At 72.3% G+C, this 45,898-nt stretch carries 34 protein-coding genes; 15 read left to right on the plus strand and 19 right to left on the minus strand.

Going from position 1 to position 45,898, the window contains the following annotated elements:
* Positions 1-40: 40 nt before the first annotated feature.
* The gene (locus AB0C36_RS24985) at positions 41-5,293 is read right to left on the minus strand and encodes a DUF4082 domain-containing protein (protein ID WP_358357652.1); all 5,253 of its coding nucleotides are present in this window, start codon (positions 5,291-5,293) and stop codon (positions 41-43) included.
* Positions 5,294-5,388: 95 nt separating this feature from the next.
* Positions 5,389-8,586, minus strand: coding sequence for a N,N-dimethylformamidase beta subunit family domain-containing protein (locus AB0C36_RS24990; RefSeq protein WP_358357654.1), 3,198 nt, complete (start codon positions 8,584-8,586; stop codon positions 5,389-5,391).
* 449 nt (positions 8,587-9,035) lie between these two features.
* Between AB0C36_RS24990 and AB0C36_RS24995 the strand changes: the two genes are divergently transcribed.
* Positions 9,036-9,986 carry an NAD-dependent epimerase/dehydratase family protein gene (locus AB0C36_RS24995; RefSeq protein ID WP_358357656.1) on the plus strand — a complete coding sequence of 317 codons (951 nt, stop codon included), beginning with the start codon at positions 9,036-9,038 and terminating at the stop codon, positions 9,984-9,986.
* A 105-nt stretch (positions 9,987-10,091) separates the two neighbouring features.
* Here the strand turns inward: AB0C36_RS24995 and AB0C36_RS25000 are convergent, their stop codons facing one another.
* Positions 10,092-10,703 carry a NeuD/PglB/VioB family sugar acetyltransferase gene (locus tag AB0C36_RS25000; protein WP_358357658.1) on the minus strand — a complete coding sequence of 204 codons (612 nt, stop codon included), beginning with the start codon at positions 10,701-10,703 and terminating at the stop codon, positions 10,092-10,094.
* A gap of 152 nt (positions 10,704-10,855) precedes the next feature.
* On the opposite strand from AB0C36_RS25000, the gene AB0C36_RS25005 reads away from it, so the two are divergent.
* Positions 10,856-11,896, plus strand: coding sequence for an O-antigen ligase family protein (locus tag AB0C36_RS25005; RefSeq protein ID WP_358357659.1), 1,041 nt, complete (start codon positions 10,856-10,858; stop codon positions 11,894-11,896).
* 121 nt (positions 11,897-12,017) lie between these two features.
* Here AB0C36_RS25005 and AB0C36_RS25010 read toward each other — a convergent pair whose 3' ends face one another.
* From AB0C36_RS25010 to AB0C36_RS25025, 4 genes are read right to left on the minus strand one after another with little or no spacing between them, the layout of a single operon-like run.
* Complete coding sequence (locus tag AB0C36_RS25010) at positions 12,018-12,707, minus strand: sugar transferase (RefSeq protein WP_358357661.1); 690 nt, start codon at positions 12,705-12,707, stop codon at positions 12,018-12,020.
* Positions 12,704-13,957, minus strand: coding sequence for a glycosyltransferase (locus AB0C36_RS25015; protein ID WP_358357663.1), 1,254 nt, complete (start codon positions 13,955-13,957; stop codon positions 12,704-12,706). The genes AB0C36_RS25010 and AB0C36_RS25015 overlap by 4 nt, the downstream gene beginning before the upstream one ends.
* Positions 13,950-14,762, minus strand: a complete 813-nt coding sequence (locus AB0C36_RS25020; protein WP_358357666.1) for a polysaccharide deacetylase family protein — start codon at positions 14,760-14,762, stop codon at positions 13,950-13,952. The genes AB0C36_RS25015 and AB0C36_RS25020 overlap by 8 nt, the downstream gene beginning before the upstream one ends.
* Positions 14,763-14,770: 8 nt before the next feature.
* Positions 14,771-15,892, minus strand: a complete 1,122-nt coding sequence (locus AB0C36_RS25025) for a GNAT family N-acetyltransferase (RefSeq protein ID WP_358357669.1) — start codon at positions 15,890-15,892, stop codon at positions 14,771-14,773.
* 535 nt (positions 15,893-16,427) lie between these two features.
* On the opposite strand from AB0C36_RS25025, the gene AB0C36_RS25030 reads away from it, so the two are divergent.
* Genes AB0C36_RS25030 through AB0C36_RS25040 form a run of 3 tightly spaced genes read left to right on the plus strand, consistent with a single transcriptional unit; the run spans position 16,428 to position 19,490 of the window.
* Entirely contained in the window at positions 16,428-17,294 is an 867-nt protein-coding gene (locus tag AB0C36_RS25030) for a polysaccharide deacetylase family protein (RefSeq protein WP_358357671.1), read from the plus strand.
* Positions 17,291-18,382, plus strand: coding sequence for a GNAT family N-acetyltransferase (locus tag AB0C36_RS25035; RefSeq protein WP_358357673.1), 1,092 nt, complete (start codon positions 17,291-17,293; stop codon positions 18,380-18,382). The genes AB0C36_RS25030 and AB0C36_RS25035 overlap by 4 nt, the downstream gene beginning before the upstream one ends.
* 4 nt (positions 18,383-18,386) lie before the next feature.
* On the plus strand, positions 18,387-19,490 hold the full coding sequence (locus AB0C36_RS25040) for a glycosyltransferase family 2 protein (protein WP_358357675.1): 1,104 nt from the start codon (positions 18,387-18,389) through the stop codon (positions 19,488-19,490).
* Position 19,491: 1 nt separating this feature from the next.
* On the opposite strand, the gene AB0C36_RS25045 is transcribed toward AB0C36_RS25040, so the two are convergent.
* Positions 19,492-20,079, minus strand: coding sequence for a hypothetical protein (locus AB0C36_RS25045; protein ID WP_358357676.1), 588 nt, complete (start codon positions 20,077-20,079; stop codon positions 19,492-19,494).
* A 165-nt stretch (positions 20,080-20,244) separates the two neighbouring features.
* Here AB0C36_RS25045 and AB0C36_RS25050 point away from each other — a divergent pair, with 165 nt between their 5' ends.
* Positions 20,245-20,850: a hypothetical protein gene (locus AB0C36_RS25050; RefSeq protein WP_358357678.1), complete on the plus strand. Its 606-nt coding sequence runs from the start codon at positions 20,245-20,247 to the stop codon at positions 20,848-20,850.
* 46 nt (positions 20,851-20,896) lie between these two features.
* On the opposite strand, the gene AB0C36_RS25055 is transcribed toward AB0C36_RS25050, so the two are convergent.
* The 3 genes from AB0C36_RS25055 to AB0C36_RS25065 all read right to left on the minus strand — a co-directional run bounded on the left by AB0C36_RS25055 (position 20,897) and on the right by AB0C36_RS25065 (position 23,365).
* On the minus strand, positions 20,897-21,496 hold the full coding sequence (locus AB0C36_RS25055) for a class I SAM-dependent methyltransferase (RefSeq protein WP_358357679.1): 600 nt from the start codon (positions 21,494-21,496) through the stop codon (positions 20,897-20,899).
* A gap of 52 nt (positions 21,497-21,548) precedes the next feature.
* Positions 21,549-22,703 (minus strand): glycosyltransferase, encoded by a 1,155-nt coding sequence (locus AB0C36_RS25060; RefSeq protein WP_358357682.1) that lies wholly within the window; start codon positions 22,701-22,703, stop codon positions 21,549-21,551.
* Positions 22,704-22,885: 182 nt separating this feature from the next.
* Entirely contained in the window at positions 22,886-23,365 is a 480-nt protein-coding gene (locus AB0C36_RS25065) for a macro domain-containing protein (protein WP_358357684.1), read from the minus strand.
* Between the two features lie 151 nt (positions 23,366-23,516).
* Between AB0C36_RS25065 and AB0C36_RS25070 the strand changes: the two genes are divergently transcribed.
* Positions 23,517-24,686: a glycosyltransferase family 4 protein gene (locus tag AB0C36_RS25070; RefSeq protein ID WP_358357687.1), complete on the plus strand. Its 1,170-nt coding sequence runs from the start codon at positions 23,517-23,519 to the stop codon at positions 24,684-24,686.
* An 11-nt stretch (positions 24,687-24,697) separates the two neighbouring features.
* The gene (locus AB0C36_RS25075; RefSeq protein ID WP_358357689.1) at positions 24,698-25,378 is read left to right on the plus strand and encodes a uracil-DNA glycosylase; all 681 of its coding nucleotides are present in this window, start codon (positions 24,698-24,700) and stop codon (positions 25,376-25,378) included.
* 21 nt (positions 25,379-25,399) lie between these two features.
* On the opposite strand, the gene AB0C36_RS25080 is transcribed toward AB0C36_RS25075, so the two are convergent.
* The 7 genes from AB0C36_RS25080 to AB0C36_RS25110 form a co-directional block, all read right to left on the minus strand.
* On the minus strand, positions 25,400-27,721 hold the full coding sequence (locus AB0C36_RS25080; protein WP_358357692.1) for an FGLLP motif-containing membrane protein: 2,322 nt from the start codon (positions 27,719-27,721) through the stop codon (positions 25,400-25,402).
* Between the two features lie 119 nt (positions 27,722-27,840).
* Positions 27,841-28,728: a glycosyltransferase gene (locus AB0C36_RS25085; protein WP_358357693.1), complete on the minus strand. Its 888-nt coding sequence runs from the start codon at positions 28,726-28,728 to the stop codon at positions 27,841-27,843.
* A complete protein-coding gene (locus AB0C36_RS25090; protein WP_358357696.1) occupies positions 28,725-29,852 on the minus strand; it encodes a glycosyltransferase family 4 protein in 1,128 nt (375 codons plus the stop codon). Before AB0C36_RS25090 ends, AB0C36_RS25085 begins: the two co-directional genes overlap by 4 nt.
* Positions 29,845-31,050: a glycosyltransferase gene (locus AB0C36_RS25095; RefSeq protein WP_358357697.1), complete on the minus strand. Its 1,206-nt coding sequence runs from the start codon at positions 31,048-31,050 to the stop codon at positions 29,845-29,847. The genes AB0C36_RS25090 and AB0C36_RS25095 overlap by 8 nt, the downstream gene beginning before the upstream one ends.
* Before the next feature lie 13 nt (positions 31,051-31,063).
* Positions 31,064-32,239, minus strand: a complete 1,176-nt coding sequence (locus AB0C36_RS25100) for an ABC transporter ATP-binding protein (RefSeq protein ID WP_358357698.1) — start codon at positions 32,237-32,239, stop codon at positions 31,064-31,066.
* A complete protein-coding gene (locus AB0C36_RS25105) occupies positions 32,229-33,332 on the minus strand; it encodes an ABC transporter permease (protein WP_358357700.1) in 1,104 nt (367 codons plus the stop codon). The genes AB0C36_RS25100 and AB0C36_RS25105 overlap by 11 nt, the downstream gene beginning before the upstream one ends.
* 259 nt (positions 33,333-33,591) lie before the next feature.
* Positions 33,592-34,833, minus strand: coding sequence for a glycosyltransferase family 4 protein (locus AB0C36_RS25110; RefSeq protein ID WP_358357701.1), 1,242 nt, complete (start codon positions 34,831-34,833; stop codon positions 33,592-33,594).
* A 289-nt stretch (positions 34,834-35,122) separates the two neighbouring features.
* Between AB0C36_RS25110 and AB0C36_RS25115 the strand changes: the two genes are divergently transcribed.
* The 6 genes from AB0C36_RS25115 (at position 35,123) to AB0C36_RS25140 (ending at position 43,668) form a co-directional block, all read left to right on the plus strand.
* Complete coding sequence (locus AB0C36_RS25115) at positions 35,123-36,256, plus strand: glycosyltransferase (protein ID WP_358357704.1); 1,134 nt, start codon at positions 35,123-35,125, stop codon at positions 36,254-36,256.
* Between the two features lie 177 nt (positions 36,257-36,433).
* Positions 36,434-38,470: an AAA family ATPase gene (locus AB0C36_RS25120; protein WP_358357706.1), complete on the plus strand. Its 2,037-nt coding sequence runs from the start codon at positions 36,434-36,436 to the stop codon at positions 38,468-38,470.
* A complete protein-coding gene (locus AB0C36_RS25125; RefSeq protein WP_358357708.1) occupies positions 38,467-39,666 on the plus strand; it encodes a glycosyltransferase in 1,200 nt (399 codons plus the stop codon). Before AB0C36_RS25120 ends, AB0C36_RS25125 begins: the two co-directional genes overlap by 4 nt.
* A complete protein-coding gene (locus AB0C36_RS25130; RefSeq protein ID WP_358357710.1) occupies positions 39,663-40,868 on the plus strand; it encodes a GNAT family N-acetyltransferase in 1,206 nt (401 codons plus the stop codon). The genes AB0C36_RS25125 and AB0C36_RS25130 overlap by 4 nt, the downstream gene beginning before the upstream one ends.
* Positions 40,865-42,460, plus strand: a complete 1,596-nt coding sequence (locus AB0C36_RS25135; RefSeq protein ID WP_358357712.1) for a hypothetical protein — start codon at positions 40,865-40,867, stop codon at positions 42,458-42,460. Before AB0C36_RS25130 ends, AB0C36_RS25135 begins: the two co-directional genes overlap by 4 nt.
* Positions 42,451-43,668, plus strand: coding sequence for a DegT/DnrJ/EryC1/StrS family aminotransferase (locus AB0C36_RS25140; RefSeq protein ID WP_358357715.1), 1,218 nt, complete (start codon positions 42,451-42,453; stop codon positions 43,666-43,668). Before AB0C36_RS25135 ends, AB0C36_RS25140 begins: the two co-directional genes overlap by 10 nt.
* Before the next feature lie 341 nt (positions 43,669-44,009).
* Here AB0C36_RS25140 and AB0C36_RS25145 read toward each other — a convergent pair whose 3' ends face one another.
* Complete coding sequence (locus AB0C36_RS25145; RefSeq protein WP_358357716.1) at positions 44,010-45,113, minus strand: ADP-ribosylglycohydrolase family protein; 1,104 nt, start codon at positions 45,111-45,113, stop codon at positions 44,010-44,012.
* A 313-nt stretch (positions 45,114-45,426) separates the two neighbouring features.
* Between AB0C36_RS25145 and AB0C36_RS25150 the strand changes: the two genes are divergently transcribed.
* Positions 45,427-45,898 (plus strand): DUF6643 family protein (locus AB0C36_RS25150; RefSeq protein WP_358357719.1); only part of this gene is annotated, 472 nt, incomplete at its 3' end.

The following is a 45,898-nucleotide window of genomic DNA, read 5'->3' on the forward strand; positions in this document are numbered from 1 at the left end:
GGTCAGTTCGCCACACAGCGCCCTGACCCCGCCGACGTCCCTACGGCTTGTTCGCCGCGGTCGGCACCTCGCCGATGTGCTCCGCCTCGGCCGGCTGGACCGACGGCTGCCCGTCGTGCGTGAAGGCGATTCCGTACAGCGTCGGCGCCACCGCGCCGTTGCCGACGAGCTCCACCTTGTACTGCAGGAACCGCGACCCGCCGCCGACCGTGCTGCCGGAGGCGCCCAGGTCACGCCACTGCGTCCAGGTGGCGTCCGGCACCGCCTTGCTGCCGGTGCGCACCGAGACCTTGAGCGACGTGCCCTGCGGCAGGTCCGCCTGCCAGGTGGCCTGGAGCCAGTTGACCATCTGCGACGCGTCCAGGACCTGGGACGTGTAGCCGCCGGCGGTCTGCTTGTCGCCGTCCTTCACCTGCTTGACCCGCAGCGGGATCCGGTCGGTGAGGGTGTCCCGGGCCGCCGGCGTCATCGCGGGGAGCTGGGCCTTGATGTCGGCGACCTTCGTGCCGTCCACCGAGAAGCGGAAGCCCTTCCCGTCCCGCTCGACCGTGTAGCTGTGCGGCGCACCGCCCCAGTCGCCGTCGATCTTCTTGTCGGTCCGGTCGCGCCCGCCGACGCCGACCGTCAGCGCGTGCAGACCGTCGGCCCGCCATTCGAAGACCGCCGCGGGGCCGTTGACCGGGTCGCCCCAGCCGGCTACCTGCGATGCCGGGCCGTCGAAGACCGCCTGGAAGTCCAGGCGCCGTCCGGAGGACGGGGCGAGGCCGACGCCGGCCGCCGTGCCGTCCAGCGTCAGGGCCCCGTCGTCCACGGTGGTGTTGCCGCCCGGGGCGATGGGCACCTGGCCCCACGGGCCGTTGCCGGTGCCGTCCGCGAAGTCCTGTTCGGCCTGGCTGCCGAGGGTCAGGACCCCTGCGGTCTCGTCGACGACGGCTCCCCCGGTACGGGTGCCCGTCGCGAAGGTCGGTCCGGTGTGCTCGGCCACGCCGTACTTCGGCATGTCGAACCTCGCCGTCCCGGCCTTCTTGCCCGACCAGCTCGTCTCATTGCCCGCGTCGTCCTTCGACACGAGCTGGAAGGCGTACGACTGCCCGGGCACCAGCCCGGTGACGACCGCCTTGTGCGTGGTCACCGGCTCCTGGTCGTCGGCCGCCACGCGCATCTGCGCGGCGCCCTGGCCCACCACGACCTTGGTCGTCGAGGGCTCGTCCGTCTTCCACGTCACCACGGCGGTGCCGTCGGGCCACGGGACCACGCTCTGGTCCGTGATCTTCGGGGCCTTCTTGTCCGCCTTCGGCGTCCTGAACTCCAGCGGCTTCTGCGCCGGGTCCGGGGCGACCGTGGTGCGTCCGGCCGCGTCGACCGAGGTGACGCGGTAGTAGTACGTCGTGTCGGGCTTCAGCGCGCCGACCTCGACGCGGTGCTCGCCGGCGCTCTCCGCGACGTCCTTGACCGGCGCGAGGGCGTCGGCCTTCTCGCCGAGCGCGACCTTCGTCGTCGACGGCGTGTCCGTGGTCCACGAGACGTCGGCGGTGCCGTCCTTCTGCGGGTCGACCGCGAGGGTCTGCACCTGCGGTGCGGCCAGGGCCGCGGTGTAGGTGGCGGTGTAGGCGCCGGAGACGCCGTTGAAGACCGCGTACTCGATGCCCTTGACGGTCTTCTCGGAGAACGGCACCGGTACGCCGCCGCGGGTGAGTCCGCTGAGCGTCTGCCCCGACGGGCCCGCGGTCGGGATCATCGTCATCAGGTTGGCCGCCGCCGCGTTCGCGTTGACCGTGAAGGTGACGTTGTTGCCGGTGCGGGTCAGCCCGGTGATGGACGACTGGTTGCGGCCGTCCGTCCACTCCAGCAGCTGCTTCGCCGAGACAACCGGTACGCCCTTGGCCTTGGCCGCGGCGATGACGGCGTCCTGGATGGTGATCTGGTCCACCGCGTCACAGGTGCCGGTCGTGTTGGCGAGCCTGTTGTCGAGGTGGTTGTTGAGGGTGATGGCCGCGTAGAAGCCCTGGCTGCCCTGGGCGCGGTCGACCATCGTGTTGAACTGCGTCGGGTACGTCTGGCAGAACTCGTCGTGCAGCTGCGTCGCCGCCTGGTACACGTCGATCATCGTGCCGTTGGGGTCCGCGAACCGCATCGGCATGCCCGAACCGGTGTAGTAGCCCGGCGCGTTCTTCATGAGCGGCGAGCCGTACGAGTTCGACCACACGTCCGGCAGGTAGTAGTAGTTGGTGTCCATGCGCACGCCGTTGGCCAGTTCGACCGTGGCGTTGGTGCTGTAGTCGGGCCACGTCATGCAGTGGGTCCGGCTGGTGGTCGGCGTGTAGCCGTACTTGCCCTCGAAGTCGCCGAGGCTCGCGGTGAACGCGTTGGTCAGCGTCGACTGGATGACCGGCTGCGGGGTGTTCGGGTTGACCCCGACGCAGTGGCCGTTCTCGGAGACGTGGCGGCCGACCTCGTAGCCCTGCGTGCGCCAACCGTTGACGGTGGCGGAGGACGCCTCGCCGTCCGCGTCCCAGATGTAGAAGGTGCCGCGCATGCAGCGCCAGTTCTTCACCCAGTCGGCCTGCGTGAGCGCGCCCGTGCATGCGGGGTCGCTGTTGGCGTTGTACTTGCTCACGCGGTCGGTGATGCCGAGCTGCGGGGTGTTGTGGTGGTCACCGGTCGACACCAGTACCGCCGGGTGCAGGTCGGGTGTCGCGGATCCGGCCTTCCCGGGGAAGTACCAGAAGCGCGGTACGGGTGCCTTGTCGCGGTTGGCCTTCTCGATGACGTTGGCGAGCAGCCGCTGCTGCTCGTCGGCCTGCGGCACCTCGACCCGGTTCAGGTCGATCCAGTCCCGGTAGAACATGTCGGTGGAGCGGAGGTTGTCGGTGAGGGTGTCGTTCTCCTTGTTGGCCTGCGCCGGGTTGCCCTGACGGGTCAACACGACGGACTTGGCCAGGTCGAAGGCGAACGCCGTGACGGTGCCGCTCCCGACGGTCCGCTGGGTGACGGCCGGCTTGCCGACGCCGGTGGGCTCGGCTGCCCCGGTACGCCGGAACAGCTCCGCGATCACGGTGGTCCCGGCCGCGGGCGTCCACTGGTCGGCGTTGCCGTGGTACTGGATGGCCCGGTCCGCGTAGATGCCCGCTCCGGGTCCGGTGGTGTCCTGCACCTTGAGGTACTGGTCGCTCAGCACACCCGCGCTCGAGGTCAGCCCGGTGAGCGCGGACAGCGTCGCGCGCGGGCGCATCGTGATCAGGTTGCCGCCGTTGTTGACCCAGGTGGTCAGGGCGGTGATCAGGGTCGGGCTCGGGTCGAGGTCGCCGAGGACGACCGTCGTGTACTTGTTGAGCTCGGTCGGGTTCACCGCGCCGATGTCCAGCGTCGTGAAGGAGTTGAGGCCTTCGGCGCGCAGGATCTCGCTGTAGTAGCAGGCGTACGGGTTGGCGTTCGACGTCACGACCAGGATCGGCCCGGCGTTCGGCGACGAGCACGGCGCGGGCGGCGGTGCGGCCCCCGTGGTGAAGTTCCAGGTGGCGCCGGTGCCGTTGTTCCCGGCCAGGTCCTGGAAGTTGCCGAGGGTCAGGGTGTACTGCGTCGAGTACGCGAGGGGCGCGCTCGGCTTCAGCAGCACCTGCGTGGGCTGCGCCGGGTCGTCCAGCTCCAGCGTGGCGGGCACGGTGGTCGCGCCCTGCTTGAGGGTGAAGCTGATCGTCGCGGGCTTGACCGCCTCGCTGAAGTCCACCTCGGGCTGGATGGCGATCGGCACGCCGGTGTCGTTGGGCAGCGGGTTGCGGTTCGCCAGGACGGGCGCGACGGTGTCCGTGCCGTCGGTGTCGAACAGGACGTCGACCCAGTAGTTGCTGTTCTGGTAGCTGTCGGTCGGGAACGTCGTGCCGCTGGCGTACTTGTAGACGCCGTTGGGCGCGCCGCCGACGCTCGCCGGCGCCACGATCTTGGCGTTGCCCGCCGACTGACCGGAGAAGAAGCCATTGGCGTACGCGTAGTTGCCGCTCATCGTGTGGTACGACGCGATGTACGTCGTATTGGCGGTCACCGCAACGGGGTTCGCCAGGTTGACGGTCTTCCAGCCGGACCCGCTGAGATTGGTGACGTTGTCGACGCCCGCGATGCGCGCGCCCGCAGTGTTCCACAGGCTGACCGTGAAGGGCCCGGTGTTGGCCGAGCTCTTGTAGAACTTGATCGCCTTGATGAAGCCGTTCGCCGTGGTGTGGAAGCGTACGCCCAGCTCGTTCGGCGAGTCGTCGTTGTTCGGCGTGGCCACCGGCTCGCTGCCGGTGAAGATGCTGAACGTCGACGTCGAGGGCGGGGTGGCCGCGGTGGTGAACGACCACGTCTTCGGCGCCATCGTGTTGCCGGCGGCGTCCTTGGCCCCGCTGACGGTGGCCGTGTAGACGGTGGACACGGCGAGGTTGGCGGTCGGGGTGAAGGTCGCCGTCATGGTGCCGGCGTCATATGTCCCGGTGCCGGCCACCGTCGAGTTGTCGGGCTTCTTGAGCTCCCACGCGACGGTCGCGGGCTGCACGGCCTCGCTGAAGGTCGCGCTGAGGCTGGAGTTGACCGGCACGGCCGTCGCGCTGTTGGCGGGCGACGTCGTGGTCACGGTCGGCGCGGTCGCGTCGACGCCGGGCTCGAACACCGGGTCGACCCAGTAATTGCTGGCGTTCCACGAGTTGTTCGGCATGACCGTGCCGCCCGCACCGGCCTGGTACACGCCGTTGCCCTGACCGCCCCCGCTCGCGGGCGCGGTCAACTGCTCACTGTCGAACACCTGGTTGAAGAAGCCGGTGGTCGCCGTGTAGCGGCCGTTGGGCGCGAGGTAGGACGCGATGTATGTCGTCCCCGCCGTCACGTCGACCGGGGCGGCGAACATCTGGGTCTGCCACCCGGACGCGGTCTCGTTCGCGAACGTCACCTGCGTGGCGGTGCCCGTGGTGGTGTTCCACAGGTAGCCCTTGTGCACGCCGGTGTTGGCCGGGTCCTTCCAGAACTTGACGCCGAGCACACGGCCGTTGACCTTGGGCGTGAACCGCACGCCGAGTTCGACGGAGATGGCCTCGCTGTCCGGCCCGATGCCCGGGTTCGTGGTCCCGAAGAGGGAGCACGGGTTGCAGGGCGCGGCCTGTGCGGACAGCGGTGAGAAGAGCGTGAACAGCAGCGCCGCGACCGCCGCGAGGGCCGTCGTGACGCTCGACAGGGCCGCGGCCTTCTTCCGACGCGAGCGGAAGGGGCCGAAGGCCCGACGGGGTCTGAGGGTTCGGGAACGCGGCGGCGCGTGGCGGCGTGCCATCGTCGGTACTCCTATGTGGAAGTTCGATACGGGCGGCGGGGCGCCGACGCGGCGCCCCGCCCGAAGACGTGCTGCTCTGGTGGGCCGACCGGCGGTCAGCTCGTCGTGAACGTCACGTCCACCCAGTAGTTGCTGGCGCTCCAGGAGTCGGTCGGGAAGCCCCCGCCGGTGCCCTGCCGGTAGACGCCGTTGCCGCCGGCCGGACCGGAGGCGAGGGCCTTGACGGGGCCGGTCCCGGCCTGCTGCACAAGGCCGTCCTGGTCGGCGGCGTACCGGCCGACCGGGGCGTAGTACGACGCGACATAGGTCGTGCCGGCCGTCACCGGGACCGGCGTGTCGAAGGTGACCTGCTGCCAGCCGGTCGCGGTCTCACCCGTGAAGGTCTTGGTCGCCAGCAACGTGCCGGACGCCGACCACAGGTGTGCGACGTGTGTGCCGGTGTTGCCGGTGCCCTTGTAGAACCGCACGCCGGTGATCGAGCCGTTGACGGTCGTGGTGAACTTGACGCCCACTTCGATCGGTATCGACTCGGGGTCGGACGGCGTGCCCGGCACCGTGCCCGAGGGCCAGATGGTGCACGGCGCGCAGGTCGGCGGCGGGGTGGTCCCGGCCGTGGTGAACGACCAGGTGACCGGGTTCATCGCGACGCCGCCGGTGTCCTTGGCGCCGCTGAGGGTTGCCGTGTAGACGGTGCCCGGCAGCAGGTCGGCCCCCGGGTCGAAGGTGGCGGTGCGCGTCCCCGCGTTGTACGACGCGGCCCCGGAAACCGTGGAGTTGTCCGGCTTCTTGAGCTGCCACGTGACGGTCGCGGGCTGCACGTCCTTGTCGAACGTCGCGGTCAGGTTGGACCCGACCGCCACGTTCGCGGCGCCGTCCGCCGGGGTCTTGCCGGTCGGTGCGGGGCCGACCGGCGGCGGGGTCGACGAGGTCGTGAAGACCACGTCCACCCAGTAATTGGCGGCGTTCCACGTGGCGTTCGGGAACCCGCCGGCCTCGCGGTAGACCCCGTTGCCGCCGGACGTACCGCTGGCCGGGGCGGTCAGCGGGGCGCGGGAGAACTGCGCGGCGAAGTAGTTCTCGTCCGCCGCGTAGCGCCCGTTCGGCGCGAAGTAGGACGCGATGTAGGTCGTGTTCGCGGTCACCGGGACCGGCGCCGAGAACATGACCTGCTGCCAGCCGCTCGCGGTCTCGTTCGTGAAGGTGGCCTCGGCCAGCTGGGTGCCCGACGAGTTCCACAGGTGGCCGACGTGCGTCCCGGTGTTCTCGGCGAACTTGTAGTAGCGGACGCCGGCGATGTAGCCGTCCCGGTCCGGCTTGAACTTGACGCCCAGTTCGACCGGGTCGGAGTAGTTGTCCGCACCCGAGCCGGGCACCGTGCCCTCGGGCCAGATGGTGCACGGACAATTGACGACCGGCGGTGGACCGCCGCTGCCGACCACGACGTTGACCCCGGCGCCGGGCGTCTCGCTGCGCACGCTGTCGTCGGTGGCCCGGCTCTTGATGGTGATCGGGCCGGTGGCCGTCGGCGTGAAGCTGTACGTCCACGACTCGCGCCCGGTGGTCGCCGGGTGCCAGGTGGCACCGTTGTCGGTGGAGATTTCGACGCCGCCGACCCGCCCGCCGCCGCTGTCGACCGCGGTGCCGGTGATGGTGGTGGCCTGGTTGACCGCGATGTTCTGGCCGGCGACCGGCGCGGTGATCTGCGAGGTCGGCGGCGTGGTGTCGGCTGACGTGGTGGGCGCGGTCATGCCGGCCATCAGGGTCCCGGGCAGCACGCCCATGTCGGCGAACAGGTTGAGCGTGGCCTGCTGCACCGCGGTGTCGACGCTTCCGGTGCCGCTGGTGCGGGTGTTGTCCAGGCCCCACGACCACTGGATGGTCCCCGCGCCGAAGACCAGCGCGCCGCTGGGCGCGCGGTACAGCGTCAGGTGGTGGGTCGCGGTGCCGTCGGCGTACGACGAGCCGTAGTCCTGCAGCATGTCGCCGGATTCGGTGGTCGTGGACAGCCGGATCATGTTGGCCGGGCGCGCGCTGTTCTCGGTGTCGACGTCCCACTCGTAGCCGAGCAGGCCGCTGCCGAGTGTGGTCTCGGTTCCGGCGGCGAGTGTCGCGGCGCGGGTGTTGCGCCAGAAGCGCATCTTGCCGTCGGCGCTGTTGACCGTCATGTCGGTGGTGCAGCAGTTGGCCTTGAACTGCTGTCCGGTCAGCGAGTTCTCCGGCTTGCCGCCGTCCGCGGGCGGCGAGAAGCGCGGGTCGCGCCACGTGCCGGTCCACATGTTCGGGCCCGCCGGGTCGGTCTTGTCGTCGTCGAGGGTCTCCTTGTAGGTGACGACGGTGCGGTATTCCGCCCCCTCGCCGTTCATGCCGCCGTTCTCCCAGCGGGTCTTCCAGAACAGCTCGTTGCCGGAGAAGAACGCCAGGTTGACGCCCGCGTCCCGGGCCGCCTCGACGTTGGTGCGCTGCTCGGCCGACCAGTACTCGTCGTGGCCGACGGACAGGAACACCTTGTGGTTCTTGATCAGTTGGCCGCGGCGGGCGGTGTCGGCGTTGGTGGTGTAGCTGACGTCGTAGCCGTTGCGCTCGAGGAAGCGGATCATCGGGTACTCGGCGTTGAACAGCCAGTCCTCAGGGTTGTCCCCGCGCGTGGTGAACGGCCGGTTGTAGCTGACCTTGTACGCGCGGCCGACCGGCTGGCCCTCGTAGAGGCTGTTGCCGCCGTACTCGTTGTACGCCTGCCAGGTGGTGTCCGACGCCTGCATGAACAGCTTCGACGTCGACGCGTCGTCGCGTACGACGAAGGCGATGTGGCTCGACCCCGTCGTGCCGTCGGTACGGACCAGCTTGGCCAGGTAGTAGCCGGAGACCGACCCCGCCGGAACCGTCCACGAGGCGGACTCGGCCCAGTTGGAGCAGTCGATCAGGCCGGTGTTGGCGTCGTCGGAGTTGCAGCCGGGCTGGTTCTGCGGCAGCGGCGCCGACGGATTGACCGTGGTGATCTTGCGGGCGCCGTTGCCGCCGTAGTAGCCGAGCCGGTAGATGTCGAGGCGGTACCCGGTGGCCGGGGTCTTGACCTTGAAGCGGACCGTCTGTCCGACGTTGACGCTGATCTCGGTCGCGAAGCCCTGGATCGAGCTGCTGCCCGAGCCGGTGACGTCCCAGGTGCTGCGGGCGGTGCCCGCCTTGCTGTTCTCGCACACGATCGCGTTGACGACCGGTGCGTCGCACGGCCCGGCGCTGGCGCGGCCGGCGGTGGGCAGCACGATGGCCATCGCGCCGAGCAGCGCGAACAGCACGAGATAGACCGGCGAAACGGTGCGCCCCCGCCACCGCGGCCGAAGTCTGCCCCCAAGTTGCCGGAAACCAGGACGGCGAAATGCCGCGGAATGCATGATGGCGACCCCTACCCCTAGGACCCGGTCGGGCCCTCTCCCCAGAGCAGCCGGCCGGGCCGCCTGCCGACGTCCCCCACGGGTCCGATTCCGACGGGGGTGAGCGTCGCCGGCAGTTGCCTGCGCACAGTGTTGCGCAAGAACATCGCTGATGTGGGCACTTCGAAACGGTTGCCCCGCCGAGCGCGGACGCTGGGTAGCATGCCTCCACCGGACCGGGCCGTTTGAGGGGGCTCTGGGGGCCTGTCCGCGATTCGCCTCACCGCCGCATGTGCAGCCGGGGCGCGGTGGATTTGCAGCCGGAATGCTGAAGTGCCGATTTGCCGATGTGCAGCCGAAGCAGTGGGGGGCTCATGAAGGTCGTCGTGACCGGTGGTGCCGGTTTCATCGGGTCGAATCTGGCGCGGGCGCTGCTCGCGCGGCCCGAGGTCGACGAAGTGGCGGTGGTCGACGACCTGTCCACCGGTTCGCTGGACAATCTCGCGGGCGTGGCCGTGGACTTCCACCGCGGGACGTTCCTGGACGAGGAGTTGATGGACAAGGCGTGTGCCGGGGCGGGCGCCGTGGTGCACCTGGGCGCGCTGCCGTCGGTGCCGCGGTCGATCGAGGCGCCGCTCGCGAGCCACCACGCCAACGCGACCGGCACGCTGATGGTCCTGGAGGCCGCGCGGCGGGCCGGTGGTGCGCATGTGATCGCGGCCTCGTCGTCGTCGGTGTACGGGGGCAACCCGGTGCTGCCCAAGCGCGAGGACCTGCGCACGATGCCGCTGAGCCCGTACGCGGTCAGCAAGTTGGCGACCGAGTCGTACGTGCTCGCGTACGGGCACTGCTACGGGCTGCCGGTGCTGCCGTTCCGCTTCTTCAACGTGTTCGGCCCGTTGCAGCCGGCCGACCACGCGTACGCGGCGGTGATCCCGCGCTTCGTCGACGCCGCGCTGGCCGGACGCCCGCTGACCGTGCACGGCGACGGCGAGCAGACGCGCGACTTCACCAACATCGGCAGCGTCTGCGCGGTGCTGACCGACGCGGTGGTGCGCCGGGTGACCCACGACGGGCCGGTCAACCTGGCGTTCGGCACCCGCACATCGCTCAACGCGCTCATCACGCTGCTCGGCGAGGTGCTGGGCGAGCCGCTGGACGTGGAGCACGTCGAACCGCGGGCCGGGGACGTCCGGGACTCGCAGGCGGACAGCTCGGAGCTGCGCCGGCTGTTCCCCGACGCGCAGCCCGTCGACCTGCACCAGGGGCTCGCGGAGACCGTGGCGTGGTTCCGGTCCCGGGTCGCGGTGCCGACCCGGGGATGACCGGTGTCCGAAGCACGGGGACGCGGACCGGGCCGGACGGCCGCACGGCGGCCTCCTATCGGGATCGTCGGCAACGCCGGGAACATCGCGGCGGCGCGGCGGGGCTCAGCGGTCGCACGGCGGCAGCGGCCGGGCAGGCGATCCGACGACGACCTGGCCGGCCGGTACGTCGCGGGTGACGACCGCGCCCGCCCCCACGAAGGCGCCTTCGCCGACCGTGAGTCCTTGCAGCACCACGGCATTGCTGCCGACGGTGGCGTCGGCGCACAGGTGCACGTTTCCGGAGATGTTGGCCCCGGGGTAGACCGTCACGCGTGCGTCGAGGACGGCGTCGTGTCCGACGGTGGCGTTGTAGTGGACCTGCGCGTGCGGTCCGACCGTAATGCTGCTCGACACGTGTGCGTTGGCCAGGACGAGGCAGCCGTCCGCGATGCGGGTTTCGGGGGCGATGACCGCGCGCGGGTGGACGAGCGTCGCCGCGGTAAGCCCGAGTTGGTCCAGGAGTTCCGCCAGGCGCGCGCGGGCGGCCGGTGCGGCGATTCCGATCAGGTACGCGGCACCCGGTCCGGCCTCGGTGGGCCGCAGGACCGGCAGGCCGCGCACCTTGCCGCCGGCGAGCGTGTCGTCGAGGAACGCGTCGACGGCCGCTCCGGCGGCGATCGCGGCGTCGAGGGCTTCGCGGCCGACGCCGCCGGCCCCGGCGATGAAGAAGGACATGGCCCCATCCTGCCGTGCGGCGGGGGTTCGCAGACACGACCTCGGACCACACCGCCCGGTGCGGTGACCGGAAAGGCAGCGCGATGATCCCGAAGCGCATCGGGAGCTCCCGTGCGGCGCGTGCGTGGCGGCGGCTGAAGAGGTCGCGGGCCGTGCGGCGTTCGCTGGGCGTGACCGGGCGGATCGACCGGGGGAACCTCTCCCGGTTGGATCTCCTCGGCGTGATCCTCGTCGCGGCGGCGGCCGTGTGGGGGCTGCTGGCCGCCGCCGGGCGTCCGGCGAGTCCGGAGGGGTACCTGCTGGGGCTGCTGACGATCTCGGTGGCGTACGTCGCCGGGCGCGTGGCCGGTGCGCAGTCGGCGTTCGGCGTCTGCGCGGCGCTCGCGGGTGCGGTGGCGGTGCTGCTGCTCCTGTCGCCGGACGCGCTGGCCGGCGAGACCCTCGCGGCACCGCTCGGCTACGGCAACGCCAACGGTGCGCTGGTGGCGCAGGCCGTCGGGGCGGCGTGCCTCGCGGCGCTCGCCGCCACCGGCGACCGGCGGCGCGGTGAAATGCACCTGCTGGCCGGGCTGTTGGTGCTGGGCGCCTTCGCGACACGGTCGCTGGCGGCGGTGTTCGGCGCGCTGGTGATCCTGCTGATCGGGTTGACCGCGCTGTCGGCCCGGCGGCGCGGTTCGTTCGTGGTCGTCGGTGCGCTGTGTGTCGCGGTCGTCGCGGCAGGCACCGTGTACCTGGGCGGCGACCGGGTGTCAGGGGCGTCCGGGGTGCGCGGCACGGCCGAGTCGGGGCTCACCGAGCGGCGGATCGATGTGTGGCACGACGCCTTGGAGTTGACCCGGGAGAACCCGTGGCGCGGCTCCGGCCCGGGGACGTTCCTCGCGCAGAGCCCGACGGCGAGGGCGGACGGCGACACCAAGTCGGCGCATTCGCAGTGGCTTCGGCAGGCCGCCGAGCAGGGTGTGCCCGGATTGCTGTGCCTGGTCGCGCTGTTGGCATGGGCGTACGTGCGGCTGTGGCGCTCCCGGCAGGATCCGGCCGTCGTGGCGATCGGGGCGGCCTCGCTGACGGCGTTCGCGCTGCACGCGTCGATCGACTACGTCGCGGAGTTCCCGGTGGTGCTGGCCGCGGTGGGGGTGGTCCTGGGGGTCGCGACAGCGGCGCCGGACCAGCAGTTGCGGTCCTGGCACCGTTGACGCCGGGCGCGGTCGGTGGTGCCGTCTCCGCAGGCTTCCCCGTCGGGACCTTCCGGGTCAGCAGGCTCCCGGATCAGCAGGCTCCCGGGGCAACAGGCGCCCGGGTCAGAAGGCTTCCCCGTCAGGAAGCTTCCTCGGCGGCAACGGCGTCCACCGTCGCGGCGGGGTTGTAGGGCACCGTCCACGGCCCCCGGCTGCCGGGACCGGCGGGCGCCGCGGCGACGGGCGGCTTGTGGGCCGCGGGGAACCCGGGGTTGACGCCGTTGGCGCCGGTGATGCCCTGCGGCCTGAGCAGGACCACGACGGTGCGCAGCAGGATCCGGGTGTCGAGCCGGAGGCCGTGGTTGCGGACGTAGTAGAGGTCGTACTCGATGCGCGCCGGCCAGCTGAGGGCGTTGCGGCCCTGGACCTGGGCCCAGCCGGTCAGGCCCGGTCGTACGTCGAGGCGCCCCCGTTGGCGCGGCGTGTAGTGCGCGACCTGCTCGGGTAGCGTCGGTCGGGGCCCGATCACCCCCATGTCGCCGAGCAGGACGTTGATCAGCTGCGGGAGTTCGTCCATGCTCGTGGTGCGCAGGAGGTGGCCGACGCGGCTGATGCGGTCCTGGTCGGGCTCGTCGGGGTACCGCGCGTGGCGCATCGTGCGGAACTTGAGGATTCGGAACTCGCGTCCGTGCAGGCCGCTGCGGGTCTGCCGGAACAGCACCGGGCCGCCCATGGTGGTGCGGATGAGAACGGCGATCACGATGATCACCGGGCCGAGCAGCAGCAGCGTCAGCGCGGCGGTCGCGATGTCGAACAGTCTCCGCATCATGCCTGGCCCTCTTTCCCGTGCCCGTGGCGTGCTGCGTCGGCGGGGCGGACACCCCAGCCGAGTTTTTTGCGGCGCGCGACGGCCCGGTAGGTGTCGACGGACACCTGGGCGACGCGGCGTTGGTCGAACTCGGCGAGTGCGCGCTCGCGGCCGGCGGCGGCGAGTCGGGCGCGCAGTTCGGGTTCGGTGAGCATGCGGGCGATGGCGGCGGCCAGCGCGACGTCGTCGCCGGGCGGCACGAGGAGCAGGTGCTCGCCGTGTGTGCCGATCTCGCGGCAGCCGCGGATGTCGCTGAGGACCATGGGTACGCCGCTGGCCGCGGCCTCCATGGCGGAGCGCGAGAAGCCCTCGCGGTAGGAGGGCAGGACGAACACGTCGAGTGCGGCGTACACGTCGGGCATGTCGGAACGGCCGCCGAGGTGGTCGACGCCGGAGCGGCCGTCGGTGGCGAACGCGTCGGGCTTGTCGGGGTCCTCGGGGCCGATCCAGACGAAGCGGGCCTTGCCGGCGAGCGTGCGAGCGGCCGCCTCGTACTCGGCTATGCCCTTCTCCGCGACGCGTCGGCCGACTCCGCCGACGAGGAGTTCGTCGTCGCCGACGCCGAGTTCCGCGCGGACCCGGCGGCGTGCCTCCGCGTCGGGACGGAAGCGGCGCAGGTCGGTGCCGTTGCCGACGACGCGGGAACGCCATGCCGGGACCGCGCGGGCGAGAGTCCGGTGGTCGGTGGCGTTCTGGTACAGCTCGGCGTGCGACGCCAGGGCCGCGGCGGACTCCGCGCCCAGCACGAACGCGCGGCGCGGCCACGGGTCCCCGGGCCGGATCCAGAGTCCGTGACACGTGTTCACGACGACGGGCACCCCGGCCGCGCGGCCGAGGATCCGGCCCAGTACGCCGGTCTTGGGGTTGTGCGTGTGCAGGACGTCGAGGCGCAACCGGCGCAGGGTGGCGGTGAGTTCGCGGGCGGCCGCGGCGTCGCGGGCGAGGTCCCACGACCGGGTGAGTGCGTGCAGCGGTACGTGCGTGACGCCGAGTGCCTCGATGCCGGGCACGTACTCGCCGGGGGCGCTGAGCCCGAACACCTCGAAGCCGGCGGCGACGTCCACCTCGAGTTCGGTGCGCAACAGCAGCGCCAAGCTCATGTCGACCGTCGTCAGGTGGGCGACCCGCAGGGGTCTGCCGCCGGGTCCGACGGGGACGGTGAGGCCGTCGGGCAGTGTCGTGTCCGACGGTCCGGGACGGTGCTCAGGCACGGGCGCCCGCTTTCTTGCCGAGGCGTACGGCCCCGGCGTACGCGCGTTCGGGGCCGAGGTTGCCGGTGAGCTTGGCACTGAAGAACTCGGTGGGGTCGGTACGCCGGACCGGGACGCGGTTGAGGCGTATCGGGTCGGTGCCGGGAAGGTTGCGGCCGAGGGTGCCGGTGGCGGCGCTGCGGAATCGGCAGCGCAGCGCGTGCTCCATGGCGGGCACCGGGACGCCCCAGGTGTACGCGAAGTGGTCGGGCCGTACGCCCAGGTTCTTCTCGATGTCGTCCGAGGCGGCGTCGAGTTCGTCCTCGGTGAGGGCTTCGGGCCGGGCGTGGCTGCGGGTGTGGTTGCCGATGGTCAGCAGGCCGCTGCCGTGCATTTCGGCGAGTTGGTCCCAGGTGAGGGCCGGTGCGCCGGAACTGGTACCGGTCGAGCCTTCCCAGTGCATGGTGCCGCCGACCATGCCGCTGGCGAGGTAGAGGGTGAAGGGCAGCCCGCGGTCGCGCAGTTGAGGCCAGGCGTTGTCGTAGACGTCCGCGAAGCCGTCGTCGAAGGTGAGGACGACGGACGGGGTGCGGTCGGCGCCGTCGAGCCGGTCGAGCGCGGTGTCCAAGGACACCACCGAGCCGGTCGGCAGCGCGTCGACCTGGTCGGCGAACCGGTCCGCGGGCAGGTCGAGTTCGTCCCGGGTGCCGCCGCCGACGCGGTGGTAGATGAGCACCGTCGCGCCGGATGCGGGCCGGCGTCCGGCGCAGCGGGCGAGTCCGCGTTTGAGCCCGGTGCGGACCTGGTCGCCGCTGAGCCTGGTCATGCGCCTGGTCATGCCGTCGTGCCCCCTGGTGAAGTCGGTGCGGTGGCGCGGCCTCGCGCGCGGGCCCGCAGGCGTCCGACGGCCGCGGCGCGCGCGGTGCGGGCCAGGGCGCGGACGGGCAGGACGGCGGAGGCGAAAGGACGTTCGCGGACCGCCTCGACGTCGAGGAGCGGCGGGCGCTCGGGTGCGAGGCGGTTCTTCTGGACGGTGGTGGTGGGCAGCAGGTCGACGAGGGCGGGCGGGTCGGCGGGGTCCTCGGTCAGGATGTGCTGGTGAGCGCGCCACATCGCGAGGTTGCCTACGCCGAGCGGGGCGAGTTCCTCGTCGTACGCGGTGGAGTGCCACAGTGCGACGGAGCCGACCCGGAACCACAGGTAGGTGGCGGCCGGGCGGTCGCCGACGCGCAGCACGTACAGCCGGGCCCAGCCACGGGCGGCGGCGCGGCGCACGAAGTCGAGGCGCTCGGCGCGTATGCGGTCGGTGAGCGGACCCTTCCAACTGCGCGGGAACAGGTCCGCGTAGACCGCGAAGCCCGTGTCGATGTCGCCTGCTTCGAGGTAGGCGTCGAAGACGACGTCGCCGTGCTTGCCGATCTTGCGCTCGACTCGGCCGCAGTGCGTGTGGAAGGACTTGAAGCGGGCGCGGTGGCCGTCCCAGCCGTCCTCGACGCCGGCGAGCATGTCGTGCGACCGTTCGCGGGCGTGTACGTCGTAGCCGGTGCGGCGCAGTGCGCCGAGCAGACGGTGGGTGGCCGCGTCGCGGCTGGGCAGTCGGCGCAGCCGCAGGTCGCGTACGCCGCTCCGGGCCAACTGCTCGGCGAGCGGCGTGAGGTCGGCCTGTTCGCTGACGACGCGCGAGCGGGGCCGGTCGGGGGCGAAGGTCGTGTAGCGGCCGTCGCCGTGGTCCTGGAGGGCCAGCAAAGATTGCGGGCGTCCGGTGGCCTCGTCGACGACGGCGGCTATGCGGGCGCGTTCGGCCGTCTCGGGGTGCGTGGCGAGGACCGCTCCGGCCCACACGTGGGTGTCGAAGCAGTCGGCCAGCGTGCCTCGGGCCGCCACGAGGTCGTCCCAGCCCGCGGCGAAGGCCGCGTCGAGGTCCTGCGCGCGCAGGAGTACTCCGCGGGCGCTCAACGGCCCGCCTCCGACCGTGCGCGGGCAGCGGCTTCGGTACACCGTGCCGCGCTGGTCTCCCTGACTGCCCTGCGTCCGACGGCCCCGTCGCGGCGCATGGCTGATACCGCCCCCACCATGAGACCCCAGCGTCTCTCAGCCCCGGCATGAGCAGTGCCGAGGCGTGCTCCTAGAGCCGCGCCCCGGTGCTCCCCCACCTGGACACAGCCCACCCGCGCATCAGCCTAGGGGCACGCAAGCCGCCATGCGGGTGGTTTCGCCAGGAATTCGCGAATGCTCCGCCGAGTCGGCCCGATGGGCGTGCCATGCGCCCCGTACGTCACATCCCGGCCCGACATCCGGCGCGGCCCGCGGGATGCCTCCGGTGTCGTCGTTCCCGGGTGGGAGCAATCGGCCAAGCGGCTGACGGTGTGTGAAAAGGCTTGTTACCGTGCCCTGTGGGGAGGCCGGAGGGTGCGGCCGTGGGAGTTTTCGGTGGGGAGAGACATTGCGATCAAGCCTGCGCTCCGGGCTGCGCACGGGCGGGGACACCATCATGCGCCGGTCACCGGCGCAGTGGTGGTTCGGCGGTCGGGCCGTCTCGCGCCTCGCGGTGCTGGGCTATCACGGCGTCGACGACCCGGAGGGTTTCGCACGGCAGTTGGACCGGCTGACGCGTATCGCGCGTCCGGTGTCGCTCGACGAGGTGGAGCACGCGATCGAGCACCGGCGTCCGCTGCCGGGGCGGGCCGTGCTGATCACGTTCGACGACGGTGAGCGCAGCGTCCTCGAGCACGGGCTCCCCCTGCTTCGCGAACGCGGCCTCCCGGCGGTGGCGTTCGTGATCCCGTCGCTGGTCGGGACGGACACCCCCTTCTGGTGGCACGAGGTGGACCGGCTGGTCGCCGCGGGCGCCGGCGCGGAGCGGAGCACCGCGGCATGGCTGCGGCACCTCAAGACCGTGCCGCAGGCCGAACGGCTCGCGGACCTGGACCGGCTGCGCGCGGGCCGCGCGGCGGTACGCCAGACGCAACTGACCGCCGACGAGGTGCGCGCCCTCGACGCGGGCGGGGTCCGGGTGGAGAACCACTCGCTGACGCACCCGCTGCTCGACCGCTGCGACGACGCCGACATCCGCACCGAGATCGGCGAAGCGCACGACCTGCTCACCAAGATCCTCGGCCGGGCGCCTCGGTCCTTCGCGTACCCGAACGGCAATTGGGACGCCCGCGCGGAGCGCCTGCTGCACGAACTGGGCTACACCACCGCGTTCCTGTTCGACCACCGGCTCGGGCCCCGGCTGCCCGACCAGCCGCTGCGCGTGTCGCGGCTGCGGGTCGCGTCGGGCACGCCGCCGGACCGCTTCGAGACCATCCTGTCGGGGCTGCACCCGGCCGTACACGGACTGCGGGGTCGCGGATGAAGGTGGTCGAGGCGGCGTCCGCACTGCCCGAGCTGGTGCGCGACCCGGTCGCGTTGGAGAAGCTCGTGCCCGCCTGGCGCGAACTGGCCGCCGCGACGGGGGTCGCGTACTTCGGTACGCCGGACTGGGTGCTGTCCTGGTGGGAGCACATCGGCGCGAACGGTCCCGGGAGCCCGCTGGTCGCGGTGTGGCGCGGCGCGAGCGGCGAGCCCGAGGCGGTCGTCCCGCTGCTGCGGACCCGCCAGGCGCTGCATCCGCGCCTGCCCGGCGGGGCGCGCTGCCTGACGTTCCTGGGCTCCGGCGCCGCGGCGGCCGACCACTGCGGGTTCGCCGTCGAGCCGCGGCGCGCCGACGACGTGCGCGCCTGGTTCGCCGCGGCGGCCCGGCGGCACACCCTGTGGCTGCCCAACCTCGACACGGCGACGGGCATGTCGTACATCCCGCCCGGTGCGCGGCTGGTCGAGCGCACCGCGTGTCCGACCATGCCCGCCGATCCGGACCGCATCGGGTCGGCGCGCTTCCGCAAGGACCTGCGGCACTACGGGCGTCGTCTGGCCGCCGAGGGTGTGCGGTTCCGGTTCGCGGCGCCCGGCGCGGTCGACGACAAGTTGTTCGACGTCCTGCTGGCCCTGCACGGGCAGCGGCAGACCGCGATCGGCCGCGCCACGACCTTCGACGTGTCCCGCAAGCCGTTCCACATGGCGTTGAGCGGCCGCGCCGCGCCCGGGCGCGGGCCGTGCGCCATGGTCGCCGAGGGCCCGGACGGACCGGTCGGGGTGCTGTACGGGTTCCTCTGGGGCGACACGTTCTCCTACTACCAGACCGGCTGGGACCCGTCCTTCGCCCGGCTGAGCCTCGGCACCGTACTCGTCGCCGAGACCGTCGCCGCGGTGCACGCCGAGGGCGCCGCCGTGTTCGACTTCCTGCGCGGCGCCGAGGAGTACAAGTACCGCTTCGGGGCGGTCGACCGGCACGACACCACGTGGCTGGCCGGCCGCGGGTTGTCCCGGCTGGTGTTGGAGGGGCGCTCGGCCGCGAAGTCGCGGCAATCGCGCCGGGCCGCGGACCGGATCGTGTCGGAGAGGTGAGTCGATGACCGCGCAGACGCCGGCGGCCGCGGGGGCCGCGCAGGATGACCGGGTGCCGGCGCCCGGCACGCCGCCGAGTGTGAGTGTGGTGGTGCCGTCCTACAACTACGCGCGCTACCTGCCCACCAACGTCGGGAGCCTGCTGGACCAGGAGGGCGTCGAGGTCCGGGTGCTGATCCTGGACGACGCCTCGACCGACGGTACGCCCGAGGTCGGTGCGGACCTCGCGCGCGACCCCCGGGTCACGTACGAGCGGCACCGCACCAACAAGGGGCACATCGCCACGTACAACGAGGGCCTGTTGGAGTGGGCCGACGGCGACTACTGCGTGCTGCTCTCCGCCGACGACCTGCTGACGCCGGGTGCACTCGCGCGCGCGACGGGGGTCATGGAGGCGCACGAGGACGTCACCTTCGTGTACGGCAACCCGGTCAAGTTCGTGAGCGGCCGCCCGCTGCCGGTCGCCCGCACCGGCACCAAGTCCCGTGTCTGGCAGGGCGACCGCTGGATCCGCGGGGTCTTCCGGGCCGGGCGGAACCTGATCCTGTCGCCGGAGGTCGTGGCACGGACCAGCGCCCATCACGACGCCGGGGGCTACAACGCGGCGCTGCCGCACTCCGGTGATCTGGAGATGTGGCTGCGGCTGGCCCGGCGCGGGTCGGTGGGCTGGCTGCCGGCCGCGGACCAGGCCTACTACCGCATGCACGACAGCAACATGCACCACTCCACCTTCGACGCCCGCGCCCGCCTGGCCCAACTACGGGAGGGCTACGAGTCGTTCCTCGACAACGACGGCAGCGCGCTGGCCTACGGCGACGCGGTGCGTGCGGACATGCGCCGCAAACTGGCACGCGGCGTGCTGCGCAAGGTGATCCGCACGCTGGACGCCGGCGAGGAGTCCGCCGACGGTCTCACGGTCGACGAACTGTACGAACTTGCCGAGGAGTTGACGGACGTCCGCAGACTCCCGGAGTACCCGGGCGCCCGGGCCCGCATGTCGCTGGGGCCGACCCGCTGCGGGCGCCTGAACCCGGTCACGTCCCTGGTCACGCTGCGCCGGGGCCGGGACTGGGTCCGCTGGCACGGCAACAAGATCCGCCCGGTGTAGGTCACTCGGGGCACGGCATGCCGACCGGGACGTGGACGGTGGCCTCGCGGCTGGCGGTCCGGATCGTCAGCGGGACGCACATGGGGCGCTCGGCGTAGAAGCCGCCCGCGAACGCCAACCATGCCTGTGCTCCGGGGTGTTCCGGACACGGGGCCACGGTGATGACGGAGACCGGCTCCCGGATGTTCCCCCAGGCGATGGCCGGGCGTTCGGCGGCGTCGGAGGGAACGCTCAACTCCGCGCCCTCGCCGGCCCGGAGCACGAGTCCCTGCTTGGCGAAACGCCGGTCGCCCGAGCCGTCGGCCACGGCGAGTTGCAGCGTACGGTCGCGGTCGGGGACGGCGACGGCGTCGAGGACCCGCAGGTAGCCGTCCGGGGGTTCGGGGATGCCCTCGATCGACGAGGCGCAGTCCAGGCCGACGGTGCCGAGCCCGGTGACCGGCGCGCCGGGCGTGAACCGCGAAGGCCGTGAGGCCACTTGGTCGTCGCCGCCGGAGCCGTCGGCGCACGCGGAGACCGCGACCAGAGCCCCGGCGGCGAGCACGGGAACGAGCGCGGGAGGCAGGGGCGTTCGGCGGCGCGGCGGCATCCGGCCATCGTGGCGGCGACGGGGTCCGGGAGGAACGGCCCAGGCCGGTTTCGGCGGGTATCCGCGCCGATTCGGCAAGGTACGCGCGGCACCTGGGCACGCAAGCGGCAGCGGACCGCGGAAATCCGGTGGGTCCCCACGCGCCCCGGTGGCAGGGTGGCGGTCATGACAAGTGCCGAGGAAGCCGCGTGGTTGGCCGGGCAGCGTCCGTCCCGCGTGCGCGAGGTACAGGCGGGACGGCTGGGCTGGACCGAGGTGGACCTGCTCGCGGTGGGTGACGGCGACGCGACGGCGATCCGCGGCGTGCTTGAAGGGTTCGGCGTACGCGTCAACTACTTCCCGGTCGGCCAGGCCCGCCACATCGTCGCGGCACTCGGCGGCGAGCGGTCCGCGGCACCGTACGTGGTCATCGCCTGCCACGGCGACGAGGGCGCGATCCTGATGGACGAACTCGCCGAGGAACTGGCGGCGTTCCAGCCGTTCGACGGCAACATCGGCCCGGCGGAGGTGCGCGCGCACCTGCGCTTCCCCGGCAGCGTCGTCATCGCCACCGGGTGCGACACCGGCGACGAGGCGCTGGCCGAGGCCTTCCTCGACGTCGGCGCGGCGGCGTACGTCGCCCCGGTGCACGGGCCCTTCGGGTATGCGAGCGTCTTCGCCCCGCTGTTCCTCTTCTACGAGCTCACCGAGCTGCGCACCTTGGAGGAGGCGGTCGAGCGGCTGCGCGCGCACGACGCCGAACTGGCGATGTGGCGGCTGTTCAAGCGCTGACGGCTGCGACGGCCTGCGCCGCGGTGGGGCGATGCGGGGTCGAGCGCTACGGGCGTACCGCGCGCACCAAGGTGTCGATCGCCTCGCGCGCCTCGCCCTCGACGGTCACCGGACGCCGCACTCGTTCGGCGCGCTCCACCCGCAGGCCGGCACCGAGCGCCGCGGACACCCTGTCGGGCGTGTGCAGGATGTCCGGGTCCTGCGGTCCGCCGACCCCGTGCTCGAGGTTGTCCAGGTCGTGGCCGACGAGCAGGAAGGTGCCGCCGGGGGCGACGGCCGCGGCGGCGTTCGCCAGCACGGCGGCGATCTCCGCCTCGGGCAGGTGCAGGTAGGCGATCAGGACCAGGTCGTACGCCCCCGGCTCCGGCCGCCACGTCAGCAGGTCCGCGGTCACCCAGTCCACCGCGACGTCCTGCGCGTCCGACAGCAGCTTCGCCTTGGCCAGTGCCGCCGCCGAGAAGTCGACCGCGGTGACGCGCCAGCCGCGCTTCGCCAGCCAGATGGAATTGCGCCCCTCCCCCGCCGCGAGGTCGAGCGCACGGCCCGGCGGCAGGTCGCCCGTCTGCTCGGCGACGAAGCGGTTGGGGTCGGCCGACCAGACCAGCTCGGTGCCCGTGTACCGCTCGTCCCATGCCTTGGCGTCCACGTGTGCCGCCTTCCCGTCGTACCCGTGCCGGCGGGTCGGAGCGCCCGCGCACCTACGATCTTGCCCGATCACCCGCGGTGGCCATGCGGTAGATGCGGTCCAACTCGGCGCCGACGGTCTCGGGGGCGAAGCGCTTGCGGGCCTCGGCCGCGATGCGCTGCCGGTCGTACTTCTCGGGCGCGTCCGCGACCGCGCGCAGCGCGTCGGCGAGCGCCGCGGTGTCCTCCGACGGCACCAGGTGCCCGAGGTGGGCCTCCATGACCTCGCTGTGGCCGCCCACATCGGTGGTGACGACCGGCAGGCCGGCGCACCAGGCCTCCAGGACCGCGACCGTCAGGTTCTCGGCGCGGGACGCCAGCACGAACGCGTCGGACGTATGCAGCAGGCGCGCGATCTCGGTACGCGGCTGACGGCCCGCGAAGGTGACCACGTCGGCGATGCGCAGCCGTGCGGCCTGCTCCTCCAGCTTCACCCGCTCGCGCCCGTCGCCGACGATGGTGAGCCGCAGGCGGGGGTCGTCGCGCGAGGCCGCGGCGAAGGCGTCCAGCAGCACGTCGAAGCCCTTGGCCGGGGCCAGGCGGGCGACCGAGACGAACTCGACGGTGTCGCGGCCGGCGCGCGCGGCCGGGTCGGGCATCGCGAACCCGGAGGCGTCGACGGGGTTGTGGATGATCTCGAAGCGGCCGGTGAGCCCGTACGAACTGATCTTGTCGAGCAGCGACTTGCAGACCGTGATGACGGTCGCGGCCTCCGCGTACAGCTCGCGGGCCCGCTTGATGCCCAGCGGGCTGGGCGGGGGCTCGGTCCAGTGGCCCTGCCACGACGTGTGGTGCTCGGTGACGACGTACGGGATGCCCAGTTCGCGCTTCATCGCGACGAGGTAGTGCGCCCAGTAGAAGTGCGCGTGCACGATGTCGACGGGCCCGTACTTGCGGGCCACGTAGCGGACGGCCCGCTGGTAGCGCCGGGCCATCATGACGTGCGAGACGCGGCCGAACAGCCGCGACGGCCGCCAGCTGAACGTCTTGATCTGGTAGTGGCGGGGGTCGTCCGGGTCCTGCGCGAGGTACGGGGCGCCGTCCACCTGGGGCCACGTCAACTCGTCGGTGTTGGACAGCCGGACAACTTCGGCGGCGTGTGCCGCGGACTTCACCCAGTCGGTCTCCCACGGCACCCCGGGGTATCCGACGATCATCACGACCCGCATGCGCTGCACTCCCCCCACAGACCGGGGACTCCCCTCCCCGGCACGGCCCCATCCTGCCAGCGGGATCCGCCGCCCGTGCGCGCTTGGCGGAAGTCGCCCGGCGGAGTCGCCCGGCCCAGGTACCCCGGTCGTCCGAGTTGCCTGCCGCGAGGCGCTCGGCGGAGTCGCCCACGCCGAGGGCTTCAGTCGAAGTCGTAGACCGTGACCGCCGCCCCCGCGGCGACGAGGCTGTCCTCGACGAGCGGTTCGACCAGCTCCCAGCGGCCCCCGGCGAGCCCGCACCCGATGCGCGGCATGTGGACGGACGCGCCGAGTTCGCCGGCGCGGGCCGCGAGCCGGACCAGCGCGCTGCCGATGGCCTCGTACCGCACCGGCGGGCCTTTGCTGCCCGTCTTGGTCCCGTGCTGGCCGATCATGTTGGCCACCCAGATGTACTTCTCGACCTGCACGAACTGGACGGCGCCCAGCGCGAAGTCGTTGCCGGACCGCCCGCGGTGCCACAGCCGGTAGGCCGCCTCGGGCTCCTTCCAGCGCCGGGACAGCGCGAGCACGAACCCCTTGCCCCACCCGCCCGCGTCGTTGCAGACGTGCGCGATGATCTTGACGCCCTTGGCCTGCGGGACCGTCGCGTCGCCTCGGAGGTAGGTGATGGGACGGCTCATGCCATCGAACCTAGCCAAGAGCGGTGACACACCGTCGCTGGTTTTGCGCGGGTTCCGCGAAGCCTCCGACGGGGACCGCGCGGCCTTGTTACCGTGCCTCTCGGGAAGGGCCGTAGGGGTGCGGCCCGGGGGGATCTTCGAGGAGCAGCGCATGGGTCGTCGCATGGGTCGTCGGATCAGAGTCGTCCACGTCGTGTGGAGGCTCAGCACCGGCGGCGGGATTCCGCAGGTCAGCAGGCAGATCTTGGCAGGCCTGGACCCGGACCGCTTCGAGTGCCACGCGGTCACCGCGCGCCCGGCCGCGGCCGAGGACGAACTCCACCTGCTGGGCCCGAATGTGACGGTGCATCCGCTCGGCTACACCGGGCCGCCGAACAAGGTCGAAGAGGTGCGCATCCCGCTGCGCTACGCCGCCGCGGTGCGCAAGCTGCGCCCGGACGTCATCCACGCGCACAGCGGTACGGCCCGGCACGCGCTCCCGGCGGCGCTCGCCGTACCGTCGGCCGGCCGGGTGATGGAGGTCCACGAGCCGCTGCGCGGCGGCCTGCACAGCGAGTGGACGAACCGCATCGAGCTCAACATGATCTCCCGGGCCCGGTTCCGGCCGTTCGCGCACTCCTCGGACGTGCGTGACGCCACCGCGGCCCTGCTCGGGGTGCCGCGCGCCACGATCCCGCTCGTCCCGCTCGGCGTCGAGCCGCACGTCCCCGACCCGGAGGCCCGGGCCCGCGTACGTGCGGAGCTCGGACTCGCGCCCAACACGCGCCTGGTGGTCGGGGTGGGCCGCTCGGCGCAGAAGAACATCCCGCTGTTCGTCCGCGTCGCCGCCCGGGTGCTGGAGTGTCTGGGCGACACCGGACCCGCGGTCGCGTTCGCGGTGATCGGCCACCAGGACCCGGAAGTGCCGGACCTGATCGAGAAGTTGGGCGTCGGCAAGCGCGTCCGCCTGGTGCCGCCGTTGCCGCGCCTGCAACACGCCTTCGACGCGGGCGACATCTTCCTGTCGACCTCGGACTACGAGGGCTTCGGCATCGCGGTCGCCGAGGCGATGTGCGCCGGCCTCCCGGTCGTCGGCACCGGCGTGGGCGGCGTCAACGACGTCGTCGAGGACGGCGTCACCGGACGCCTCGTGCGCAAGGGCGACTGCGACGCATTGGCCGACGCCGTACGCGAGTTGGTGTCCGACGACGACCTGCGCACCACGATGGGCGCCGCCGCACGCGAGCGCGCGATGGCCCGCTTCACGCGCCCGACGATGATCGAAGGCTTCGCCGAGATGTACGAGAAGGCCGCGGCCGAGCGTGTCGGAAGCGGCCGGTAGGGTTTTCGACCATGGCAGCACGACCCCTACACGAGACCGTCGAAGCCGGCTGGGCGAAGGCGCTGGAGCCGGTCGCCGAGAACATCGCGGCGATGGGCACTTTCCTCCGCGCCGAGATCGCGGCGGGCCGCAGCTACGTCCCCGCGGGGGCCGACATCCTCCGCGCTTTCCAGCAACCCTTCGACGACGTACGGGTTCTGATCGTGGGCCAGGACCCGTATCCGACACCGGGGCATGCGGTCGGGCTCAGCTTCTCGGTCGCGCCCGACGTACGGCCGCTCCCGCCGAGCCTGGTCAACATCTACACCGAGCTCCAGAACGACCTCGGCGTGCCGGCCCCTTCCAACGGCGACCTGACGCCGTGGACCGAGCAGGGCGTGCTGCTGCTGAACAAGGCGCTCACCACCGCTCCGCGCAAGCCGGGCGCCCATCGCGACAAGGGCTGGGAACCGATCACCGAGCAGGCCATCCGTGCCCTCGCCGCCCGCGGCAAGCCGATGACCGCGATCCTGTGGGGCCGCGATGCCCGCAACCTGCGTCCGCTGCTGGGCAGTTCGGTGCCGGTCGTGGAATCCGCGCACCCCAGCCCGATGTCCGCCAGCGGCGGCTTCTTCGGCTCCCGCCCCTTCAGCCGGACGAACACGATGCTCGCCGAGATGGGCGCATCACCCATCGACTGGCGCCTGCCGTGAGCAACCGGGCCGGATCGCCGTTCAGGTGATGGTCGTCACCGGGCGCGGCGGCGCGCCCCTGCGACGGTCGTAGCGCAGGAAATAGCCCCAGAAGGCGATCGACGCCAGGCCAAATCCCAGGAGCAGCACGAGGATTCCGGTCAGCGCCCGCATCGCCTGGTCGGTCGGCACGGCGGTGACGTACTCGGTCACCAGCACGTGTACGAAGAGGACTGTGGCCAGCAGGAACGGCACGCCCCACGCGAGGCGTCCGCGCTCGCGCAACTTGTGGCCGTCGAGGAACCGCAGCGGCATGAGGCCGAAGACCACCGTCTCGACGCCGGCGACGAAGACCAGCGTCAGCAGGCCGGCCGCCAGTTGTCCGGCGCCCGTGCGCGCACCGAGCGCTTCCTGTACGGGAGTTCGGGCGAACCACGCCGCGACCGCCACGGCCAGGGTGAGCCAGACGCCGATCAGGATCGCCCCGGCCTCCCGGCGGCTGTTCCACCGCGCGATGCCCTGCCGGCTCACCGCGTAGACCACGACGACGCCGTAGACGTAGCCGGGAATCAGGTGCGCCGTGCGGGAGACCGCGACGCACGCCGCCGCGACCACGAAGGCGGCTCCGGCGACGTGCAGGGGCCCGCGGACGCCGCTCACGCGGCGGGCGTGCAGTTCGCCGGCGTGCTGGTAGGTCAGCCACGTCAGGACCAGGGCCAGGCCGAGTTGCAGGGCGAGCACGGCGGTTCGCCCGTTCAGTCCGCTGCCGGGTTCGACGCAGGCGAACAGTACGGCGGTCGCGGCGAACGCGGCGACCACGCGGGCGCGTTGTGGCACGAGCGTGCCGGCGGCGACGAAGGGGGCACGGATCACGGCGAGTTTGGCGTCGATGACGTCGCGGTGCTCCTCGTACGTCTTGTTGAACAGCTCTGCCGGGAATCGGACGACGAGCAGCAGGACGAGGACGCCCACGGCGGTGAGGGCGATGGTGCCGGGCGTGAGGTTCAGCCGGTCCGGTGCCGCGACGGAGGTGGCGAGTTCGGACTGCAGGGCCGAGCCGTCCACGCGGTACGAGGTCTTGACGACGTCCTGCGTGCCGCAGGACAGGGTCATCTTGTGGGCGCCGACGCGCGCGTCGGCCGGCAGCCGTACGACGGCCTGCCAAGTCGCTCCGGAGGCACCCGGGACGGGCGGGGCGGTGCGCACGAAGTCGAGGGTCCGGCCGTCGAGTTCGACACGCGGACCGGGTTCGGCCGTGCAGCCGGGAGGTAGGTTCGTCGCGGTGGCCTGGGCGGTCTCCCCCGGACGTCCCGCGGTGACGTCCAGGTCGGGTCCGGTCCGCCCGGTTCCGGACGGGTCGTCCCGGCCCGATTCGGCTTCGGGCGGTCGGGGTGCCCCCGCAGCGGCCGCGGGCGGACTCTGGCCTCGCACCGTGGCGTCCACCCGACCGGGCTCGGGCGCCGACGAGGGCCCCGGGGCGGCCGAAGGGCCTCCCGGCACCGGGGTGGTGGTGGGCGGCACCGACTTGTCCGCCGGCGCGGGCACGGGAACCGGCGCGGGCACCGGGGGCGCGTTCGGCGCAGGCGCGCCGGGGTCGGCTACGTGGGGCTGCGGAACACCGGGCGCGACCGGGACCGGATCGGCCGGCCTCGGCTCCCCCACGACCGGCGGAGGAGGCGGAGGCTGGGTCGGCTCGTTCCGGGGCGAAGGGGGAACCGGAGGCGCCTGCACGGTCATCGGCGCCGATGCGACCACCTTGCCGCCGCAGAGCATGCGGAGGCTGTGGGCGCTCTTCGGGTCGGCGCCGGCCGGGATGACGAAGTCGCCGCTCTGGTAGCCCCATTGGAGCTTCCCGAGGACCGTGCTGTCGTCGAAGGTGATCGACGCCGCGCAGCTCTCGTGGTTGAGGTAGTGGATGAAGGCCCGTTGGCCGGGCTGCGCCGTCCGGTCCACCTCGATGCGCGGGTTCGGCCACACCGTGAAGTCCACGACGGGGGATCCGTCGCCGAGCCCGACCTTGTGGTCACGCGCGGCCGCGTCGGCGGGCACGGTGAACTCGTAGCTCTTGCAGAACTCCCCGCCGGGGAACTCCTTCGCCGGGACGGGTTTGCCGTCCCAGTGGACCCGGCCGCACGACGCCTCGTAGGTGAGCGTGACCTTGTCACCCGGCCGGCCGTCGACACGGGACAGCGTCATCTCGCCCGCCACCGGGCGCACGCGCGCGCCGTCCCGGCCCTGCGCCGGTGCGACGGCCGCGGCCAGGGTCAGCACCCCGATCAGCAGCATCGGGAGCACGAGGGCCGCCTTGTCCAGCAGCCTGCTCCCGAACCTCCCCAAAGCCCGCCGAAGCGTATCCCCCTGCATGACGGTGAGTGTAGGAGCGGACGACGCTCCGCTCCGAGGGGCTTTACCCGATCGGGCACGAAGTCGAGGGGGTTCCCTCGTCCATCGAACTCGCTTGCGAGCGACGGGACTTGCCGGGGTCACCCAGGCGGCACGGTACGCCCCGTCCGCCCCCGCAGCGCGTGCCACGCGCCCAGCGAACGCGCCTTGGTGCGCACGAGCTTGCGGTCCTGCCGGGCCAGAGTCACGGCGGTGAACTTGGCCTGGCGTACGGCCCAGTGCCACACCTCGGGTGCCGACCGGTGTTCCAGGGCCATCGCCAGGTGGTTGCGGGACTGGTAGTAGAGCCGCCAGGGCGGTGCGGTCGCGGCGCCCACGTGGAGCGTCGCCACCAGTGGTTCGGGGAGGATGTAGACGGCCCATCCGGCGCGGCGCGCGCGGATGCAGTACTCCATCTCCTCCCACATCATGAAGTACTCCGCCTTGGGCAGCCCGAGTTCGCGTACCGCGGCGGTGTTGACCAGGGCGCCCGCGAAGATGAGCACGTCCACCGGGTACGGCGAGCGGTCGGCGGGCGGATCCACCAGCGGCAGGCGGCGGTTGCGCCACCCCGAGCCCAGCCGCGCGACCGTCCCGGTGTCGTCGATCAGCCAGGACGCGAACATCGCCGTACGGCGCGGTAGTTCGGGAAGCCGACCGAGCATGGTCTCAAGCGCCTCGGGCAGCGGGTGGTCGTCGTCGTTGAACAGCCAGGCCCAATCGTGCCCGTGCGCCTCCGCCGCCCGCAGCCCCGCCGCGAAGCCGCCCGCCGCCCCGGTGTTCGAGGCCAGCGGGAGGTGCGTGACGTCCGGGAACTCGGCGGCCAGCATCTCGGCGGTGCCGTCCGACGACGCGTTGTCGACGACGATCACCTCGTCGAGCGGCCGGGTCGACTTCGCGAGCGCGGTGAGCGTCTCGCGCAGCAGGTCTGACCTGTTGTACGTCACGAACACCGCGGCGACCGAGGGCGCTTCGACCGAAGGTGTCACGACAGCCCCTCCCAGATGGTGCGAGCCACGTGCGGCCAGGTCATCGTGGTGCGCAGTACGGCGCCGTGCGCCTCGGCGCGCTTGCGCAGGTCCGCGTGGTCGGTGCGGAGTGTGCGCAGCGCGCGGGTGAGGCCGTCGACGTCGCCGGGCTCGACGAGGATCCCCGCGTCGGCGACGATCGTGCGCTGGTTGCCGACCGTTGTGCCGACGCACGGCAGTCCGCGGGTGAGGGCCTCGACGAGCGCGATGCCGAAGGGCTCGCGGTGCGTGGGGATCACCAACGCGTCGGCGGCTGCGTACAGTTCGGGCATGCGGCCGTGCGGTACGCGGCCCGCGTACTCGACACCCTCGGGCAACGGACCGTCCGGTGCGCTGCCGGCGAGGACCAGGCGCCAGGCGGGGTCCTCGGCATGCACGCGGCGGAAGGCAGCGAGCAGTTCGGGTCCGCCCTTGCGCTCCCACTCGACGCCGACGAAGAGCAACTTGGGTGGTCCGGCCAGGGGTTCGCGGTGCTCGGGAGCCGTGTCGGCGGGGACGTTCACGCCCGCGCCGACCACGACGACGCGGGCGTCGGGCACGCCGTACCGCGCCGTGACGGCGTCGGCGGTGCTCTGGCCCATGACGTAGACGCGGTGGGCCCCGGCGACCATCGCGCGCTCGCGGGCGAGCCAGCCGGCGGTGTAGCGGGAGCGGTGTTCGCCGCTGCCGCCCGCGGGGTCGTCGGAGCCGGCCGTGCCCTCCAGGCCGACGCGGTCGGTGTAGACGCCGTAGCGCACGCCGGACGGCGGCACCAGCGCGGGCAGCGACTGCACGACGAGCAGCGGGCGTTCGGGAGTGAGCAGGCCGCGTCGGGCGACGTGCCGCTGGATGGCGACCGGCCACGCGGCCGTCTTCGTCCACGGGGTCCCGCCGCCGGACCGGCGCGCCTCGGCCATGGCCCGCACCCGGGCTCCGGCGAGCCGGGGTTCGCGGGCGAGCGGCATCAGGTCGTACGCCGTGACGTCGGTCAGCTCCCGCATCGCCGCCAGCAGCCCGGGGGCCGAACCGGAGAAGGCCCCGGCGTGCAGGACGACCAGCCCGGCGCCGCCGCGACCGGTCGTGGCGCGCGTCGTCTCGTCAGCCACGTGCCCTCCCACGCCGGGCCCGCGCCGCGCGTCCCGCCTCCTTGGCCTTGAAGCCGGCGAGCCTGCCCAGGGTCCCGGCGCCCGCGGCGGTGCGGCGCACCGCCCCCGGCGCGGCACGCTCGGCGAGGGCGGCCTCGTAGTAAGAGACGAGCAGCGGTGCGAGCCGGTCGAGTCCCAGGCGCTCGCGGACCATGTCGCGCGACCAGGAGGCGAGACCCTTGCGGGTCTTTTCGTCGTGGAACAGTGCGCGCAGCAGCTCGGGCAGCGGGTCGGCCGCCGGGTCCAGGCCCGGGCCGACGCCGTGGAATCCGAACCGGTCGAAGACGGGGATCGTCTCCGGGCGCACCGGCTCGGTGAAGCCCTGTTCGCCGACCACGACGCCGGGCGTCGCGAAGGCCATGCCGCGGAGGATCGAGCTGCCCATGCCGCAGACGACGTCGGCGCTCGCGTAGGCCGCACGCGGGTCGTCCAGGGGCCCGGTCATGACCACGGCGCGGCGGCCCAGTTCGGTGTTCACGCGCTCGGCGCGGGCGCGGAGGTCGTGTTCGGCGGATCCGCCGCCGACGACCAGCGCGCGGATGCCGGGGACGACCGTGTCGAGTGCGGCGACCGCGTCGATGGTGCGTTCGACGCTCTCCCGCTTCATGTTGTGGGCGAGGCGGGACACCACGGCCACCGTGGGCGGTCCGGCGGGCAGGTCGTGCGCGGCCCGGAACTCGGCGAGGCCGAGCCCGGGGGCGTCCGGGCGGTCGTGCCCGGTGTCGATCGGCGGTTCGAGCAGGTACGCGTGCCGCCGGGTCGCCCGGACCTCGTCGTACAGGTCCCCGTAGCCGAGCGTGAGCGGCACCGGCGGAATGTAGGGCGGCAAGCTGCCCATCGACATGATCGATCCGATGGCGGCGGCACCGGACGCGCCGAGGTAGGCCTCCAGCGTCGGCCAGTACTCGTAGGCGTGCACCACGTCGATGCGGTGCCTGCGCACGGCCGCGCGCACCGCACGCACGGTCGCGGGCGACGGCCGTACGCGCATGTCCTCGGGGGACGCGATCAGCGGCAGCCCGAAGGCCCGCGCGCGTACGGACAACGGTCCCTGACGGGCCATCACCCACACGTCGTGGCCGAGGTCGCGGACCGTGCGCGCGAGGTCGAGGGCGTTGATGGAGCTTCCGCCCAACTGCATGTCGTGCGGCATGACCATGACGCGCACCGGGTCACGACTCCCAGGTGTGGTCGACGTACACCGGGGCGGCCATGACGACCGCGCGCGGCGGGGCGTCGAGGTCCGGGCCGAGGACGTCGAACTGCTTGGCCGGCGCCCACCCCATGAGCGGGTGGCCCTCCTTGTCGTAGATGCCGACCCAGAGGGCGTACCGCCCGCGCGGCAGCGGGAGTTGCCCGATGGTGCAGCGCACCTGGTTGCCGGCCCAGCCGAGGTAGATCTCGCGGCGTGCGGTGAAGACCGGGCTGGCGGTGCCCTCGGTGACGCCGATGTGCAGTACGGCGGGCCCGGTGCGCTCGGTGGTGAAGTCGAGGTCGACGACCATCGGGGCGCTGGTGGTCGGGGCCGGCTGGTCGATGCCGCGCACGTCGCAGTAGGCCATGCGCACCGGTTCGTCGGTCTTGACCCGCAGGCCGGTCTCCTCCTCGACGCTGTCGCGGTACCCGCGCAGCGCGGCGCGTATGGGGCCGTCGGCCCTGATGTCGCCCTGTTCGAGCCACACGCCGCGCGTGCAGATGGACTCGACGGACGCGAGGTCGTGCGAGACGAGGACCAGCGTGGTGCCCTGTTCGAGGACGGCACGCATGCGGTCCAGGCACTTCTGCTGGAACAGCGCGTCGCCGACCGCCAGGACCTCGTCGACGAGCAGGACGTCCGGCTCCAGGAACGCGGCGACCGCGAATCCGAGGCGCATCTGCATGCCGGACGAGTACCACTTGACCTGGCGGTCGATGGCGGTGCCCAGTTCGGCGAACTCGACGATGTCGTCGAACCGGGCGGCGACCTCGGCGCGTTTGAGGCCGAGGAGCGAGCCGTACAGGTAGGCGTTCTCGCGTCCGGTGAGGTCCGGGTGGATGCCCGCCCGGACCTCGATCAGCGCGCCGATGCGGCCGCGGACCTCGATCTTCCCGGCGTACGGGTACATCACGCCGGTCAGCATCTTCAGCAGTGTGGACTTGCCGGACCCGTTCGACCCGATCAGGCCGACCGCCTCGCCGGGTTCGATGTGCAGGTTGATGTCGCGCAGGGCCCAGCGCCAGTCGGCGGCGTCGCGGCGCGTGACCTTGCGGACGATGCGCCCCAGGTTGTCGCGCAGCAGCATGCGGCGGCTGTCGGCGCGGAAGCGCTTCCACAGCTGGGTGGCCTCGATGCTCCCGTCAGGCAACATCGGCGATCCCCGTCTCGAGCTTCTTGAAGACCTTGTAGCCGATCAGGAGCATCAGGCTCGCCGAGAGCGCGGCGACGCCGGTCAGCTGCCAGTCGGGTTGCTGGCCATACAGCAGGGTGCGGCGGTAGCCGTCGATGACGGCGGCGAGCGGGTTGGCGGCGACGTACGGCACCAGCCACTCCTTGGTGATCTGGTCGAGGCCGTAGGCGACCGGGGTGGCGAACATGCCCATCTGCATCAGCAGCGGCAGCATGTGCCGGATGTCGCGGAAGTACACGACGGACGCCGACAGCAGCAGCGCGGCGCCGAGCGCGACCTCGATCTGGATGACCAGGAACAGCGGCGCGATGTACGACGTCTCGGCCGGTGCCTTGGTGTAGATGCCGAAGAGCACGACGAGGACGACCGCGGCGATCATCATGTCGAACAGCGCGACGATGATCGTGGAGAGCGGGAAGACCTCGCGCGGGCAGTACACCTTGTTGAGCAGCGGGCCGTTGGAGACGATCGCGCTGGCGCCCTGGGTCACCGAGGCCATGAAGAACGTCCAGCCGAGCAGGCCGACGTAGCTGAACAGCGGGTACGGCGCGCCGTGCGACTGGGCGATCTTGCTGACGTCGCCCACGCGTTGGAACACCACGGTGAAGACGACCATGAGCATGACCGGCGTCAGGATGGCCCAGGCGAAGCCCAGCACGGCCTGCTTGTAGCGGGCCCGCAGGTCGCGCTCGGCGAGCGTGCGGACCAGTTCGCGGGCCTTCCACAGCTCGCGGACGCCCTTGACGAGCCCGGTGCGGCGCTTGAACCGCAGTTCGGGCGGCGGCGCCTCCGGTATCTCGCGGATCGGCCGCATGACGACGGCCGCGTGCGCGCCGAAGGAGCCGGGCCGCGGGCCGCTCGGCAGCCGGGTCCCCGGCCCGCCCGCCGCCGGCGGTTGCGCCTTGTCGGCGGCAGGCCCCGGGCGGGCGTGCCGGCCTCCGGACCTCGGCGGCGCGGCCTGGTGCGGCGGCGCGGCCATCGGGTCGCGGGCATGGCCGGCGTACCCCGGTGCCGGTCCGGCCTGCTGGATCGGCGGTTGCATCGGTGACTGCATCGGTGGCTGCCCCATCGCCGGTCCCCCTGGCGCATGGTGCGTCTGCCCGTTCATCTGGGTGTGCGGCCACGCGCCATCGCCGCGCGCGCCGACAGAGCCCCCCACAGCGTCCCCCACGGACTCCCCCTCCCTGGTCCGCCGTCAACTCTCGCACATGGCACATCGCCACGAACGTGAATCACTCATAAGAGATCAACCGGGTGTTCGCGGGCCTACATATCCGGCCGGATCGGCCGAACTCCCCCAGCCCTGTCCCCTGTTACGCCTTGTCTACCATTCCCGCGGGCCCGGCGACGGCGCGCAGGAGATCTTGCCAAGCGTCCACCACCGAATCCATCGCGTAGGCGTCCAGGCAATACCGGTACGCCGCCGCGCCCATCGTGTCGCGGTCCGCGAGCACGCGGCCGATGGCGTCCGCCACCGCGCCGGGGTCGCCGGGTGCGGCGAGTACGCCGGTCCGCCCGTCGAGGACGACGTCGCGGACGAACCCCACATTCGTCGCGACCGCCGGGATCCCCGACAGGCCCGCCTCGACCAGCACACCGGGAACGCCTTCGCTGTCACTGGTGAGCAGCAGCGCGTCGGCCGCCCGGTAGACCCGTGCGGCATCGTCCACGCTACCGAGGAACCGTACGCGGCCGGGCGCCCGCTCCGCAGCGATCCGCGACAATCGCTCACGCTCCGTGCCGTCCCCGGCCACCAACAGGAGCCATTCTCCGTCCGGAAGTTGCCGGTGGCGTCCGGTGGCGTGCGGCCCGGCCCCTGTGCCGGTGCCGTCGCCGTTCCCTCCTCCCCCCTCCCGGTCCCCGGGCGCGCCGGTACCCGCGGCGGCCCGGTCGGCCGTCTCCGCGTACCGCGCAAAGCCCTCGATCGCGATGTCGACGCGCTTCTCGGGGCTCAGCGCCCCGACCACCGCGAGCACCACCGCGTCTTCTGCGATCCCCAGGTCCTGGCGCGCCCGCGTGCGCGACTTGTCGTCGACGCGCGGGTACGCCTCCGGGCGGCGTCCGTTCGGGATGGCCCGCACCTTGGCGGCGGGCAGCCCGTACCGCGCGACGAGGAGATCGCGTCCGACGGGTGACACCGAGGCGACCGCCGCGGCGCGTCGCAGCATCGCCCCGACCCGCAGTTTTCTGGCCGGGCTTGCCGCCCAGTGCCGCGGGTCCCCGATATTGACATAGATGAACGGAGTTCGGGCGAAAACCAGCGAGATCGCACATGCCGGCAACGTCGACGACCCGTGTGCCACGACGACGCGCGTCTGCTTCGCGCGGTTGCGCAGCATCGCGAGGGTGCGGCGGTCCAGGCGGCCGGATCCGAGCGTCGGAACGGGTAGTCGGTTGTCGTCGGGCCCGGCGCCGGACGGCCGGGCCGCGGACCCGCCGACGGCGGGGTGCGGCGCCAACGCGGCGATCTCGGAAGGGAATCCGCGGGCGCGCAACGCCTCGTGCAGGTCGTGGGCGAAGGTCTGGGCCCCCCGGCGCCGCGGATCGGTGATCACGTGCAACACCCCGCTCCGGGGTGGTGAGCTGCGCATGAACAGGCAGGCTGCCACACATCGGGCCGCGCCGTGCGGCATCCGCCGACATGCCCGCGCCGCGGGTCGCTACGCTCGCGTCGGCGTTCGGAGAACCCGCCCCTTGGTGCGGTTCGATCGCTAGGCTCACGGTTGGGGGGACCGCTGTCGGGGAGTGCGGCGGGACGCCTTCGGGGCGGTACTCGGGGTGGTGCCAGGGCTCGCAGTCGGGCACTGGGAGACATTGGGGGTTGTGCCCGTGCACGTGTTGCACGTGATCGACAGTGTCGATCGGGCCGGGGGGGCCGAACAGGCGCTGGCTGTGACGGCGTCGCATCTGATCCGCCGCGGCGTCGAACTGGACGTCGCCTATCTGCTCGACATGGACGGTTTCCAGCCGGAACTGGCGGACGCCGGTGTGGCGCTCTTCGGCGTGCACCGGGGCTCGCGCGCGGGTTCCGCGGCGGGTCTGCGCCGGGTCATCCGCGACCGGCGGCCGGACCTGGTGCACACGACGCTGTTCGAGGCGGACGTGGCCGGGCGCGCGGCGGCGCTGGCGTGCCGGGTCCCGGTGGTGTCCAGCCTGGTCAATTCCGCGTACGGGCCGGAGCAGTTCGCCTCGCCGACGCTGCGCCCGTGGAAACTGCGCGCCGCCCAGGGGCTGGACGCGGCGACCGCGCGGGGCGTACGCCGGTTCCACGCGCTGACCGAGCACGTCGCCGACGTCATGGCCCGCCGACTCGCGGTACGCCGCGACCGCATCGACGTCGTACCGCGCGGCCGCGACCCGGAACTCCTGGCCGCGGCCCGCAAGCAGCGTGACGCGGTGCGCGCCGAACTGGGCCTCGCCGCCGACACCCCGGTGGTCCTCGCCGCCGCCCGCCAGGAGTACCAGAAGGGCCTGGACGTCCTCGTCGAGGCCTTCGGCACGGTGCGCATGACGGTCCCCGAAGCGGTCCTGGTGCTCGCCGGGCCGCCCGGCACGCAGACCGAACGGTTGCGCGCCGCCGCCGAGACGGTCGGCGGCGAGGAGAGCGTGCGGTTCCTCGGCGAGCGCCGCGACGTACCGGAACTCATGGGAGCCGCCGACGTCTTCGTGCTCTCCTCGCGCTGGGAGGGGCTGGGCAGCGTCGTCATCGAGGCGATGGGCAGCGGAGTTCCCGTGGTCACCACGGACCTCCCGCCGGTGCGCGAGATCGTCGGGTCCGACGCGTGCGCGGCGCTCGTCCCCGTCGAGGACGCCCCGGCGCTCGCCGCGGCCCTGACCGCGGCCCTCACCGACCGGGCGGGCGCCGCAGCCCGGGCGGACGCCGCGCTCTCGCGCTTCCTCGACACCTTCACCGTCGACCGGGTCTGCGACCGCATGGTCGATTTCTACGCACGCGCACGGGCAGGAAACCGCAAGTGACCCATGTGACCCACGAGTACCGGCCGTACTGGGAAAACCTCCACAGTTCCGGCACATCCGAGCGGTTCGCCGTCCGACCCGTTCAACTACCGTTGACCTGCCGCGGAAACGCATCGTGGCTGGCCGCTCACGCACTTCACCCTGCGCACTCCTTGACCGCGATCCGGAGGGGGACCGGTGGAGACCTCTAGTTACTTCTCCGTCTTGCAGCGCCGCTGGAAGCTGGTGCTGGCGTGCCTGGCGGTGGGGTTGGTCGCCGGATTCATGCTCACCCCGGAGGACCCCAAGGCGTTGGGTGACGACTGGGAGAGCACGATCTCCGTCGTGCGCTCGCCGGAGACCGACAAGGAATTCCAGCTCATCGAGGTCAAGTTCGTCTCCGACGGCGGCGACGTCGCGAAGGCCGTGGCCGCCAAGATCAACAAGGATCCGGCGCTCATCGCGGCACGGGTGACCAGTGGGGTCGACGGCGAGGCGGGCGCCTTCTGGGTGACCGTCAAGGGCGCGAGCAAGGAGGACTCGGAACTGCTGGCCCGTACCTGGGCCACCACGACGGTGGAGATCTTCGCGACGAAGCAGCGCGCGAAGTTCCAAGCCACCGCCGAAAGCGTCCGCCCCGAACTCGACAAGCTGCGTGGCGAGATCACGCGGCTGCAGAAGGAAGTCGAGGCCCTTCCCGCCGCTCAGCGGGCGACGAGTATCCAGCAGGCCGACCTGGGCACCAAGCAGGACTCGTACAAGAAGTTGTCGGCGGAGTTCGAGAAGTACTCGCAGCCGTTCAACGACCCCAAAGTCCTCGTGCAGGACAACATGCGCAGTTCGGCGGACGCGGCGACCAGCATCCTCGCCCCGACCTCCCGTCCGCTGCGGCTCGGGCTGGCCGGGCTGTTGGGCCTGGCGCTCGGCCTGGTCGCGGCGCTCATGGTCGACCGCATGGACATGCGGCTGCGGTCCCGCCTCCAGGTCGAGGACGCGTTCGGCATGCCGGTCATCGCCGAGGTGCCGCGCGCGTCCCGGCGCATGCGCGCCGGGCATGCCGTGCTGGTGGCGGCGCGCCCCGGCAGTCCGGTCTCGGAGGCGTACCGCTCCCTGCGGTCCGCGCTGCTGTTGTCCGGTCCGCCCGGGCTCGCGTTCCGGCTCGGCGAGACGCCGCCGCGCACCGGCCGCGCTTCCTCGCTCCCGGTACGCCAGTTCACCGACCCGGCGCCGGTCATCCTGGTGGTCTCCCCCAAGCCCGGGGACGGCCGGACCAGCACCGTCGCCAACCTCGCCGCGGCACTCGCCGAGGCCGGCCGCTCCGTGCTCGTGCTGGACTGCGACTTCCGCAACCCGGAGACGCACCTGTACCTCGGTGCGAAGACCGGCACGGGGCTGTCCGAACTGCTGCTGTCGGACCGCGAGACGGATCTCGCGCACGTCATACGCGCCACCGAGATCCCGCACGTGCGGGTGATCACCGGCGGCGCGCCGACCAGTTACCCGGCCGCACTGCTGCTGCGGGTCGGCGAGGTCATCGCCCGGGCGCGGCACCACGCGGACGTCGTACTGCTGGACAGCGCGCCGCTGCTGTTCGCGAACGACACGAACGACCTGATCCAGCACTCCGACGCGATGCTCGTGGTCACCCGCAGCGGCAACCTGACGCCCGATCAGGCATCGCGTGTCTCCGAGCTGCTGACCCGCACGGGTGTTCCGGTGGCGGGAATCGCGCTGGTCGGCACCGACCCGTCCAGCGTCGGGATGCGCGGGCGCGGCCTGTCGTCGATCAGCGTCCCGGGCTCCGGCCTCATCCTGCGCGGCCGCTCCAACGCGGCGGAGCTGGCCGAGGACGGCGAGCGCTCGGCGCCGAGTTGGGCGCGGCGCACCGAGATCGGCGACGGCAGTGCGGCCGTGGCCGTACGCCCCGGCGGCGGGACCGACGGCGACGGCCCGGACCCGGAGGCGCCCCGGCCGCCCACCACCCGCGAACCCGACCCCGACTCGTTCGTGCACACCGCCGAGTTGCGCACGATAAGCGTGCGACCGGGCGAGCCGCGGGCGACTTCCTACCCCGCGGACCTCGACGACCGGTTCGACGACCGGTTCGACGGCGGGCAGGGCGGCTACGGCGGCGGCGGGTTCCTGGACGACGACCCGAACGACCTGGGCCAGTTCGGCCGTCCCGGCGGCCGTCCGGGCCGCGGCGGACGGTCCGGCACGGAGGACCTGCCGTGACCGGCGCGCCGCCCGGGTCCGCCGCCCGGACGCGCGTGCTGTGGCTGACCAAGGGCCTGGGCCGCGGCGGCGCCGAACAACTGCTGGTCAACTGCGCCCGGCATGTGGACCGGGAGCGTTTCGACGTCGAGGTCGCGTACGTCCTGCCGTGGAAGGACGCCCTCGTCCCGGCACTCCGCGACGCCGGGGTGCGCGTGCACTGCCTCGGCGAGCGCCCCGGAGCGGACGGCGACCGCGCGGACCCCGGCCCGGCGGCCGGCGGCGGCGCGGCGCGGGCCGACCGCACCTGGCCGCTGCGCCTGCGGCGCCTGGTCGCCGCGCGCGGGTACGACCTGGTGCACACGCACATGCCCGTCCCCGCGGTCGCGGCGCGCCTGCTGCTGCACCGCGGCGTCGCGCTGGTGCACACCGAGCACAACCTGTGGCACCGCTACCGGACCCCGACGCGCCTCGCGAACTCGTGGACCTACCGCAGGAATTCGGCGGTGATAGCGGTGTCGAGGGCGGTCGCCGGGACGATCGCCCCGGAACGCCTGCCGCGTACGCGTCCGGGTGTCGAGCCGCTGCGCGTCGTCTACCACGGTCCCGATCTGGGCGGCGTGCTCCAGGGCGCGGGCGGCCGCGAGCGGGCGCGGCGCCTGCTCGACCTGGACCCCGACGCGTTCACCTACGGCGTGGTCGCGAACTTCACGCCCAAGAAGGACCACATGGGCCTGCTGGAGGCGCACGCGCTGCTGCGGCGCGGCGAGCCGGCCGCACGCCTCGTGCTGATCGGCCTGGGCCCGCTGGAGCCGCAGTTGCGTGAGCGGGCGTCCCGTCCCGACCTGGCCGGCTCGGTGGTCTTCACCGGTTCGCGCGGCGACGTCCCCGAACTGCTGCCCGCGTTCGACGTGTTCGCGCTCGGGTCGCGGCAGGAGGGACTTCCGGTCGCGCTCATGGAGGCGATGGCGACCGGTTTGCCGGTTGTCGTCACCGATGTCGGGGGCATGCCCGAGATCGTGACGGACGGAGTCGAGGGACGCGTCGTACCCTCGGGGGATCCGGCCGCATTGGCGGCGGCGCTCGCGGAGGCGGCGGCGGATCCAGCACGGCGGCGCGCGTGGGGCAAGGCCGCGCGCCTGCGGTCGGAGTCGTTCGACGTGGCGGGCGCGCAGGCACGGATCGAGGACGTGTACCGGGAGGTGCTGAGACGATGACCGACCGATCCCAAGAGGATGTCCTGGTCCGGGAGTTGGCGAAGGACGACGAGCCGCAGGTGCTCGAACTGCTGGCCGCCGCGCTCGCGGGGGGCGGGCCGACCGGTGAACGCACACAGGAGTTCTTCGACTGGAAGCACCACGACAATCCGTTCGGCGCCAGCCCCGGACTGGTCGCAGAGACGCCGGAGGGCGGGATCGCGGCCGTGCGGTTGTTCCTGCGCTGGGAGTTCGTGCACCAGGGCGAACCGGTGCGCGCGGTGCGGGCCGTGGACACCGCGACGCACCCCGAGATGCAGGGCCGCGGCCTGTTCACCCGGATGACGCGGGAGCTGCTGGACCGGCTCGCGGACGACACCGACCTGGTGTTCAACACGCCGAACGCCAACAGCCTGCCCGGCTACCTCAAGATGGGCTGGCGCGAGGTGGGCAAGGTGCCGATCGCGCTGCACCCGATCCGGCCCCTGGCCTTCGCCAAGGGATTGCGCGAACTGCGGTCCGGCGAGGCGGCGGAGGCCAAGGTGTCCGGGTCGACGGCCGACTTCGGCCGGACGCGGCCCGGCCCCGGCGCGGTGAGCAGCTCGTACGCGTCCGGGACCGGCTCGCGGGCGACGAACCTGCCCGACGTCTCCGAACTGCCCAGGGCGACGGTGGACGCCTCGACCATCCGCTGCCGCTTCCCGACCGCCCACCAGTTCTTCTCCGACCCGGCCGCGTGCAACGGGCTGGAGGAGCTGATCGGCGACGCGGACTCGGCGGACGCGGCGCTGTACCCGGACCGGCTGCGCACCCGGCCGACGGAGGCGTACCTGCGCTGGCGGTACGGCGACGCGCCGGGCCTGGACTACCGGGTGATCGCCGCGTACCGGCAGGGCGTGCTGGACGGGGTCGCGTTCGGCCGCCCGCGCATGCGCGGACCGCTGGCCGAGTTCACGCTGTCGCAGCTGCTGATCAGGCCGGGCGACCGGATGACCGCGCGACGGCTGCTGTCCGCGGCGGGCCTGTCCGGGTGCGACCACGTGGCGACGCACCTGACGCCCGGTTCGGACGCGTCGCGGGCGGCGCGGTACGCGGGCTACGCGACGCCGCCGCGCACCGGCATGCTCATGGTCGCGCGCCCGTTGCGGCCGCTCCCCTACGGCCTGGACCCGCACACCCTGAACTCCTGGCATCTGGCCCTGGGTGACCTGGAGGTCTTTTGAGCGGCACCGCGCTGCCGCGGTTCCGCCGCCCGCGGATACCGTGGGGCGGCGTCGCCGCGACCGGGGTGGTCGGGTTCTACGTGGCCGTGTTCGCGTGGTCGATGGAGAACCGGGCGTACGACATGTGGGGGGCGCTCATCGTCTTCCCGCTGCTGCTCACGCTCAGCATCCCGATCCTGGAGCGGCTGACCCGGGACGACGAGCCGTGGTTCCAGAAGATCGTGGTGTGGGCGCTGGTCGCCAAACTGGTGGCCTGTTTCGCGCGGTACTGGATGTCGTTCCACTTGTACGGCGGCAATGCCGACGCCGCGATGTACGACCTCGAAGGCCGCCATCTGGCGGTCTTCTTCCGGGACGGCGACTTCACCGTCGACATCGGGCGCAAGGTCATCGGCACCGGCTTCATCATGATCCTCACCGGCATCGTGTACGCGTTCGTCGGGCAGTCGATCCTGTCCGGATATCTCGTGTACTCGTGGCTGGGCTTCTGGGGCCTGTACCTGTGCTGGCGGGCGTTCACGATCGCCTATCCCGACGGGGACCGGAAGCGGTATTCCAAGCTCGTGTTCTTCCTGCCGTCGCTGCTTTTCTGGCCGTCGGGCATCGGCAAGGACACGTGGATGCTGTTCACCCTCGGCATGTGCGCGTACGGGTGCGCGCTGCTGCTGGTGCGCCGGCGCGGGGCGTACCTGTTCCTGCTGCTCGGCATGCTGGGCACGACGATGGTCCGGCCGCACGTCACCGTGCTGGTGATGTGCGGGCTCATCGTCGGTTACCTGCTGCGCAGCAGACCGCAGCAGGTGTCGGCGCTCGGGCCGATACGGGCCGGCATCGGCGCCGTCGTGCTGGGAGCCGGCGCGGTGATCGCACTGAAGCAGGTCGGCAAGTTCTTCGGGACCGCGGACCTGAGCGCGGGGTCGGCCACGGAAGTCGTCAACCGCACGCAGACGCTGACCTCGCAAGGCGGTTCGGCGCAGACGACGGCCGAGCAGACGAGCGTCATCTCGCCGTCGCATCTGCCGCAGTCGCTGATGACCGTGCTGTTCCGGCCGTTCCCGTTCGAAGTCCACAACATGCAGGCGCTGTTGGCGTCGCTCGAAGGCGTGTTGCTGCTGGCGTTGTTCATCACGTCGCTGGCCCGGTTGCGACGCCTTCCGGCGCTGCTGATCAGACGCCCGTACCTGGCCTTCGCGCTGGTGTACGTGCTGGTGTTCGCGATGGCGTTCGCCAACATCAAGAACTTCGGCATCCTCACGCGTGAGCGCGTGCAGGTCTTCCCGTTCGTGCTCATCCTGCTCGCGATACCCAAACCCGAGGCGCCGGACGGGGTGGGGGTCCGGCGCCGCAGAGTTCCGGCCAAGCTGCGGGCCGCGGGCGGGGGCGTGCCGGGGAGTGCGGCGGGTGCCGCGGGTGCGGCGGCTGCCGGGGCGGGTGTCCCGGTCGGCGCGAGTGCCACGAACGGCGCCTCGTTCAGCGGCAGTACGGCGGGAACGGGGTCGTCCGGGATGCCGGATCCGGGGGTTTCAGGCACGTCCGATCAGGCTGGGACGGGGATCCCGGCCGCAGGGAGGGGGGATCCGCAATGGCGGTGACGATGGGTGAGCAGGGCGGTGCGTCGGATGTGGCGCTCCCGGCGGTGCTCGGGGGGTCGCCAGCGTTTCCGGAGGGGCTGCCGCTGACGCGCGTACAGGTCCCGGACCGTGCGGAGTTGGACCGCCGGTTCGACGCGATCCTCACGAGCGGGCAGCTGACGAACGGCGACACCGTCCGCGAACTGGAGGAGGCCGCGGCGGAGTTCCTGGAGGTGCCGCATGTGGTCGCGGTGGCGAGTTGCACGAGCGGCCTGATGCTGGTGCTCCAGGCGTTCGACGTCGCGGGCCATCGGGTCGCGATGCCGAGCTTCACGTTCTCGGCCACCGCGCACGCGGCCCACTGGGCGGGCGGGCTACCGGACTTCGCCGAAGTGGACCGCGAGACGCTGACGCTGGATCCGGCGCTCCTGGCAAGCGTGATCGATGCGGCGGAAGGGTCTCCGCCCACTGTCAAGGCGCTGATGGCCACGCACGTGTACGGGACTCCGTGCCACGTCGAGGAGTTGGACAAGGTCGCCGCGGAGTGGGGCGTACCGCTGCTGTACGACGCGGCGCACGCGTTCGGCAGCCGCCGCGCCGGTACCCCGATCGGCGGGTTCGGGGCGGCCGAGGTGTTCAGCCTGAGCCCCACCAAGGTCCTCGCCGCGGCGGAGGGCGGTCTCGTCGCGACGCGCGACGCGTCGCTGGCCGAGCGGATCCGGCTCGGCCGGGGGTACGGCAACCCCGGCGACTACGACTGCCTCTTCCCGGGGCTGAACGCGCGGATGTCGGAGCTGCACGCCGCGCTCGCGCTGGTGTCGCTGCGCACGCTGCCCGAACGCGTGGCCCACCGAGGGGCGTTGGCGGCCGCGTTCGCGGCGCGTATCGAGGGGCTGCCCGGCGTACGGCTGCCCGCGCTCGCGGACGGCGACACGTCGACGTGGAAGGATCTGACGCTCATCGTCGATCCGGCCGAATTCGGCTGCGACGTACCGGCGTTGGCGGCGGCACTGAAGGCCGAGGGAATCGATTCCCGGCGGTACTTCCACCCCGCGGTGCACCTGCAGAAGGCGTACGCGTCGCCGCCCGGGTCGTGGCGGCTTCCGGTGACCGAGGAAATGGCCGAGCGGGTGCTGACGGTGCCGTTGTGGTCGCATATGGACGAAGCCACGATCCTGCGCGTCGCGGACGCGGTGACCCGCATCCAGGCGCACTCCGCGCGGCTCTGAACGCGTCGTGCGGGTGTGCGCGGGGGTTTGGCCCGCGCACACCCGCACGGAATGCGAACGTGCCGGACAAGGCTCCCGGCAAGTGACCGGACAAGTGGTCCGACAAGGGACCGGACACGGCGTTCGGTAAGCCGACGCACAAGGCGTCGCGCAAGGGCCGGGCAAGGGCCGGGCAAGGGCCGCACAAGGCCCGGACAATGCGTCGGACAAGCGTCCGAATAGCTCGTGGAATTTCCGCCGCGTTCTTCTCGGGGACTCCTTTTCGGGCGGCCGCCGCCCGAAAAGGAGTTCACGTCACGGGGCGATCGCGGAGATGGTCACGAGGGCGGTCGCCGGGGTGGTCACGGAGTGCTGGTGCGGGTCAGTGCGTAAGTCCTTCCCGCAAGATCGGTGATGCGGCATTCGCCCGCGTCCGGCACCGCGGTCCGGACCCGGTCCACCGCCGCGTGCCGCCACTCCGCGGGGATGCCCTCGGTGCCCACGAGCACGCCGGCGACCGAACCCGCGACCGTCGCGTCGAGTTCGGTGTCCCAGCCGCCGCGCACGGTGAGCGACACCGTCTGCGTCCAGTCCCCGTCACCCCAGAGCAGACCGGCGGCGATCAGACACGCGTTGCCCACGGTGTGCTGCGGCCCGTAGTGCGCGTGGGCGCGGTGGATGTCGTCGGCGACGTCCGGCCAGCTGCGTCCGCGCGCGTGCGCGACCAGCACCTCGCACAGCGCGTCGCACAGGCGCGACCTGGGCGGGATGTGCCGCAGGGAAACAGCGACGGCCTCCGTGGCGTCGCGTGCGGTGAAGGCCGCCGACGAGAGGGCGGCGACCCACATGGCGCCGTACAGCCCGCTTCCGACGTGCGAGAGTTGCGCGTCCTTGCGGGCGAGCCGGGCGGCGCGCCGGGGATCGCCGGGGGCGATGTATCCGTACAGGTCGGCCCGGGGCAGGGCGCCGTCGCCCTCCTGCGTGGGCTCGGGCCTGCGCACGGTGCCGACGTGCCCGGGCACGGTCACGCCGTCGACGAGCATGCGGTACGCGGCCCGTTCGGCGCCGCCGGGCCGCAGGAAGGGCAGGGTCAGCAGCCATAGGGACGCCATCTGCTCGTGGGTGAAGCCCGGACCGTACGTCTCCAGCAACCGCAGCGTCAACACCGCGCGGTCGACGGCGTCGCAGCGGTCCAGCACTTCGCCCGGATGGGCCATCATGTGCGCGCCCGCGCAACGCCCCAGCCAGCCGCCCTGGATGCGGTCGAGGAGCACGTCGTCGGGTGGCGGCGGGTCGGGCGGTCCGTCGGGCGGCAGGCCCGCGTCGATGCCGGCGTCGTCGGCGGGTTCCCAGGCGCCCGCGGCATCCGGGGCGCCGGGGGCATCCGGCCGAGGCCGCCGCCCGGTCACGGCACCGTCGCGGTGCCCGCGGCCGTTGCCGGTCGGTTCGCTTCGTTCGCGTCGCACGTGGTCCCTCCCCCGTCGGGTGGGTCATGCGTTACAAGTGGACACAAGTGCGGGTGCACACAAGTGCGGTGGGCCCGCAGGCCGCAAGCAGCCATCATGCTCTGCGGAAGGCACGATGGCCACACTTCGTCGTACATCTGTACGCCAATGGCCCAATCGGATGTTATCGGTCCATGCCGACCACCGTTGGTTACGTGCACGTTGCATGGGAGGGGGGTACTTCGGGTCCTTGGCGTAAAACCAGCGCGTACCTCGGAAATTCGACAGCTCGAAGGGGGTTCGCAACGGCTCCGGATCGCGTACCTTATCGCCCATGACCTCGGCTCGAGCCTTTGACGGCGGCATCTATTCGCCGTATTCGGAGACCCCGATCTACGACCGTCTGGTGGCCGAGCGGGGCCGCCCGGAGATCGGCCCCATGCACGTGCCCGCGCCGGACTTCACGGGGCTCGGGCACTACTCGCGCTTCGGCGAGCGCCCGGCCCTGCCGGCCTTGCCCGCGCTGCCCTCGTCGTACTCCGGTTCGTCGTACGGCGGTTCGTCGTATTCGAGCCCGTCGTACGCCGCCCCCGCGGCGCCTGCCGCCACGTATTCCGGTAATTCGTACGGCAGTTCGCCGTACGCCAACGCCGGCTACACGTCGCCCGGCTACTCCCCGGCGCCGGCCCCGCCCGCGCCGCTGCCGTTCACACCGATCACCGGACAGCAGAGCGGCCAGTACGCCGCGGCCCCGCAGCCGCCGCAGCAGTATGCCGCGCAGCCGCTCCCGCCGGGCTACCGCCCGG

The organism is Streptodolium elevatio, assembly GCF_040649515.1.
Taxonomy (GTDB): Bacteria; Actinomycetota; Actinomycetes; order Streptomycetales; family Streptomycetaceae; genus Yinghuangia; species Yinghuangia elevatio.

Bases quoted from the DNA above. Each gene is read 5' to 3' on its own strand.
- AB0C36_RS24985 (WP_358357652.1), bottom strand. From the start codon at position 5,293: ATGGCACGCCGCCACGCGCCGCCGCGTTCCCGAACCCTCAGACCCCGT.
- AB0C36_RS24995 (WP_358357656.1), top strand. From the start codon at position 9,036: ATGAAGGTCGTCGTGACCGGTGGTGCCGGTTTCATCGGGTCGAATCTG.
- AB0C36_RS25000 (WP_358357658.1), bottom strand. From the start codon at position 10,703: ATGTCCTTCTTCATCGCCGGGGCCGGCGGCGTCGGCCGCGAAGCCCTC.
- AB0C36_RS25010 (WP_358357661.1), bottom strand. From the start codon at position 12,707: ATGATGCGGAGACTGTTCGACATCGCGACCGCCGCGCTGACGCTGCTG.
- AB0C36_RS25020 (WP_358357666.1), bottom strand. From the start codon at position 14,762: ATGACCAGGCTCAGCGGCGACCAGGTCCGCACCGGGCTCAAACGCGGA.
- AB0C36_RS25030 (WP_358357671.1), top strand. From the start codon at position 16,428: ATGCGCCGGTCACCGGCGCAGTGGTGGTTCGGCGGTCGGGCCGTCTCG.
- AB0C36_RS25035 (WP_358357673.1), top strand. From the start codon at position 17,291: ATGAAGGTGGTCGAGGCGGCGTCCGCACTGCCCGAGCTGGTGCGCGAC.
- AB0C36_RS25040 (WP_358357675.1), top strand. From the start codon at position 18,387: ATGACCGCGCAGACGCCGGCGGCCGCGGGGGCCGCGCAGGATGACCGG.
- AB0C36_RS25045 (WP_358357676.1), bottom strand. From the start codon at position 20,079: ATGCCGCCGCGCCGCCGAACGCCCCTGCCTCCCGCGCTCGTTCCCGTG.
- AB0C36_RS25050 (WP_358357678.1), top strand. From the start codon at position 20,245: ATGACAAGTGCCGAGGAAGCCGCGTGGTTGGCCGGGCAGCGTCCGTCC.
- AB0C36_RS25060 (WP_358357682.1), bottom strand. From the start codon at position 22,703: ATGCGGGTCGTGATGATCGTCGGATACCCCGGGGTGCCGTGGGAGACC.
- AB0C36_RS25065 (WP_358357684.1), bottom strand. From the start codon at position 23,365: ATGAGCCGTCCCATCACCTACCTCCGAGGCGACGCGACGGTCCCGCAG.
- AB0C36_RS25070 (WP_358357687.1), top strand. From the start codon at position 23,517: ATGGGTCGTCGCATGGGTCGTCGGATCAGAGTCGTCCACGTCGTGTGG.
- AB0C36_RS25075 (WP_358357689.1), top strand. From the start codon at position 24,698: ATGGCAGCACGACCCCTACACGAGACCGTCGAAGCCGGCTGGGCGAAG.
- AB0C36_RS25080 (WP_358357692.1), bottom strand. From the start codon at position 27,721: ATGCAGGGGGATACGCTTCGGCGGGCTTTGGGGAGGTTCGGGAGCAGG.
- AB0C36_RS25095 (WP_358357697.1), bottom strand. From the start codon at position 31,050: ATGGTCATGCCGCACGACATGCAGTTGGGCGGAAGCTCCATCAACGCC.
- AB0C36_RS25100 (WP_358357698.1), bottom strand. From the start codon at position 32,239: ATGTTGCCTGACGGGAGCATCGAGGCCACCCAGCTGTGGAAGCGCTTC.
- AB0C36_RS25105 (WP_358357700.1), bottom strand. From the start codon at position 33,332: ATGCAGTCACCGATGCAACCGCCGATCCAGCAGGCCGGACCGGCACCG.
- AB0C36_RS25130 (WP_358357710.1), top strand. From the start codon at position 39,663: ATGACCGACCGATCCCAAGAGGATGTCCTGGTCCGGGAGTTGGCGAAG.
- AB0C36_RS25140 (WP_358357715.1), top strand. From the start codon at position 42,451: ATGGCGGTGACGATGGGTGAGCAGGGCGGTGCGTCGGATGTGGCGCTC.